At 70.6% G+C, this 57,387-nt stretch carries 51 protein-coding genes, 2 tRNA genes and 2 pseudogenes (1 of these 55 only partly in view); 15 read left to right on the top strand and 40 right to left on the bottom strand.

Annotated features, from left to right (window positions below; translation table 11 throughout):
• Positions 1-921, top strand: a pseudogene (locus LUU90_RS05435) (hypothetical protein); the annotation flags it as partial.
• 37 nt (positions 922-958) lie between these two features.
• Here LUU90_RS05435 and LUU90_RS05440 read toward each other — a convergent pair.
• Positions 959-1,120 (bottom strand): hypothetical protein, encoded by a 162-nt coding sequence (locus LUU90_RS05440; protein WP_275002311.1) that lies wholly within the window; start codon positions 1,118-1,120, stop codon positions 959-961.
• A gap of 211 nt (positions 1,121-1,331) precedes the next feature.
• Positions 1,332-2,084: an SDR family NAD(P)-dependent oxidoreductase gene (locus LUU90_RS05445; RefSeq protein ID WP_275002312.1), complete on the bottom strand. Its 753-nt coding sequence runs from the start codon at positions 2,082-2,084 to the stop codon at positions 1,332-1,334.
• Positions 2,085-2,213: 129 nt separating this feature from the next.
• Between LUU90_RS05445 and LUU90_RS05450 the strand changes: the two genes are divergently transcribed.
• Positions 2,214-2,648 carry an Rrf2 family transcriptional regulator gene (locus LUU90_RS05450; RefSeq protein ID WP_275002313.1) on the top strand — a complete coding sequence of 145 codons (435 nt, stop codon included), beginning with the start codon at positions 2,214-2,216 and terminating at the stop codon, positions 2,646-2,648.
• Between the two features lie 69 nt (positions 2,649-2,717).
• On the opposite strand, the gene LUU90_RS05455 is transcribed toward LUU90_RS05450, so the two are convergent.
• Genes LUU90_RS05455 through LUU90_RS05470 form a run of 4 tightly spaced genes read right to left on the bottom strand, consistent with a single transcriptional unit; the run spans position 2,718 to position 8,002 of the window.
• Positions 2,718-3,353, bottom strand: a complete 636-nt coding sequence (locus tag LUU90_RS05455; protein WP_275002314.1) for a response regulator transcription factor — start codon at positions 3,351-3,353, stop codon at positions 2,718-2,720.
• A complete protein-coding gene (locus LUU90_RS05460) occupies positions 3,338-4,630 on the bottom strand; it encodes a sensor histidine kinase (RefSeq protein WP_275002749.1) in 1,293 nt (430 codons plus the stop codon). Before LUU90_RS05460 ends, LUU90_RS05455 begins: the two co-directional genes overlap by 16 nt.
• 46 nt (positions 4,631-4,676) lie before the next feature.
• Positions 4,677-7,214, bottom strand: a complete 2,538-nt coding sequence (locus tag LUU90_RS05465) for an FtsX-like permease family protein (protein WP_275002316.1) — start codon at positions 7,212-7,214, stop codon at positions 4,677-4,679.
• Positions 7,211-8,002 (bottom strand): ABC transporter ATP-binding protein, encoded by a 792-nt coding sequence (locus tag LUU90_RS05470; RefSeq protein ID WP_275002317.1) that lies wholly within the window; start codon positions 8,000-8,002, stop codon positions 7,211-7,213. Before LUU90_RS05470 ends, LUU90_RS05465 begins: the two co-directional genes overlap by 4 nt.
• 139 nt (positions 8,003-8,141) lie before the next feature.
• Here LUU90_RS05470 and LUU90_RS05475 point away from each other — a divergent pair, with 139 nt between their 5' ends.
• The 4 genes from LUU90_RS05475 (at position 8,142) to LUU90_RS05490 (ending at position 12,127) form a co-directional block, all read left to right on the top strand.
• Positions 8,142-9,056, top strand: a complete 915-nt coding sequence (locus LUU90_RS05475) for a DUF2797 domain-containing protein (RefSeq protein WP_275002318.1) — start codon at positions 8,142-8,144, stop codon at positions 9,054-9,056.
• Positions 9,057-9,101: 45 nt separating this feature from the next.
• The gene (locus tag LUU90_RS05480) at positions 9,102-9,593 is read left to right on the top strand and encodes a hypothetical protein (protein ID WP_275002319.1); all 492 of its coding nucleotides are present in this window, start codon (positions 9,102-9,104) and stop codon (positions 9,591-9,593) included.
• A gap of 163 nt (positions 9,594-9,756) precedes the next feature.
• Positions 9,757-10,221, top strand: a complete 465-nt coding sequence (locus tag LUU90_RS05485; RefSeq protein ID WP_275002320.1) for a hypothetical protein — start codon at positions 9,757-9,759, stop codon at positions 10,219-10,221.
• Positions 10,222-10,567: 346 nt separating this feature from the next.
• Positions 10,568-12,127: a M15 family metallopeptidase gene (locus LUU90_RS05490; protein ID WP_275002321.1), complete on the top strand. Its 1,560-nt coding sequence runs from the start codon at positions 10,568-10,570 to the stop codon at positions 12,125-12,127.
• Between the two features lie 97 nt (positions 12,128-12,224).
• On the opposite strand, the gene LUU90_RS05495 is transcribed toward LUU90_RS05490, so the two are convergent.
• Positions 12,225-14,264, bottom strand: coding sequence for an anthranilate synthase family protein (locus tag LUU90_RS05495; protein WP_275002322.1), 2,040 nt, complete (start codon positions 14,262-14,264; stop codon positions 12,225-12,227).
• A gap of 390 nt (positions 14,265-14,654) precedes the next feature.
• Between LUU90_RS05495 and LUU90_RS05500 the strand changes: the two genes are divergently transcribed.
• Together LUU90_RS05500 and LUU90_RS05505 are read left to right on the top strand one after the other, a co-directional pair.
• Positions 14,655-15,938: an inorganic phosphate transporter gene (locus tag LUU90_RS05500; RefSeq protein ID WP_275002323.1), complete on the top strand. Its 1,284-nt coding sequence runs from the start codon at positions 14,655-14,657 to the stop codon at positions 15,936-15,938.
• Positions 15,935-16,237 carry a hypothetical protein gene (locus LUU90_RS05505; RefSeq protein WP_275002324.1) on the top strand — a complete coding sequence of 101 codons (303 nt, stop codon included), beginning with the start codon at positions 15,935-15,937 and terminating at the stop codon, positions 16,235-16,237. The genes LUU90_RS05500 and LUU90_RS05505 overlap by 4 nt, the downstream gene beginning before the upstream one ends.
• Before the next feature lie 433 nt (positions 16,238-16,670).
• On the opposite strand, the gene LUU90_RS05510 is transcribed toward LUU90_RS05505, so the two are convergent.
• The 12 genes from LUU90_RS05510 to LUU90_RS05565 all read right to left on the bottom strand — a co-directional run bounded on the left by LUU90_RS05510 (position 16,671) and on the right by LUU90_RS05565 (position 26,638).
• A complete protein-coding gene (locus LUU90_RS05510) occupies positions 16,671-17,132 on the bottom strand; it encodes a DUF1801 domain-containing protein (protein WP_275002325.1) in 462 nt (153 codons plus the stop codon).
• Positions 17,133-17,519: 387 nt separating this feature from the next.
• The gene (locus LUU90_RS05515) at positions 17,520-18,077 is read right to left on the bottom strand and encodes a CGNR zinc finger domain-containing protein (protein ID WP_275002326.1); all 558 of its coding nucleotides are present in this window, start codon (positions 18,075-18,077) and stop codon (positions 17,520-17,522) included.
• Between the two features lie 15 nt (positions 18,078-18,092).
• Positions 18,093-18,977, bottom strand: a complete 885-nt coding sequence (locus tag LUU90_RS05520; protein WP_275002327.1) for an alpha/beta fold hydrolase — start codon at positions 18,975-18,977, stop codon at positions 18,093-18,095.
• A 139-nt stretch (positions 18,978-19,116) separates the two neighbouring features.
• Positions 19,117-19,764 carry a DUF1775 domain-containing protein gene (locus LUU90_RS05525; protein ID WP_275002328.1) on the bottom strand — a complete coding sequence of 216 codons (648 nt, stop codon included), beginning with the start codon at positions 19,762-19,764 and terminating at the stop codon, positions 19,117-19,119.
• Complete coding sequence (locus LUU90_RS05530) at positions 19,761-21,467, bottom strand: FixH family protein (RefSeq protein ID WP_275002329.1); 1,707 nt, start codon at positions 21,465-21,467, stop codon at positions 19,761-19,763. The genes LUU90_RS05525 and LUU90_RS05530 overlap by 4 nt, the downstream gene beginning before the upstream one ends.
• A 7-nt stretch (positions 21,468-21,474) precedes the next feature.
• A complete protein-coding gene (locus tag LUU90_RS05535) occupies positions 21,475-22,200 on the bottom strand; it encodes a YcnI family protein (RefSeq protein WP_275002330.1) in 726 nt (241 codons plus the stop codon).
• Between the two features lie 93 nt (positions 22,201-22,293).
• Positions 22,294-22,839 carry a hypothetical protein gene (locus LUU90_RS05540; protein ID WP_275002331.1) on the bottom strand — a complete coding sequence of 182 codons (546 nt, stop codon included), beginning with the start codon at positions 22,837-22,839 and terminating at the stop codon, positions 22,294-22,296.
• 117 nt (positions 22,840-22,956) lie between these two features.
• Positions 22,957-23,625, bottom strand: coding sequence for a GAF domain-containing protein (locus tag LUU90_RS05545; protein WP_275002332.1), 669 nt, complete (start codon positions 23,623-23,625; stop codon positions 22,957-22,959).
• Between the two features lie 138 nt (positions 23,626-23,763).
• A complete protein-coding gene (locus tag LUU90_RS05550; protein WP_275002333.1) occupies positions 23,764-24,450 on the bottom strand; it encodes a PAS and ANTAR domain-containing protein in 687 nt (228 codons plus the stop codon).
• Between the two features lie 170 nt (positions 24,451-24,620).
• Positions 24,621-24,932, bottom strand: coding sequence for a DUF6221 family protein (locus tag LUU90_RS05555; protein WP_275002334.1), 312 nt, complete (start codon positions 24,930-24,932; stop codon positions 24,621-24,623).
• Between the two features lie 49 nt (positions 24,933-24,981).
• Positions 24,982-25,950, bottom strand: coding sequence for an MsnO8 family LLM class oxidoreductase (locus LUU90_RS05560; RefSeq protein ID WP_275002335.1), 969 nt, complete (start codon positions 25,948-25,950; stop codon positions 24,982-24,984).
• Positions 25,951-26,074: 124 nt separating this feature from the next.
• Positions 26,075-26,638 (bottom strand): TetR/AcrR family transcriptional regulator, encoded by a 564-nt coding sequence (locus tag LUU90_RS05565; RefSeq protein WP_275002336.1) that lies wholly within the window; start codon positions 26,636-26,638, stop codon positions 26,075-26,077.
• A gap of 60 nt (positions 26,639-26,698) precedes the next feature.
• On the opposite strand from LUU90_RS05565, the gene LUU90_RS05570 reads away from it, so the two are divergent.
• On the top strand, positions 26,699-27,598 hold the full coding sequence (locus LUU90_RS05570; protein ID WP_275002337.1) for an alpha/beta hydrolase: 900 nt from the start codon (positions 26,699-26,701) through the stop codon (positions 27,596-27,598).
• On the opposite strand, the gene LUU90_RS05575 is transcribed toward LUU90_RS05570, so the two are convergent.
• From LUU90_RS05575 to LUU90_RS05590, 4 genes are all read right to left on the bottom strand, one after another.
• On the bottom strand, positions 27,583-28,344 hold the full coding sequence (locus LUU90_RS05575; protein ID WP_275002338.1) for an SDR family oxidoreductase: 762 nt from the start codon (positions 28,342-28,344) through the stop codon (positions 27,583-27,585). The two genes, LUU90_RS05570 and LUU90_RS05575, sit on opposite strands and share 16 nt — an antisense overlap.
• A 202-nt stretch (positions 28,345-28,546) precedes the next feature.
• Positions 28,547-29,194: a hypothetical protein gene (locus tag LUU90_RS05580; protein ID WP_275002339.1), complete on the bottom strand. Its 648-nt coding sequence runs from the start codon at positions 29,192-29,194 to the stop codon at positions 28,547-28,549.
• Positions 29,195-29,419: 225 nt separating this feature from the next.
• Positions 29,420-30,094, bottom strand: a complete 675-nt coding sequence (locus tag LUU90_RS05585) for a GAF and ANTAR domain-containing protein (protein WP_275002340.1) — start codon at positions 30,092-30,094, stop codon at positions 29,420-29,422.
• 123 nt (positions 30,095-30,217) lie between these two features.
• On the bottom strand, positions 30,218-31,678 hold the full coding sequence (locus LUU90_RS05590) for an aminotransferase class I/II-fold pyridoxal phosphate-dependent enzyme (RefSeq protein ID WP_275002341.1): 1,461 nt from the start codon (positions 31,676-31,678) through the stop codon (positions 30,218-30,220).
• Positions 31,679-31,944: 266 nt separating this feature from the next.
• Between LUU90_RS05590 and LUU90_RS05595 the strand changes: the two genes are divergently transcribed.
• The gene (locus LUU90_RS05595) at positions 31,945-32,601 is read left to right on the top strand and encodes a GAF and ANTAR domain-containing protein (protein WP_275002342.1); all 657 of its coding nucleotides are present in this window, start codon (positions 31,945-31,947) and stop codon (positions 32,599-32,601) included.
• A gap of 217 nt (positions 32,602-32,818) precedes the next feature.
• On the top strand, positions 32,819-33,457 hold the full coding sequence (locus LUU90_RS05600) for a PAS and ANTAR domain-containing protein (RefSeq protein ID WP_275002343.1): 639 nt from the start codon (positions 32,819-32,821) through the stop codon (positions 33,455-33,457).
• Here LUU90_RS05600 and LUU90_RS05605 read toward each other — a convergent pair.
• Positions 33,435-34,136, bottom strand: coding sequence for a GAF and ANTAR domain-containing protein (locus LUU90_RS05605; RefSeq protein WP_275002344.1), 702 nt, complete (start codon positions 34,134-34,136; stop codon positions 33,435-33,437). The two genes, LUU90_RS05600 and LUU90_RS05605, sit on opposite strands and share 23 nt — an antisense overlap.
• A complete protein-coding gene (locus tag LUU90_RS05610; RefSeq protein ID WP_275002345.1) occupies positions 34,133-34,828 on the bottom strand; it encodes a GAF and ANTAR domain-containing protein in 696 nt (231 codons plus the stop codon). The genes LUU90_RS05605 and LUU90_RS05610 overlap by 4 nt, the downstream gene beginning before the upstream one ends.
• Positions 34,829-35,559: 731 nt before the next feature.
• Between LUU90_RS05610 and LUU90_RS05615 the strand changes: the two genes are divergently transcribed.
• Together LUU90_RS05615 and LUU90_RS05620 are read left to right on the top strand one after the other, a co-directional pair.
• Complete coding sequence (locus LUU90_RS05615) at positions 35,560-36,288, top strand: MerR family transcriptional regulator (RefSeq protein ID WP_275002346.1); 729 nt, start codon at positions 35,560-35,562, stop codon at positions 36,286-36,288.
• Positions 36,285-36,479 (top strand): annotated as a pseudogene (locus LUU90_RS05620) (YnfA family protein); the annotation flags it as partial. The gene LUU90_RS05615 and the pseudogene LUU90_RS05620, both read left to right, overlap by 4 nt.
• A gap of 363 nt (positions 36,480-36,842) precedes the next feature.
• On the opposite strand, the gene LUU90_RS05625 reads toward LUU90_RS05620, so the two are convergent.
• From LUU90_RS05625 to LUU90_RS05670, 10 genes are all read right to left on the bottom strand, one after another.
• A tRNA-OTHER gene (locus LUU90_RS05625) sits at positions 36,843-36,918 on the bottom strand.
• Between the two features lie 250 nt (positions 36,919-37,168).
• Positions 37,169-39,895: a choice-of-anchor M domain-containing protein gene (locus LUU90_RS05630; RefSeq protein ID WP_275002347.1), complete on the bottom strand. Its 2,727-nt coding sequence runs from the start codon at positions 39,893-39,895 to the stop codon at positions 37,169-37,171.
• Positions 39,896-40,085: 190 nt separating this feature from the next.
• Positions 40,086-40,982 carry an anchored repeat-type ABC transporter permease subunit gene (locus LUU90_RS05635; protein ID WP_275002348.1) on the bottom strand — a complete coding sequence of 299 codons (897 nt, stop codon included), beginning with the start codon at positions 40,980-40,982 and terminating at the stop codon, positions 40,086-40,088.
• Positions 40,979-41,842 carry an anchored repeat-type ABC transporter ATP-binding subunit gene (locus LUU90_RS05640; RefSeq protein WP_275002349.1) on the bottom strand — a complete coding sequence of 288 codons (864 nt, stop codon included), beginning with the start codon at positions 41,840-41,842 and terminating at the stop codon, positions 40,979-40,981. The genes LUU90_RS05635 and LUU90_RS05640 overlap by 4 nt, the downstream gene beginning before the upstream one ends.
• On the bottom strand, positions 41,839-42,846 hold the full coding sequence (locus LUU90_RS05645) for a choice-of-anchor M domain-containing protein (protein ID WP_275002350.1): 1,008 nt from the start codon (positions 42,844-42,846) through the stop codon (positions 41,839-41,841). Before LUU90_RS05645 ends, LUU90_RS05640 begins: the two co-directional genes overlap by 4 nt.
• A gap of 13 nt (positions 42,847-42,859) precedes the next feature.
• Entirely contained in the window at positions 42,860-44,500 is a 1,641-nt protein-coding gene (locus LUU90_RS05650; RefSeq protein ID WP_275002351.1) for an anchored repeat ABC transporter, substrate-binding protein, read from the bottom strand.
• Positions 44,497-45,234 carry a class I SAM-dependent methyltransferase gene (locus LUU90_RS05655; RefSeq protein ID WP_275002352.1) on the bottom strand — a complete coding sequence of 246 codons (738 nt, stop codon included), beginning with the start codon at positions 45,232-45,234 and terminating at the stop codon, positions 44,497-44,499. The genes LUU90_RS05650 and LUU90_RS05655 overlap by 4 nt, the downstream gene beginning before the upstream one ends.
• Positions 45,231-47,996 carry a TIGR03773 family transporter-associated surface protein gene (locus LUU90_RS05660; RefSeq protein WP_275002353.1) on the bottom strand — a complete coding sequence of 922 codons (2,766 nt, stop codon included), beginning with the start codon at positions 47,994-47,996 and terminating at the stop codon, positions 45,231-45,233. The genes LUU90_RS05655 and LUU90_RS05660 overlap by 4 nt, the downstream gene beginning before the upstream one ends.
• Positions 47,997-48,048: 52 nt before the next feature.
• Positions 48,049-51,384, bottom strand: a complete 3,336-nt coding sequence (locus LUU90_RS05665; RefSeq protein ID WP_275002354.1) for a choice-of-anchor M domain-containing protein — start codon at positions 51,382-51,384, stop codon at positions 48,049-48,051.
• Between the two features lie 130 nt (positions 51,385-51,514).
• A complete protein-coding gene (locus LUU90_RS05670; RefSeq protein WP_275002355.1) occupies positions 51,515-52,072 on the bottom strand; it encodes a hypothetical protein in 558 nt (185 codons plus the stop codon).
• A gap of 273 nt (positions 52,073-52,345) precedes the next feature.
• On the opposite strand from LUU90_RS05670, the gene LUU90_RS26460 reads away from it, so the two are divergent.
• Positions 52,346-52,555: a transcriptional repressor gene (locus tag LUU90_RS26460; protein WP_425596207.1), complete on the top strand. Its 210-nt coding sequence runs from the start codon at positions 52,346-52,348 to the stop codon at positions 52,553-52,555.
• Here LUU90_RS26460 and LUU90_RS05675 read toward each other — a convergent pair.
• The 5 genes from LUU90_RS05675 to LUU90_RS05695 all read right to left on the bottom strand — a co-directional run bounded on the left by LUU90_RS05675 (position 52,483) and on the right by LUU90_RS05695 (position 56,318).
• Entirely contained in the window at positions 52,483-52,794 is a 312-nt protein-coding gene (locus tag LUU90_RS05675) for a hypothetical protein (RefSeq protein ID WP_275002356.1), read from the bottom strand. The two genes, LUU90_RS26460 and LUU90_RS05675, sit on opposite strands and share 73 nt — an antisense overlap.
• Positions 52,795-53,197: 403 nt before the next feature.
• Positions 53,198-53,274: transfer RNA gene (locus tag LUU90_RS05680), tRNA-Pro, on the bottom strand.
• A gap of 175 nt (positions 53,275-53,449) precedes the next feature.
• The gene (locus tag LUU90_RS05685) at positions 53,450-54,136 is read right to left on the bottom strand and encodes a PAS and ANTAR domain-containing protein (protein ID WP_275002357.1); all 687 of its coding nucleotides are present in this window, start codon (positions 54,134-54,136) and stop codon (positions 53,450-53,452) included.
• 162 nt (positions 54,137-54,298) lie between these two features.
• A complete protein-coding gene (locus LUU90_RS05690) occupies positions 54,299-54,949 on the bottom strand; it encodes a PAS and ANTAR domain-containing protein (protein ID WP_275002358.1) in 651 nt (216 codons plus the stop codon).
• Positions 54,950-55,274: 325 nt separating this feature from the next.
• Positions 55,275-56,318: a LacI family DNA-binding transcriptional regulator gene (locus tag LUU90_RS05695; RefSeq protein ID WP_275002750.1), complete on the bottom strand. Its 1,044-nt coding sequence runs from the start codon at positions 56,316-56,318 to the stop codon at positions 55,275-55,277.
• A gap of 216 nt (positions 56,319-56,534) precedes the next feature.
• Here LUU90_RS05695 and LUU90_RS05700 point away from each other — a divergent pair, with 216 nt between their 5' ends.
• Positions 56,535-57,387, top strand: partial view of a glycoside hydrolase family 127 protein gene (locus LUU90_RS05700; protein ID WP_275002359.1) — the 5' portion only. 1,073 nt of this gene lie beyond the right edge of the window; the window shows 853 of its 1,926 coding nt (coding positions 1-853); the start codon lies at positions 56,535-56,537; the stop codon falls past the right edge of the window.

The following is a 57,387-nucleotide window of genomic DNA, read 5'->3' on the forward strand; positions in this document are numbered from 1 at the left end:
CTGGAAGTCCACATGGACGGCTGCGCCGAATGCACCCGGGCATTCATCGACGTGCGCGAGGTGTCCTGGATGCTGCGCGACCTCGGCCAACACCTCATCGCCGGAGGCTGGGCCACCGGGGCGACCGGCACCGCCGTCCTCGGCGCAGGAGCCGCCGTCACCGGCGCACGCCCGCGGTCTTTCGGCAAGGAGACCGCCGTCGCCGCCGGAGTGCTCGTCGTCCTGGCCGTCGGTGCCGGCGCGGCCGTGCTGATCGGCCACCAGGACGACCAGCCGCCGATCCAAGCGATCGAAGAAGCCGGCGCCGCCGAGCCGCCCAGCCGGCCCGGCCCGCTGGAATCACCCGCGCCGGAGCGGCCGCCGTCGATCCCGCCCGCGGATCCGAAGCCGCGCCCTGCCACCAGACCCGAGAAAGCTCCGGCTCCGGTGGTGGAGCCGGTGGCCCAGCAGGAGGTGACCGACCCCGCACCGGCACCCGAGCCGGAACCGGAGCCCGCGGACGCCCCGCCGCCGTCCGCCTCGGAGCGGGAGCCTGCCGCGGACCGCCCCGCCCCGCGGGCGCCCGCCGACACCCCGGCCGCGCCGGCCCCGGCTCCCGAGCCCGAGCCGAAACCCGACCCGAAACCTGACCCGGAGCCCGCGCCTCCGCCCAAGCCCACGCCGCCGCCCGCGGTCGACTCCGGCGGGCCGCCCGGCAACCCGGACAACCCCCACGGGAAGGGCCCGACGAAGGACAACGACCAAGGCCCCGGCAACGGGAACGGCAACGGCAACGGCAACGGCAACGGCAACGGGAACGGGAACGGACCAGGCAGCGACAACGGCAAGGGCAACGGAAGGGACGCAGCGCAGATCACGGCGAGCAGTCCGCGAGCGGGTACGCAGCCTCCGGCCTCCCCGGCGTGCCCGGTGCCCTCCTGAGCGGCGCCCTGCTCAAGCGGCTGCGCCGCCGAAACCGCTAGGCAGCGGGTCCGCCCGGGACGACCGGCGCGTGCGGTGAGGCCCGGTCCAGCCCCGCGAGCGCGTCACCCAGCGCCGCGACACCGCCGTCCACGTCCGTCAGGTGCGTCACCACGTCGCCGAGCCCGTCCGGGTCGGCACGGTTCAGGTGGGGCGCCAACGCCCGGGCCGGTATCCGCCGGCTGCTTCGGCGTTCAGGGCTCCTCGCCGCGACCCCGGCCGGAAGGTGTGTTGCTGCGAGTAGACACTGTCGACCCTCAGCAACACATCCCGCGGAGGAGGGAAGCCACGGGCACCCCACCATCTGGCGGGACGACGGCGCGCGCCCCGAAGGCGTGTTGTCCTTCGGGGCGCGCGGCAGAGGTTTCGGTTCAGGCGTTGTAGCCGCCATGGGCATCCAGCACCGCGCCCGTGACGTACGAGGCGGCAGGGCTCGCCAGGAACGCGATCGCGGCGGCGATCTCCCGCGGATGGCCCTTGCGCTGGAGCGACAGGTTGCTGAGCAGCGCCTTGAGGGTCTCGGGGTCGGACTCCATCCCGCCCTCCATCATTCCGGCTTCCACCACGTTGGCCGTGATGCCCCTCGGCCCGAGGTCGCGTGCGACGCCCATGGTGTATCTCTCGACCCCCGCCTTGGTCGCCGCGTAGTCGGCGATACCGGGGACGCCGACCCGGGTACCCAGTCCCGAGCTGATCGTGATGATGCGACCGTCGGTGCGCAGTACCCGGGCGGCGGCCCGGATGACCGCGATCACGCCGAGGTAGTTGGTGGCGTGCATGCGGTCCAGCGCGGCAATGGCGTCGGCGTCCAGATCGTCCACCGTGCGGCCCGCCACACCGATCGCCGCGTTGTTGACGAGGATGTCGAGGCCGCCGAAGGACGTGACCACCTCGTCGATCAGCGCCGGTGCCCCGCTCGCATCCGCCTGGTCGGACCGGAAGGCCGCGACCTTGGCCCCCGTGCCGCGCACCTCGTCCACGACCTCCGACGCCCGCTTCTCGGAGCTGACGTACGTGAAGGCGACGTCGGCACCCTGCTCGGCCAGCAGTCGTACGGTCGCGGCTCCCAGCCCGCGCGACCCCCCGGTGACCAGGGCGACCTTGCCCGTAAGTGGCTTGCTCATGCTTCTCCCTCGTGTGGTTGACCCTGCCTGGCTGTCGCAACATTAATGGTTACGACAGAGCAAATGCAACCTTCCCTGTTACGACCAAACTGTCGTAACATGGAGCGTTGCGACCAGGAGGAGGAGTCCGTGAGCGCCAACAGCAGGCTGACCATCGCCGCGCACGCGCTGGCCTGGATCGGCCACTACCAGCGCCTGGGCCACGAGGTCGCCACCTCCGAGCAGATCGCGTCCAGCGCGAACACCAACCCGGTGGTGATCCGACGGCTGCTCGGCGACCTGCGCAGGGCCGGCCTCGTCGAGTCCCGGCGAGGCGCGGGTGCGGGCTGGTCGCTGGCACGCGAGCTCGAGTCGATCACCCTGCTCGAGGTGTACGAGGCGGTGGAAACCGGACCGCTGTTCGCGATGCACCGCGCCGCTCCGGACCAGGGCTGCGTGGTGGGTCACGGCATCCAGCCGGCGATGCAGGGCATCTACGACGGCATCGAGGGCACCCTGAGGCGGGAGCTGTCCGGCGTCACGCTCGAGAACGTGCTCCGCGACGTGCTCGCGGTGCCTCGCTAGCGTCCCCCTCGCTAGCCGCACCGTCGCACCCACGGGCTACGCCCGCGAGGGACGGCGTCCCGGCACCGACTATCGCCGCAGATAGGTGAGAACTGCCTGCACCCGCTTGTGGGTCGTGTCGTCGGCACTGAGGTGCAGCTTGGCGAAGATGCGGTTGATGTGCTTGGCGACCGCCGCCTCGGTGATGACGAGGGCATCGGCGATCGCGGTGTTCGTCCGGCCCTCGGCCATGAGGGCGAGCACCTCGGTCTCGCGGGGCGTCAGCGCCTCCAGCCCGGTCCGACGTCGCAGCAGCTGGCGCACGACCAGCGGATCGATCACCTCACCGCCGTCCGCGATGGTGTCGAGCGTGCGGAGGAACTCGTCGACGTCGCCGACACGGTCCTTGAGCAGGTAGCCGATGCCGCCGGCGTCCGTGGCGAACAGGTCGGCGGCCGCCCGGCCCGACACGATCTGCGACAGCACGAGGATGCGTTCGGACGGGTTCACCGCCCGCAGCGCCCGCGCCGCCTGCAGGCCCTCGTCGGTGTGCGACGGCGGCATGCGCACGTCGACGATCGTGAGGTCGGGGCGGTGCGCGGTGACCGCCTCCACGAGAGCTCGCCCGTCACCGACGGCGGCGACGACCTCGTGGCCCGCGGTCGCGAGGAGCCGCGCCAGCCCCTCCCTGAGGAGCACCGCGTCCTCCGCTATGACGATACGCACGGTACCTCCAGGGTGATGCGGGTCGGGCCCCCGGCGGGGCTGGAGATGTGAACGTGCCCGCCCAGGGTCTCGATCCGGTCGACGACGCCGACGAGGCCGGTGCCGACGAGGTCGGCGCCGCCGCGCCCGTCGTCCTGCACGGTGACGAGCACCCGGCGGTCCGGCGTCCGGTGCGCGCGGAGGTGGACGGTCTCCGCCTGAGCGTGCTTGGCGACGTTGGTGAAGAGCTCGTTCGCCGCGAAGTACAGGCCGACCTCGACGTCGCTCGGCAGATCGACCGGGAGGTCGATGTGCGCGGTCACGTCCAGTCCGGCCGCCTCGGCACGTGCGACGAGATCGTCGAGCGCATCGCCGAGGTCGTGCTCCCGCAGCGCCGCGGGGTAGATGCCGTGCACGATGTCCCGCAGCTCGTCGATGGCCCGCTGCGCATCGGCGCGGGCCTGATCGATGAGCGGCGTGACGTCGCTCCCGCGGTCGTACTGGTAGCGCAAGGTGCCGAGCGTCATGACGAGGGCGGTCAGCTGCTGCTGGGCACCATCGTGCAGGTCACGTTCGATCCGCCGCCGTTCGTCGTCGAAGGCGGTGGTCAGTCGTGCTCGCGAGCGCGTGAGGTCGTCGAGCCGCTGGGCGATGTCGGCGGCCGGTTCGCCGACCAGCAGGCGTGCGAGATAGCGCTGCCCCTCGGCGACGAGCGTGACGAGGTAGAGCCCGAGCGCCAGGACCAGGAGTCCCAGCGCGGCAGGTCCGAGGTGGGCGAGGGCGCCGCCGTCGGCCGTCGACGTCGGTAGGTCCGGCACCGCGGTGACCGCGGCGGGGTCGACGCCGAGAGCGAGGAGCACGAACGACGCGGCGCTGCCGGCCAGGAGCAGGGCAGGAACGAGCAGCACGACGCAGACGACCGCGAAGCTCAGGAACGACAGCGGGATCAGGAGCACCCCGTGCAGCAGCTCGGTCCAGGTCGCCCGTTCTCCGGCACGCGACCGGATCCAGGCCGGCAGCCCCGGCGAGGGGTCGTGACGATGGGGGTTCGCGACAGGCCGACGGTCCACCCAGCGCAGGCGCCACCGTTCGACACGGCCGAGCGGCACACCCGACAGCACCAGGAGCGGCCAGCACGTCAGCGCCCACGTCGCGGCCACGGCCGGCGTGGCGGCGACGTAGGCGAGCGACCGCCAGGGCCAGGACGTCGCCAGGAGCCGCAGCGGATGGCGACGCAACGCCATCAGCGGCGTCGTCACCGTGGCGTGCGCCGGGGAGTCGCTCGTCGGTGCCGGCATCCTCACGCTGCCCATCTTCGCGTGTCATCCGGGATGAGGGCGGGCATCACCGTGCGCCGGTCCCTGCGAGCGCATCGGCGGTCATCGCGGCTCCGACGGGTGCGAGGGTGCCGACCAGGGCAGCCAGATAGGCACAGCCGACGATCACCAGGTAGGTCGGCCCCACGAAGGGCAGCCAGATGGTACCGGTGAGCAGGTGTCCGTAGCCCGTCATCGTGGCCGCCGCGACGACGGTCCCGGCGATGACGGCGGTCGTGGCGATCACCAGCCACTCGACCAGCAACGATCCGGTGATCTGACGCCGGCGCGCGCCTGCGAGCCGGAGCAGTGCGAACTCACGTCTGCGCGACATCGTCGAGCCGACGAGCACGTTGATCGCGGAGACGCCGGCGTAGCCGCCGAGGATGACGACGACCATGAGGGTGATCCAGTTGTCGCCCGAGGCCTGCGCCGCGACCTCGGCAAGATGCTGTTCGCGGTCCATGGCCCGTGCGCCCGGGGCCTCGGTCGCGAGAGCGGCGTTGATCACCGGCAGTGCGTCGCTCGTCCCGGTACCGGGCTCCAGGGCGACGTACACCGCGGAGGCGAACGGTTCCAGCACGCGTGGGGTCAGCGCGGACAGCGGCAGCAGCGTGTCGCTGACGCCCATGGGATCGACGTAGGTGGTACTGACGACGGCGCTGCCCGGCGTCCCGTCCGGGTACAGGAAGCTCGCGGTGTCGCCGATGTCCCAGCCCTTCTCGTCCGCGACGATCTGGGACACGGCGATGCTCCCCTCCGTGAACCGCGCCCAGCTCCCGCCGGTGACCTCGAGGTCGAGAACACGATCGAGCCGGGCCGGGTCGACGCCCGTCACGGTCCCGTTCGAGCGCATCGTCGGCGGGTCGTCGAAGATCAGCCGCGAGGTGAGGCTGCCGGAAGCAGCCGCCACGCCCGGTACGTCGTCGAGCGCCTCGACGGCGCTGAGGGGCACGCCGAGCTGGACGCCGCCCGCCACGACGACGTCAGCGGTCACCTGGTCGGCGTACACGTGCGACCGGGCCTGGTAGTTCGCGCTGTCCTGGAAGAGCAGCACCGAGCTGACCGCGACCAGCAAGGTCAGCGGTACGGAGACGCCCGCGGCCCGGCGCAGGTCGGAGCGGATCGACCGTTCCGCCACGAACCCACCGAACCAGCGGCGCAGCAGCATGCCGACAGGTGCCAGGACGCCACGCAGCAGGGTCGGCCCGAGGAGGACGGCGGCACCGATCAGGAGGGCGAACACCGCGATGACGAGCAGTAGCGCGACCGTGCCGCCCAGGGTCGTCACCGGACCGCCCAGGACGAGGACGCCGGCGAGGCAGGCCGCGGCAGCACCCAGCAGCAGCGCGCCGAAGCGCGCTCTGCCGCGCCGCGGTCCGACCTCGGGGAGGTCGGACTCGCGCAGCGCCTCCAGCGGTGCGATGCGTGTGGCGCGGCGGGCGGGAAGCCACGCGGCCGCGAGCGCAGCCAGCACCGCGGCGCCGACGCCGGCCAGCAGCGAGAACGGCTCCACGGCCACGACGGCACCACGAGCCATGAGGCCCTGCGCCACGAAGAACTGCCGCGCCAGCTCCGCCAGGCCGATGCCGCCAGCCGCGCCGGCGCCACCGCCGCAGGCCCCGACGAGAAGTGCCTCCCAGGTGATCATGCGCCGGATCAGCCGTGGCCTCGTGCCGACCACCAGCAGCATCGCCAGCTCACGTCGCCGCTGCCCGATCGAGACGGTGAGCGTGCTGCAGGTGACGAACGCGGCGATGGTCAGGGCCAGGAACGCGGCGACCATCAGGAACTGGCTGGATCCTCCGGCGAGCTCGGCCTGGCGCAGATCGAGCTGCAGGCTGCCCGCGCGGTCCGCGCCGGTCAGGACCTGGAGGTCAGGAACGGCGTCCCGCAACTGTTCGGCACTGGTGAGGGAGACGAGCGCCGCGACCGGGGCGCCACCCAGATCCGCGGCCGTCTCGTCCGCGAAGAACACCGCGTGCTCGAACTGCTCCCCCGGACGGTCGACGAGGCCGCTCACCGTGAACTCTTCGGTACGGGAGGCGAGAACGACCGGGACGTCGTCGCCGACGCCGATCCCGGCCGCGGCGGCTGCTGACTCGTCCACCGCCACCTCATGTGGCCGGCTCGGCGCCCTTCCCCCGGCGAGGGAAGCCTCGTCGGCGACCGCCGTCGACCACGGGTGCCCCCACGAACGCGTGACGGCGTTGCCCACGACGGCGCCGTCAGACCCGACGAGGTACGCCGGGAACGGCGACTCCAGGGTGACCGCGGTGACTCCGGGCGCCTCCCGGATCTCGGCGATCTGCTGGGGGCTCAGCCGGGGCATCGAGGGCAGGTCCAGTGCGAGACCGCTGCGCAGCTGGACGCTCGGGAGGGGCTTGACCACGGCGTCGGCGCCGCCGAACCGCCAGCTCGTCACGCTCGCCGCCCCCTGCTGCTCCTGCGTACCCGCGACCAGCAGGGCCGCCGTCACGAGCGACGAGCCCACGGCGACCGAGAACAAGGCGGCGAGGACGGCGAGCTTGCGGGCCACCAGGCTGCGCCAGGCCAGAGCGATCACGCCTCTGACCTCCTGGTCGCCAGCCGTGCCAGGACGTCGTCGACCGCCGGGTCCAGCAGCTCCCCGTCCACCCGGCCGTCTCGCAGGAACACCACCCGGTCCGTGTGCGCGGCGGCCGCGGGATCGTGCGTCACCATCACGATGGTCTGGCCGAACCGCTCGGCGGCCAGCCGCAGGAAGCCCAGCACCTCGTTGCCGGCGTGGGAGTCGAGGTTGCCCGTGGGTTCGTCGGCGAGGACGACGGCGGGACGGTGCGCCAGAGCGCGGGCGATCGCCACCCGCTGCTGCTGGCCCCCGGACAGCTCGCTGGGCCGGTGGGCGAGTCGGTCACCGAGGCCGAGCACCTGGACCAGGTGCGCCATCCACTCCCGATCGATGCGGGGTCCACCGATGCGCTCGCTCAGGGTGATGTTCTCCTCGGCGGTCAGGATCGGGATCAGGTTGAACGCCTGGAAGACGAATCCCAGGCGGTCACGTCGCAACGTCGTCAGCTGCGCCTCGGAGAGGCCGGCAACGTCCGTCCCGGCGACGAGGACTGAGCCCGAGCTCGGACGTTCGAGACCTGCGAGGCAGTGCAGCAGCGTCGACTTGCCCGAGCCCGACGGCCCCATGATCGAGGTGAACCGCCCCGCTTCGAACGCGACGGAGACGCGGTCCAGCGCCGTGACCAGAGCGGGCTCGTGACCGAAAGTACGGGTGAGCTCGGCGGTTCGCACGGCCGGCGGCGCGCCGGCGCTCGGCGAGGCTCCGGACGAGGACACGGGGCTCGGTGGTGTGGGGAACGACATGCCCTCATCCCACGTCAGGGCGACCCGCCAGTCGATGGCGCAGGCCACCGTCCCGGAGGTAACGCTGGCGCTACCATCGACCGATCGAACGGTTCTGGACCAACCCGTGCAGGCGCGCTACGACCGCCGAGAGACACCGATGACCGACGTACGCACACCCGCCTGGCGCCCCACCGGACTCGTCTGGTCCCGGACCGGCGTCGCGCTGGAGTGGCTCTCGCCTGTCGGAGAGGTCCGGGCCAGCTCGCTCGATCTCGGTAGCCGGCTGTCGCTCCAGGTCGGCCCGGACCGGCTGTGCGTGGGACTGTGGTGGGACGGTCGCCATGTCCCGTGCGCCGCGTACGCCCGCATCGCCGCGGAGGCAAAGTCCGGCCAGTGCGGCTCGTGCGCGGCGATCGCCCGCTCCCGGTCCGTCGCGACCGACACCAGGCTCGACGACCCCCGCGAGTTCGCCGTCTACCTCGCCCACCACGGCAGCGTGGTCAAGGTCGGGATCACCGCGACCGAACGCGGACCGGCCAGGCTGCTGGAACAGGGGGCGTTGTCCTCCCTGTTCCTCTCGGCCGGAACCCTGTTGTCCGCACGACGCAGCGAGGCCCTGCTCACGACAGCACTCGGTCTGCCGCAGCAGGTCCGTACGGCTCGCAAGCGAGCCGCCCGCCTGGCGCCGGGTACGGCGTCGGCCCGCGCCGCGGCGCTTACGGACATCGCCACGCAGGCGGCGGGTCTCGACTGGCCACCCGGCCAGAGGCGGACCAGCGCCGAGCCCGTGGACCACACCCCGGTCTACGGGTTGCCCGACGGCGGCATCACCCCTGTCCTGGAGCTCGACCCGCTGCGGGCTGGAGCGGCGATCAGCGGCGACGTCGTCTGCCGGATCGGGCGCGACCTGTACCTGACCTCGCCGCACGGTCTCACGCTCTTCGATACCGGGCTGTTGCAGGGCTGGGCCCTGTCCCGAGCCGACGACGGCACGCCGCTCACCGCGCAGACCACAGCCGTTGCGCCACCTCGGACGCCAGCCCCGGAGACCGGGTGTGACGTTCTGTTCTGAAACGTACGGACAGCGGATTCGTCCCGCCTTTGACAGGATGGCTGCATGACCGCGCTTGAGGGCCTCCTCGACGACTACACGTTCAGGTCCGTGTCCGACACGGACCGGGACAAGAAGTTCGAGGAGCTGATGAAGGCGTTCCTGCGCACGGACGAGGAATGGGCTGCCACCTTCGATGCCGTGTGGTCCTGGGACGAGTGGCCCGGCCGCCAGGGTCCCGGCGACGAGATCGACCTCGTGGCCCGGGAACGCTCCACCGCGAACCTGGTGGCGGTGCGGTGCGCGTTCTACGATCCGAGCCAGCCGTTGTCGAAGCCGGACATCGCACCTTTTCTGTCCGCTTCGAACCGGCCTCCGTTCACGGCGCGGCTCGTGGTCGCCACCACCGACGCCTGGGACAAGGACATCGACGACGCGATCCAGCACGAGGAGAAGCCCGTGCGACGCGTCGGACTGACTCAGATGCTCGGCTCATCGGTCGACTGGACCCAGTTCGGGTCGAGGACCGTGGCAGTGGCCCGCCGCGCCCGCTCCTAGGCACCCAGCCCGGTCACCGCCACCCAGCAGTTCCGCCCAGGCGAAGCACCCCCCATATCGCTCCGCATACAGGGTGAATGACGACCAGAATCCCATGCTTTTGCATGGACATTTCTCTTGAATGCCCGCGAACCAACCGGGCAAGACTATGCGAAGGATCGATATGTCGCTCAGCACCGCCGTGTTCGTTCTCGACGAGATCGAGACGTCGATCTGCCGGCACTACGGCGAGCTCACCGAGCACCCCGGGTACACCCGCACGTCGGGGGCTGACGGTGAGTACCTGGCGGTCGTCGACCACCCCGCGCTGCCGGGAGCACTGGAGAGCACCATGTTCCGCGTCTGCCGCGGGGCTGCCGTCGACCTCGCCGACACGTGGGCGTTCTTCGACGACCTCGCCCCCGCCGCCGCGTTCTCACGCGCCGGCCGGATGTCGAACCTGAGGCCGTCGTGGGACCTGTTCGAGGCCGCCGAGGTCCGTGCTCCCTGCCCCGAGCACCACCGCGAAGAGGTAGCACTCCTGCTGGGTCGCCAGGTCTATGAACGATCCGAGATCCACGCCCACGCCGCGCGGTTCGCGGGGGCAGCCGCAGCGCGAGCCCATGTTGCCGGCTGGTCGGAGAGCTGACGCGACGACCCGCGGGACCTGGAACCCGGTAGCACAGCGCACGTCGGCCCGGCACGAGCATCTCGTGCCGGGCCGACGCGCGTCGGCACGCCCTCGTCCCTGTGCCGCGTGCGCCGGCATCACCAAGTTTCACCGCGTGCGTCTATCCAACTCGTGATACTCCTTTTAGCGGCCCCGAAGGATCCTTTAACCGCCGCAGAGAAATTCAAGCGATACGCACGACGAATGAACGCACCAACCGAGGGAGCGACGTGTGAAGGATGAGGCGAAAAAGTTCGCTATGCCCGTATCCGGACAGGTTTCTCGAAGATTGTTCCGCACAGGATGGGCGAGCATTGTCGCTACGGTGACGGCAGGCGCACTGCTGTTCACCGCCTCGGCGAACGACCCGTCCCGGCCTCTGCCCGACGGCGATGGAGAGCTCTCCGCCGAGCGCCACGTCCCGTTCAGGGCCGAGCCGGTGGACCAGGCCCGCACCGTCCCCGCGGACGTGAGCCTGGATCAGATCGAGGCGGTCCTGGAGCGTGCCGAGAACCTGGCGCGGAGGCAGGGCCCGGACTTCAGCCCGACGGTGGCGCAGGCCGCGGCCGAGCTCGGGATGCTTTACACCACCTACCAGGTGCAGCGGCGGGCGTCCGGCGAGCAGGCTGCGCGGCAGGAGGTCGTGTCGGCCGTGCCCGTGTCCGCCGTGCGCGCCGCGGCGGGCAAGCAGGTCCCGGCGGACGGGCCCGACGCGGCGGATGCGGAGATCGGCCGCGTCACCTACGACCAGGTGGTGGTCGCGGCGGTGCGCCTGGCGAGCATGCTGGACCAGACGATGCCCGGTTCCTCTGTCGACGTGCAGCGCACGGACGAGTTCCGGGACTCACCCGTGCTCGGTCCGGCCGGCCTCCGGCAGCGGGCGGGCTCCTCACTGCGCTCGAACCTGCTCGACATCGTCTCGGTGTTCGGCACGTCGACCCTGGGCTACGCCAACGGCCGGATCCCGGCAGCGGTGCTCTGTCCGCTGAGGTTCGCGCCTGGGCACATGCTGCGTTGTGACGCCGCGGAACGGCTGACGGCACTGAGCAAGAGGTTCGAGCGGGAGTTCGGGTACCCGATCCCGATCACGGACTCCTACCGGTCCTACGTGGAGCAGATCGCCGTGGCCGCCGCGAAGCCGCACCTGGCCGCCGTACCGGGCACGTCCAACCACGGCTGGGGCCTGGCGGTGGATCTCAGCGACCCCATCTCCGGTGGTACGTCCCGGGAGTACGCGTGGCTCCGGGTGCACGGCCCGGACCACGGCTGGGACAACCCGTCGTGGGCGCGGCCGGGCGGAACGAAGCCCGAGCCGTGGCACTTCGAGTTCTTCGCGGCGGGTTCGATCCCGGACCGGGCCGTCGACCCGTCCGACGTCGGCGGGTGGGGCGCGGACGCGCCGTCCAGCTCCGCCGAGTCCTCCGATCCACATTCCATACCGGCGCTTGACCCCAGCCCGGGCAAGGACTCGACGGCCAGCCGGCCGCGCCCGCCGGCCACACCGGACGAACCGAGCGTCAGCCCGCCGTCGCAGAAGCCGGCCAAGCCTGGCGCGAAGCCGAAGCCGGCCCCCAGCGAGCCGAAGCCGAAACCCACCCCGAAGCCCACCCCGAGCGACCCGGCGCCGAAGCCGACGACTCCCCCGGCCACGCCGTCGCCCACGCCGACCCCGTCACCTTCGGAGCCCGGACAGGAGCCACCGGCCTCCCCCTCACCCACGCCAGTTCCTACTCCGTCGGAGCCCAGCGAGGAGCCGTCGGTCGCGCCGTCCGCCCCGCCGACGGAGGCCTCACCCAGCCCGGACCCGGCACCGAGTTCCGTCCCGAGTTCGGTCGCGGCGTCCTCCGCCCCGCTGCCGGACCCGGCCACGAACACGGACGGCTGACCCTCGGTGCGCTTCGAGGATGCGGTTCGGCACGGTCCCTGGTGCGGGCCCGTGCCGGACCGCATCCTCGCAGTGGACCGGACGCGCGGCCCGGCGGTCAGCGCACCAGCGACGGCTCCGCCGGGACGCCCAGGACGTGCCGGGTGAGGCCGTCCAGGACGGTGAGCCCGTCGGCCGAGAGGACCGATTCCAGGTGGCCCTGGACCGAGGCCACACCAGGACCGCGCAGGGCGGTGAGCACGCCGTCCGTGTCGACGGACGGCTCCAGGGCGAGGCGGGCCACCGGGTTGTCGGCGGCGGCAGCCACGGTGGTGGTGAGGTGCGCACCGAAGGTGTTGTAGTAGCCGATGGCGGCGGGGGTGCCGAACACGTCGGCTTCGAGCCGCACGCCCTGGCGCGGCGCGGGCAGCGCACGAATCGGGAAGCCGGCGAGGCCGGCGAGCACCTGGTGGCTGAGGCAGACCGCGAGCAGCGGCTTGCGCGCGGCGACCCGCTCGTGGATCCGCCGCGTGATCGAGGCGATGCGCGGGTCCTCGTCGTCGCGCGGGTCACCCGGTCCGGGTCCGAGCACGAGGAGATCGTCCGTGAGCACGTCGTCGACGGCGTCCCATCGCACCATGCGGGTGTTCAGCCCGAGGTGGCGCAGCTGGTGGGCGAGCATCGTCGTGAACTGGTCCTCGTGGTCGACGATCAGGACGTTCCGGCCGCTCAGCGCCGTGGTCGTCACGGCGGGGGCGGCATCCTGGGGGCGCACCCAGAACTCCGCGAGCTGACGGTTGCGGGCGGTCAGCGCCTCGGCGACGCCGGGCTGCGCGTTCAGGTCGACGGCGACGTCGGGCCCGGCACCACGCGGCGCGAGTCCGATCGAGGTGAGCACGCCGGACGCCTTCGCCCGGGTCTCCGCGACCTCGTGCTCGGGTACGGAGTGGCGCACGAGGGTCGCTCCGGCTGGGACGGACACCCGGCCGCCGTCGTGCAGGTAGGCCGTGCGGATGAGGATCGGGGCGTCCAGCGAGTAGCCCGGGTAGCCGGCTGCACCGGGCTCGGCGGGACCGGACCCCACGGCGTCGGACGCTTCGGGCTCTGCGTCGTCGGTCGGCTCGGGCTCGAACAGGGCGAGGAATCCGGAGTAGTAGCCGCGCGGTCGGGTCTCGTGGCGGGTGATGACGGTGCAGGCGTTCTCCATCGGGGACCCGGTCACGGTGGGTGCGAACATCGTCAGGCGCAGCGCCTCGCGCGGGTCGAGGGTCGTCCGGCCTTCCAGCAGGTACTCGGTGTGGCTGAGCCGGGCCATCTGCTTGAGATAGGGGCCGACGATGCGCCCGCCGTCCGGGCAGAGCGCGCTCATCATCTTCATCTCCTCGTCGACCACCATGAAAAGCTCCTCGTTCTCCTTGGTGTCGCGCAGGAACTCGAGGACGCCGTCGCGCGTGGGGCCCGTCGCGGGGTGACGGTACGTGCCGCTGATCGGGTTCATTCGGGCGACGCCGTCGTGCAGGGTCAGGTGCCGCTCGGGCGTGGCGCCTGCCAGGGACAGCGTCCCGGTGCCGGACGCCGGCGCGTGCACCGCGAAGGTCCAGTAGGAGCCGACCTCGTGCGTGAGGAGCGCGCGGAACCACGACGCCAGCGTGCGGACGGGCGGCGCGTCGGTACGCGCCTCGAAGCGCCGCGCCACGACGAAGTTGGCGCCGGCGCCCTGGCCGATCTCGTCGTCGATCACGCGGCGCACGATGCCCGCGTACTCGTCGTCGGGGATGTCGAAGCCGAGCGGTTCGGCGGCGACCGCCTCGGCCGGGAGGGCGGCGACGGCGTCGGCCACGGAGACCCGCTCCGACGCGCGGACGACCAGGCAGCGCAGGGGCGCGCCGTCGTCGTGCACGGTGAAGCCGCGCTCGCGCGCCTGGCGGAACGGAACGATCGCGAGCACCGACGCGCCGTCGAGCGGGATGTCGCCCAGGAGGTCGACGTCGACCACGTCGCCGACCAGCACCTCGACCTCCGTGCCACCCTCGCGGCGCAGGAGCGCGAACGGGAGGGTGCCGTCGGAGGCGAGTACCCGGTCGAGAAGGGGATGGCTCACGGCGGAAGGACTTCCGGAGCTGACGGCGGAGGGGGTGGAGCCAGGGATGCGGGACATGCGTGGCCTCTCGGTTCGGGGTGCCCGCCCGGACCGACCGCCTCGTGGGAACACGAAACGACCGCCTCGGGGCGAGGCGGTCGTGGACGTGTGAGTGGATGCGTCGCGAGCCCGCCTAGTCGGCGGGCCACCAGTCCTGGGAGATCAGGTGCGACGTCATGGCCGGAACGGTAGCCGGGCACGGTGCGGGCTGTCCACAGGTAGCCACGCGGACGGCGCATCGCGGGTGTATCGCCAGCTGCCTCGAGCATGTGCGGCGCAAATTGTTCATGCCTCCTGCTCCGACGAGGAGGATGCAACATGAACAGAAGGTGAACACTCAGCGAACAGTGCCCTGACCGAGGCCTGAATCACAGCATCGGACCCTGTTCGTCTCCGATCATCAACGCCGTGACCGAAACGCTCCTCCTCGCGCTCGTCGTCGTGACCGCGCTCGCCTTCGACTTCACGAACGGCTTCCACGACACGGGAAACGCGATGGCCACCTCCATCGCCACGCGAGCCCTCAAGCCCCGGACCGCCGTCGCGCTGTCCGCAGTCCTCAACCTGGTGGGTGCGTTCCTCTCGCTCGCCGTCGCCGCGACGATCGCCAAGGGCATCGTCGATGCCGGGGTCGTCACGCTCCCCGTGGTGCTCGCCGGGCTCGTCGGCGGCATCGTCTGGAACCTGCTCACCTGGCTCTTCGGCATACCCTCCAGCTCGTCGCACGCCCTGGTCGGCGGGATGGTCGGCGCCGTGCTCGCCGCCGTCGGCACGTCGGGCGTGCTGTGGGCCGGCGTCGTGTCCAAGGTCCTGGTCCCGGCTCTCCTCGCCCCGCTCATCGCGATCGCCGTCGCCGGCCTGGGCACGTGGTGCGTCGCGAAGCTGACCCGCGGCGTGTCCCAGGAGGTGACCAGCCGGGGCTTCCGCTGGGGCCAGATCGGCTCCGCGTCGCTCGTCTCCCTGGCGCACGGCACGAACGACGCGCAGAAGTCGATGGGCATCATCCTGCTCGCGCTCATCGCGGGCGGAGCCGTCCCGGCCGACTCGGACGTCCCCCTCTGGGTGATCTTCAGCTGCGCCATCGCCATGGCGATCGGCACCTACCTGGGCGGCTGGCGGGTCATCCGCACGCTCGGCAAGGGACTCGTGGAGATCGACACCCGCCAGGGCATGGCCGCCGAGACCTCCTCGGCCGCCGTCATCCTGCTGTCCAGCCACTTCGGCTTCTCGCTCTCGACGACCCACGTCGCCACCGGCTCGGTGCTCGGCTCGGGCGTCGGCATGCCGGGGGCGAAGGTGCGCTGGAGCGTCGCAGGACGCATGTTCGTCGCCTGGGGCCTCACCCTGCCGGCCGCGGGCCTCGTCGGCGCCGTGTGCCACTGGCTCGAGTCCGCCATCGGCGGCACCGCCGGCACGCTCGCCGTCTTCACGGTGCTCGTGGCCTCCTCCGCGGCCATCTGGGTCGCGTCCCGGCGCAAGCCGGTCGACCACACCAACGTCAACGAGAAGTGGGACGAGGACAAGGGCGCGGGCATCGAGCCCGTCGCCGCCACGACCGGTGAGGCCGGCGGCGAGCGGATCGCCCCGGTGCCCGCCGTCGCGACGGCGTCCTCCGTGGGTCCCGCCATCGAGTCCGTGCAGACGGTCGGCACGGTGGATACCGACACCTCGTCGAAGGGAGGCACGCGATGAGCGACCTCATCGAGTGGAGCGCACTGGGCCAGGTCCTCGTGGCGGGCGTCCTCGTCGGCGCCGGCATCCCCGCGCTGTTCGCGCTCGCGCTGCGTCTGTGGGCAGGCACCACCCCGGACGGCGAGGGCGCCGCCGCCTCGACGGACCAGGCGCCGCACGACACCGCCGGGCGAGCCCCCGGTGCGGCGACGATCGCGCGGCCCACCCCCGTGCGGCTCGCCGGCGCGATCCTGTGCATGGCGGTCGTCGTCGGGGCGATCGTGACGGGCCTGGTCTTCCTGGTGTCGGGCGGGCACTGACCAGGCAGTCGCGCTCACGACGCCGAGCCGCCGCGGGCCAGAACCCGCTTCACCTCAGTGGCTCGGGTCGAGGGTGGTCGCCCACAGCAACCGACCGGACTGGTCGCGCAGGTCGACGCGCAGCTGCCCGGTCGCGCCGTCGACGTTGACCTCGCCGAAGTGCTGGAACCCCTCCAGCGGCGAGGTGTTGGCGCGGGGCGGCGCGCTGACGAACGCCTGGCGCGGCCCGAACGTCGGGTCGAGCGTGTTCGGGCCGAAGGCGCCGGCGTTCAGCGGGCCGGCGACGAACTCCCAGAACGGGTCGAAGCCCTCGAACGCGGACCGCTCCGGCGCGTAGTGGATGGCGGCGGACTAGTGCACGTCCGCGGTGAGCCAGACGGTGTTGCGCACCCGACGGCGGCTGATCTGCTGCAGCACCCACGCCAGCTCCGCCTCAGCCCTGGACCGCCTGCCGGACGAGCTCGCCCAGGCGATCCCAGGCGGGTTCGGTCAGATCTGCCAGCGCGTACGCCGTCGGCCAGAGGCCGTCCGCCGAGTCGAGCTCCGCCTGGACGCTGAACCCGAACGTCGAGTAGCGCTCCTTGTCCATCTGCCCGCTGCGGAAGAAGCAGACCACCTTGCCCCCGCGGGCGTAGCCGGGCTGCCCGTAGTACAGCTTCGGCGCGAGTTCCGGCGCCACCGTCGTCACGATCGCGTGGACGCGCTCGGCCATCTCCCGGTCCCCATCGGGCATCTCGGCGATCTTCGCCAGCACGTCCGCCTCGTCGGCCGCGGCCTTCTCGGCTCCTCGAGCACGCTTGGCCTCGGTCTTCAGTTCCGCCGCACGCGACTTCATCGCCGCACGCTCCTCGGCGGAGAATCCGTCCTTCTTCTGGGTCGCAGAGGTGTCAGTCATCGGCTCTTCCCCTCGTGTGTTCGCCGGAGCGTTCGCTGGAGTGCTCGGCGCCTTTCGCTCCACACTAGGTTTCCCCCAGCTGCGCGGCTTCTCGATTCCTGACCGCCTCGACTCCTTGGCGACCCGGCAGGGTGCCCGACGGCGCGACGTGCGCGAGCGCGGACCATGAGTGCGGACGGGAGGCGCCGGGGAGTGTGTATGCGATCGAGGTCGGTTGCCGAGAGTAGACAACGTCCACTCAGAGCAGCTGACCCCGATGACATACACCTTCCGCGCGCACTGGCGGTCGCCTACTGACGGCCGCGGCGGCCGCAGCGCGGGCACTGGCAGGGCCCTCCGCCGCCGCTACGGTCTGCACACCAGGAGCCCGTTGACCGAGCCGGCGGTTTACCTGCCTGCGCGCAGGGCGCGATAGCGCGCGACCTTGTGTTCGTTGCCGCAGGTCTTCATGCTGCACCACCGTCGGCGCCGGGCTCGCGACGTGTCGACGAAGAACCAGCCGCACCCGTCGCACGCTCTCACGGCGGGAACCGGCGGGTTGAGCAGCAGCTGGAGCGCGGCGAGGGCCAGCGCGGCGACGGCGCCCGAGGGTGCCGCGGCGGTGACCACTCCGTTCTGGTCGAGCGAGACATCGTCGCTGCCTCGCTGCGCGCTCCTGAGGATGTGGGCGAGCGCCTTCGGTGCCACGGCCCGTCCCTCTCGGTGTGCGTCGAACGCTTGCCAGAGCGACGCGCGAAGGTCGAGGGCCGCAGCGAGCGAAGCGTCGTCGACCGCACCTGCCGAGTCCGGGACGAGGGCCACCTGATCGAGCCAGGCGCGGAATGTCGTGGTGCTGTCGAGGAGCTCTGCGCCGAGCTCGGGGAACCGGCGATAGACGGTGTTACAGAAGTCGAGTGCGACGTGCCCGCCCACGAGGTGGTCGTCGGTCCAGGTCGTAGCGCTCACGAGGCGCGCTCGCTCTCAGGCATCGACGGACTCACGCACGTCGTGCACGAACGTGTTCACCGCCGCTGCGATCTCGGCGCCGTGGGACTCCGTGAGGAAGTGTCCGCCGTCGTAGACGTGCACTTCCAGCCTGTCGAGAACGGCGTTGAACGCCAGCACCTCAGCGATGTCGAAGAAGATGTCGTGTCGCCCCCACAGCACCAGGCAGGGTGGCTGGTTCTTCCGGTGATACTCGGCAATGGCAGGGAAGCGCTGGATGTGGCTCCGATAGTCGCAGAACAGCTGGAAGTGCGCGTCGAGATGCTGCGAGAGCCGTTCCCAGTCGAGGTGCCACGACTCTCGCGGGTACAGCGGAACCAGCCGATCGGGGACGCCGCCGAGGTACGTGTCCCGGGTGCCCTCGAAGTTCAACCACTCAGGCAGCGCGGCACGGTTCTCCGGCGAAGGATCATCCAGGAACCGGCGGGTCGTGTCCCATGCCTCGCCGAGTCCCGCTTCGTGCACGTTGCCGTTCTGGACGACGATCCCCAGCACACGGTCCGGGTGTCGCGTCGCGAGGTAGTAGCCCACCGGCGTGCTGAAGTCGGTGACGTACAGGACGTATCGCTCGAGCCCGATATCGGCGACGAACTCCTCGACGATCTCGGCCAGATGCTCGAACGTGTACTCGAACTCGTCCGGCTCCGGGGCATCGGAGAACCCGAACCCCGGCATGTCAGGTGCGACGACGTAATGGTCCGCACCCAGCACAGGCACGATCTCCCGGAACGAGAACGACGAGCTCGGGGACCCGTGCAGCAGCACGACCCCCGTGGAAGACCGCCTCCCGGCCTCTCGGTAGTGGATCGTGAACCCGCCGACGGACCGGTCGAGGTGTCGGGTCTTCGCGATGTGCTGCATGGCGGCTCCTCCCGTGTAACCGATGAAACGCGGTACTCCAGTTACACCCAGACTGCTCCGGATGGAGGTTCACCGCAAGGCGGCGCTCGCGTCGAGCGCCGCCTTGCGGTATCCCGTCGCCGACACCGGAAACGCTGATCTAGGTGGCGGAGTCGGTGCGGCGGTGGTGGCGGCGTGCCGCGCGACCTCCGGTCGCACCGGCGATCACGGACAGCACGGCAGCCCCCGCGACCAACCAGCCGGTCGGCACCGACGGGCTGCCCGCGGGCGCCACCGGCGCGGCCGGCATGGTGGGCGTCTCGGCGAGCGAGGCGGCGGTCGCGACGAACGTCGGGGCCGGGTGGTCACCCGACGGGTCGATGTCCGTCCATCGGTAGGAGCCGCCGCCGGCGCACCGCTGCTCGGTCGGGAAGGCGAAGGACTGGCCCACGGTGCCGGTCACCCGCACGTCGAGCGTGTACTCGGCACGGTCGCCGTCGGGCACCGCCTTGCCCGTCCAGAGCACCGATCCGGGTTCGAGCTCGGCGGTCCAGCCGTCGGGCGCGCCCGCTGCGAGTGCTTCCACGCCGTCGGGCATCGACACCTCCAGGGTGTCGGTCGGCTCGCCCTCGCACCCGTGGTCGAAGGTGAAGGTGAGGGTAGCGGTGCCATCGCCGTTGGGCTCGACGGTCTCGATCAGCACGTGCGCGGCGGCGGGGGCGGCGGGTACCAGACAGAGGAGTGCGACGGCGACGCCAGTGGCCAGGCGGCGTCCGATGTCCGGGATCGATCGGCCGGTCCGAGTCACGATGTCACCTCGATGGGGATGTCGACGATGGGGTTCTCGTACTTGGAGCTGCGGACGCTGATCGTGACCGTCCAGCTACCCGGCATGGTGAGGTCGAGCGTGGCCTCGTAGGTACCGGGACCGGTCTCGGTCAGGGGGCGGGTGAACGGCCCGATGGCAGGTTCGGCAAGCGTGGTCGACAGCTCGGGCGTCTCGAGTGGTTCCAGGGGCGCACCGGCCGAGTCCGTGAGCGTGATCTCCAGCGAGTTGACGCCGACCCTGCCAGGGGTGATCCGCGCCCGGAGCGAACCGGTCCCCGCCTCCTCCGTGACGTCGACGCCCTGCGGTTCCGCTTCCTCGGCGACGGCGGGGTCCGTGGCGACGGGACTGTTCGAGACCAGCACACCGGTCGCGCCCAGGACGAGCCCGAGGAGGGCCACCTCGGCCATGACGGTCCGGCCGAGACGGCGCCGGGCGACAGCGGCGGGCGCCGTGAGGCCGCTGCCAGGACCGCCGCTGGTAACCGTGGGCACGAGGCGGTACCTGTTCCAGGCGGCGATCGCGACGACGCAGAGCGCCAGCCCGACCTTGACCAGCAGAGTTCGGCCGTAGTCCGTGCCCAGCAGGGCCTCCACGGTGCCCAGGGTGCGCCAACCGAGGGTTACCCCGGTCAGGGCGAGCGCCAGCACGAGCCACGCCCCGAGCGTCGAGAACCGCGCGACAGTGGTCCCGGCACGGCGTGGGTCCAGACCGGCCGAGGGTGCCAGCACGAGGGCAAGCCCGGTCACGCCGCCGAGCCACACCGCGCCGGCCGCCACGTGCAGCGCGTCGGCGCTGAGGACGAGCCACGCCGGGCCGAAGGTCCGGGTGTGCCCGACCAGGAGCAGGGCGCCCAACGCGAGCGTCGACGCGCCGAGTGCCAGACCTGCCGGCCAGGCGGCACGTGTCTCACGACCGGCACGCGGTGCGCTCAGCGTCGCCAGGACGAGCCCGGTCAGCCCGAGCGCGCCGGCGACGGCGGTGTCGGACAAGATCCCGGCCGTCCATGTCGCGCCCTCGGCCACGGCAGCCAGGCTGCCGCCCGCCTGCCAGGCGGTGGTCAGCGGTGCAGCCGCGACGAGCGCGACGGCGGCGGCGACCAGCCCACCGATCCGCACCCGTTGGATCCTGCGCCGGAGCACCGGGGCGGATCCGGGTGACACGTGCAGCACGAGCAGCTCGAAGACGACCAGCCCGACCACGAGGAAGGTTCCCAGGTAGGCGACGGTCTGGTCGATCGCGCGCGCCGCGACGAGGCCGGCGCTCGGCTCCGCGACCTGCGCGTCGATGCTCGTGCTGCTGGGTGCGCCCACGGAGAACGAGAACGCGCCCGCGACCGGGTGGCTGTCGAGGGAGATGACCCGCCAGGTCACCACGTACGTACCGTCGGTGAGCAGGGCGTCAGGGGTGACGACCAGGGTGTCGTCGACCGCGACGGCGGCGGCGTCGACCGGCGAGCCGTCGGCGGTCAGCAGGGTGGTACCGCCGTCGACCGCCTGGACCGGCTCGTTGAAGGTGATCGTCACCTTGTCCGGAGGGGCGTCAAGGACGGCGCCGTCCTGGGGGTCGGTGCCGACGAGCACGGCGTGCGCCGCGGCAGGGCCGCCCGTGAGAAGCACGAGCAGCCCTGCCGCGGCACCGACGAGGACCGCCACCGCCCGGCGCCAGGATCTGGACCGGGGCATCACGGCGTCAGTTCTGCGGGCGGGAACGGAGGAACGCCAGCAGGCCGAGCGCGAGGCCCCCCGCGCCGAGCACCAGCGCGATCCAGCTCACGGCAGACGTGCCGCTGCCGGTGTCCGAGGTGGTCGTCGCGCCGCCGTCGGCGGCCGCGGCCTGTTCGGTGTCGGCTGCCTCGTCCTCGGCAGGCGCATCACCCTCGGCCTCGGCGGCCGTGAGCACGATGGACGGCGCCGGGTACTCGAGCTCGTCGGCGCTCTGCCCCTCCGCGGGCAGCTGCACCCAGCCGGTCTCACCCTCCTCGCACTCCTGGACAGCCGGGAAGGCCAGCGTCTCGCCCTCGGCCTCCGGCAGCTTGAGCGAGAGCTCGAACGCGTCACGCAGGCCGTCGGGCAGCGGCTCCTTGGCCGTGTAGACGACCTCGGCCACCCGTTCCGTGTACTCGCCGCCGTGACCGTCCTCGACCGGCTCGGGGAGGTCCTCCATGACCTTCTCGACGTCCCACCCAGGGTTCACGCTGGGCGTCACCGCGATGATCTGCTCCGGCATCTGGATGGACACCTTGGTGGTCGAGGATCCCTCGCACCCGTGCGGGACACCCATGGTCAGCAGGGTGTAGGCGCCTGCGGCGGTCGTGCTGGGGGTCACCGTGACGTGCGCCGAGGCGCTCGTGGCGCCCGCGACGACAAGACCGGCCGCGAGCGTGGTCGCGCCAAGGGCGCGCGAAAGCTTTCGCATGGTTGATGCCTTTCAGAGAGGAACGTCCGTGGGGTTCGTGATGCTGTGCGCACCACGAGACCGAGCGTCCGTGGAGACGGCGCTCGGGTGGGGTCAGACCCGCACGGGCGGTCCGCGTCCTCTCAGGGCTTCGGGCACACGCTCACCGTGGCCGGCGATCAGACGACCGATGACGAGCTTGGAAGGCAGAGTGATGGTGGCCGGAGCCGGCGGGAGGTGGCGCGCGGTCAGCCACGCCCACAGGCGCCAGAGCAGGCTCTCGCCGTGCCGCAGGACGAGCGCCACGACGAACGTCGCCACGACGTGCGCCCCGATCATCAGCGGATCCGCCACCGCGCCCGGATGATGGTGCTCCCCCGGCGTCCCGGGCACGACGGAGAGCAGTGCACACTGCTCGAAGACGACGTGCAGCACGACCTGCCCGGCCCCGAGCAGACCGATCAGGCGCGGCACCGAGACCTCACGCCGGGTGGCGGGCCGGACCGCCACCGCTGTCAGGGCCGCGAGGACGACCAGCGGCACGGCCCCGGGGCGGGCACCCCCGGCGAGACCGTGCGCGACGAGGGACAGGCCGACCACCACAGCGGCGAGCAGCAGCGCCCGGACGCCATGGAGAACTCCTGTTCCCGGCGAAGTCACGGACGAACTCTAGCGCTCCACCACCCCCGCCTGACCAGCCCTGTCGAGAGCGGACTTTGCAGGCATAGCCGAGTACGGTCGTCGCTCGCATGTTGCCGTGGCGTCGTGGCGTCGCGGCTATTCGTCGGGTGAGAACGCCAGCCGTCGTTCGAGCACGTCCTCGGCGACGGATCGCAGGCTCGTCGATCGTGAGAAGGCGTTCGCCCGGATCACCGCGAGCGCGTCGGCGGGACGTATCCCGAGCTGCGCGATCACCATTCCGGCGGCCCGATGGAGCCATGCTCGCCCTGACCCGTCAAGGAGCTCGGCGTCCCCCAGCAGGGACGCCCCGACGATGTCGGCGAGGAGCCTCAGGTCCTGCGCGTCGCGAGCTCGCGGTTCCGTCGTCACGTAGAGGCTGAGCGCCCCGACGACGTGACCGTCGGCCCGCATGGGTACCGCGTACAGCGTCGCCTCGGCGGTCTCGCCTCGAGCCGGTCCGGCGATCTGGGAGAAGACGGGGTACTCGTCCACCATCGTGCCGAGGTGGGCGACCACGAGCCGGTCCTCGGCCATCGCTTGAGGTACCGGGCCCTCGCCCAGAACTTCCTGGAGTGGTTCGAGGTCCTCGAACGCCCCCGGTGTGCTGACGGCGATGCGCTCGTCCGGCCCGGCCTCGAAAGTAAAGGCACCACCCTGCGCCCCGAGGGCATCGACACATGCCTCGCACAGCCGCATCGCCCATGGACGGACGGTGTCCTTGGTGAGAGATCGTGCGAGCAGGCTCAGAAGTTGCGGCGTATCCATCCTTCTGTCACCTCCCTGGGCCCATACCTCACTCTCACACTCCGACCGCCCAGTCGCATCGCCCGCTTCGTCACCGTCGGTGAAGCGCGAACCGAAGGCCCACCGCGCCACTCCTTTCGCGCTCGGACCGCCGGCGTGTCAGAGGTCGTCCGGCCGGATCGGGTCGGCGAGGAACTCGTCGATGGCCTCGCTCGTCGGGAACACCGTCACGTCCGGTCCGGAGAACAGCTGCACCAGTGAGTAGGCGATGTCCCGGACGGCGATGTTCGACTGGTTGGACGCCTCGCGCAGCTGGTCGAACGCCGCTTCCTCGTCGACGCCGTGAATGACCATGAGCACGCCCTTGGCCTGCTCGATGACCGACCGCCGCTCCGACGACGCCTGGATCGAGGCCGACGCCTCCCGTGACGCCGCCTCGCGCTGCGCCTTCGTGACGTCGATGAAGTACCCGAACAGCTCGGTCACCTCACCTGTGCCGGGGTCGCGCTTCCCTTGACCGGTCACGGCCAGTGTGCGGGTCTGTCCTGCCGCGTCCACGATGCGATGCACGGAGCTGAACGTCTGTCCCGTCTCCGCCGCATGTCGCAGCACCCCGTCGACCCTTCCCCGGTCGTCGGGGTGCTTGTGCGACAGCATCAGCGGAGTCGTCGGCACTACCTCGCCCGGCTCGAAGCCGTGCATCACGTACACCTCGTCGGTCCACGCCCACTCACCTGTCGCCAGGTCGAGCCGGAAACGCCCGACCGGCGGCCTGGCGCCGCCCGCGAGAGCCTTCTCGATATCGCTGCCCAACGGCGGTTGGCCGGGCCCGGATGTGGCGTTCATGGGGTCCTCTTCAGGGGCTGAGTCGTGCGGCCGATGCCCTTGTCGAGAAGGGCATAGGACCTGGTGGAGGTCACATTAGCGTGGAGCGGGGACTGTCAGCAGCAGTAGGCCACCCCCTGTCATCATGTGTCTTCAAGTGAGAACGCGCCCGTCAGGCGAATCGCCGGTGGTCATACCTGTGGGCGCCATGCCGGCCGATAGTCCGGGTGATCGGCGTACACCCCGGCGTGCGCCTGGACCGCGATCATCAGCCCGGCGAACATGTCCCGGGCCCCGGTCACCACATCCCCGTCCCCGTTGTCCGACGGCTGCGTCAGGAACTTCCCGAGCTCCTCGAACGCCTCCACGATCGTCCGCTTGGCCGCGCACTCGGCGAGCACCCGCGCCTCCCGGCGACCGGCATCGGGTGCGTGGTCCAGCGCTGCCTGCGCCGCCGTCTCGTCCTCGGCGATACGGGCGAGCAGGAACTCGGTGATGATCATGCTGCGGATCCTTCCACGCGGACCCGCGGCTGGCGGGGCCTGGCCCCGCCTATCCGTCCTGCAGCGCGGCGAGCGCCGTGTCGGCCGCCGCGAGGTCGTCCCGGTCATAGGTACTGGTGGTCGCCATCAGCTCGGCAGCGCCCGTTCGGGCGAGAAGCCGTTCGACCTCGTCGGCCACCTGGTCGGGCGTACCCGTGATCGCTGTCCGGTACCACCGGGCGACGGCACCTCGGACCGTGTCGGGCGCCTGGTCGAGCTGCCGCTGCGCCTCGTCGGCGGACAGGAGCGGGGCGAAGCTCCCGCTCTGCCGGGAGCTCGCCAGCGCCCAGGCCTCCGGGAGCAGCAGCCGCTTCGCGCGGTCGGCCGTGTCCGCGACCGCGACGTCGACGCTCGCCACCAGGTACGGCTCGGACCCGAACGGCCCGGGCTGGAAGTTGTCGAAGTAGGCCGATGTCGCCTCGGTGTCGAGCAGCGCCGGTCCACCGATCACCGCGGGCAGGCCGAGCTGCGCGGCGAGCGCGAGCCCGTTCTTGATCGCCAGCAGGAACAGTGGCGGCGGTGCGACCCGCGGCTTCGCGGTCACGCCCGCCGTGCCGTGCAGGTAGGCCCGCAGCTGTTCGACGGCGGCCGCGTGCTCGCCGTCGTGCAGGACGGTGCGGCCGAGGGCCTTGCGGATCCCGGACGTGAAGGCCAACGAGGCGCCGATGCCGAGGTCGATCCGGCCCGGTGTGAGGGCTTCGAGCATCAGTGCCTGCTCGGCGACGACCAGCGGGTTGTGGTTCGGCAGCATGACGCCGCCGGTGCCGAGACGGATGGAACGCGTCCGGGCACCGATGGCGGCCAGCAGCACCGTCGGCGACGCACCCGCGATGCCCGGCACCGCATGGTGCTCGGCCACCCAGAACCTGTGCAGCCCGAGCCGTTCGGCTCGGACCGCACGGTCGACGGTGCCCGCGATCGCCTCGGCGTCGGACTCCCCGTCGCGCGTTCGGCTGCGGTCCAGGATCGATACGCGCATCAGAGCCGCTCTCCGGTGACGTCCATGCCGGGGCAACCTCCGCGCCGCGAAGATGATTCCGGCCGCCCAGCGGTTGGCCCACGAGAAGACCTGGGCAGCATGTGCGCTCGTCAGGGCCTGCTGCCTATGCGGGAGAGGGCGCCAGCGAGGTGAAGAAACGCTCGGCGGCGGCGTCAAGCTCGGCATCGGGGGTCAGCAGTCCCTGCAGCAACAGCCCTCGCAGACCGGAGACCGCGATCAGGCTCTGCTCCCTTGCGTCCGTCGGTGCAAGTCCGTCGCGAACAGCTGCCTCCTCGAGGAGGCGCGTCAGATCATCGACATCGGCGACGAACGCCTGGAATGCGTCGGGCTCGTAGACCGCGAGGCCGACCAGGTGGAAGAAGGAACGGGTTCGGTCCCGGTGCGCGGCGTCCGAGTAGTAGCTCCAGATGGCCCGGCACAGGGGAACGAACCCGAGCTCGGCGCCGGTCGCGGCAAAGACGAGATTGTCGCGGCGGCGTGCTTCCGACAGGACGGCGGCCAGGAGTCCCGCCCGTGACCCGAAGTGATAGGTCAGCAGCGTGTGGTGCACGCCGAGCCGCTCCGCCACGTAGCGGATGGACAGGTTCGGGCTCGGGCCGTTCTCACCGAACTCGTCGAACAGCGCCTCCAGGATGCGCTGCTTCCCTTCCCCTACCGGTGACCTCACGTTGCCTCCGTTGACACTCTTCACCACTGGTGAGTATGTTGCCATGGATCGAACTCACCAGTGGTGAAGACCGACGAAGGAAGCGCGATGAGCGAGATATTGCACGGCTGCCTGCCGGACACGGAGTACTTCGAGATGACGGCGAAGTCGGGGCACCGTTACGGCGTCTGGGTAACCACACCCCCGGGTTATGCGCACTCCACGGATGCCCTGCCGCTGATCTACGTGGTGGACGGCAACTGGGCCGTCGGCCTCACCGCGCCTCTCATCGTCACCCAGGCGGATCCGTATCTGACGATCGCCCCGTACATCCAGGTCAGTGTCGGTTACACCGGTGACGAGGCCGCGGACTGGGCACAGGTCCGCAACCGCGATCTTGTGCCGCCGGGCGAGCCCGTCAGCGACGAGATGGTGGCCACCGTCAGGTCGGCTCGCGAAACCGGCGCGATGACCCAGGAGCAGGCGGACGCCTACCTCGCGAAGCTGGCGGACACGCACGCGGACACCTTCCTCGACTTCCTGACCACCGAGCTCCACCCTCAGCTGCAGTCGTGGCTGCGTGTCAGCGAGTCCGGGCACGGCCTCTTCGGCTACTCCTACGGGGGTCTCTTCGCCCTTTACGCCTGGCTGCGGACAGTGTCCCCGTTCACGACCTTCGGTGCGGGCACCCCCGGTGTCGCAAGTGCGGACAGCCAGGTGTTCAAGCTGGTCGAGGCCTTGCCCGAGCGCGGGGCGGACTCAGCTGCTCCACGGTTGCACGTCACGCTGAACGAGATCGAGCTCCTCGGGGAGATACCGATCTATCGAGGGATTGCGCGCAACGTGCTCACTGTCGTGGAAGAGCTGCGCGACAAGGGACGATCACAGGATGTGTCGATCGCGTTGTTGAACGAGACCCACGTCACCGGGCTGCAGGCATCGTTCCTGAGCTATCTGAAGACCTGTCACCAGGCGACGTGACCGGCCGCGTCGACGAAGGTCCCGGTCGCGCCGTCCGCCCCGAGCAGTGCCATGTCCGTCACGATCCGGGCCGCCTCCTCGGCAGAGGTGGGCGCCGCGGCGCGGTTGTCGGGCCCGCCGAGGTCCGTCTGAACCCAGCCGGGGCAGACTGAGTTGACCAGGATCGACGTGTCGGCGAGCGATTTGGACAGTGCGATCGTCAGTGCGTTGAGCGCGGCCTTCGAGCCCTGGTAGGCCGGAACGACCAGGCCGAAGTACGGCGATCGTGGATCGAGCTGCTCGGTCAGCGAACCCATGGTCGTCGACACGTTCACGATGCGGCCCACGCGGGACCGTCGCAGCAGCGGCAGCATCGCCTGCGTCACCGCAACCACCCCGAACAGGTTGGTCTCGAACGTCGTGCGGAACATGGCCAGGTCCAGCGGACGCTCCTGGTCGGGCGCGGTGGCCTCCGGCAGGACGCCGGCATTGTTGACCAGGATGTCGAGGCGGCCGTACTCGCGCTCGATCTGCTCCGCGGCGGCTGCAGCGTCGGCCTCAACCGTCACGTCGAGGGTCACCGGCCAGGCCTTCAACCCTGCCTCGCGGAGGGACTCCGCGGCGTGCTCTGCGTTCGTCGCGTCGCGGCTGCCGATCAGCACCGTGGCGCCGGCCTCTCCGAGTCGCCGTGCCACGGCAAGACCGAGGCCTCTGTTCGCCCCGGTGACCAGGGCGATCTGTGCGTTGTCGTCATACGAGGTCGTCATGACTTCAGCCTCGGCGTTCGGGCGCCGTGATGCTGGCGGTATTCCGACGCCGCACTCCCCCGATGCCTGGCAGGCGCGGCGCGCCGGTGCCTGCGGAAGACAGGTGGATCGGGCGGGTGTCGGAGGGCGGCTCGCCTCAGGTGTGATGATCCTCTTTGTTCCCGGGTGCCCGCCGAAGGCAACTGGGACCGCCCAGAAACGATCAGCTGAGCACCCCCACCATTCCCAGCACACCAGCTGTGAGGCCAGCAACGGCGAGGATCCAGCTCAGGGCACGGACGAAGGGATACATCCACTGCGACTTTGGCGCGTCGGGGTCGCCGCCCTGTCGCTCGAGCACCGCTCGCGCATATGACTCGCTGTTCAGGGCTCCGTGCAGGCCCATGGCGATGGCGCCCACCCCCCAGACGATGGCGAACACCTGGCCAAATGTCATGGGGCGACGGTAGCGGTTGCCCTGTGGAACCGAGGCGGCCCCGAGACTGATCTGCTCAGCCTCCGGGCCTGCTGCTTCGGGGCCTACGCCCAGCTGGGCGACGACCATTCCGACTGACTGGTGGAAGACAGCCTTCTCGGACGAGTCGAGCGGCTCGATGTCCCCCTGAAGAAAAGCCCCGAGCGCGGCGGCCAAGAACTGCGGGTCCTCCGCACTACGAGCTTGTGGATCGATCGCGACGTAGAGGCTGAACGCTCCGACGACGCGGCCACCGGCCCGCATCAGCACCGCGTAGAGCGTGACGTCGACCCCTACCGTTCCAGCCTGCTCGGAGAAGACCGGGTACTGGTCTTGGCTAGAGAGCGCACGAGCAGATTCAACAGTTCCGGCGGGTCCATCCGTCGTCACCTCCATCGCCCCGCCAAGTCACACTCCGACTTTCCGGTCGCATCGGGTGCCTCGTCGCCGTATCAGAGCACACGGCCATGACGCCCTGCGGCGTCTCCGACCACCGGAGTCGTCAGAGGTCGCCCGGCGTCCCCCGCAACGGGTCGAACGCCGCCTCCCCGTCGACACCGCCAGATCCACCGCCGGCCCGAGGACTTTCATCGGCCGCAGCTGACCGCCGTCCTCCGGGCGCTAGCGGGCGCCGGCCCCGTCGGCGGGCGAAGGCCGGGCATCGACGACCAGTGCACGCAGGATGGTCTCGGCGACCTCCCGTGCGGACACGCCACGGTGCATCCAGGCAGACTCGAGGATGTACCGCGCCACGTGCTCGGGGCAGTCGTTCGCCTGCATGATGGCGCCGATCGCACGTTCGATCACTACCGCGTTGGACATGTGCCGGTAGTACCCCGCCGCTGCGTCGTCGAGCTCCGCCCGCCCCAGGTGCAGGCGCACCATGGCGGCACCGAGCTGGGCGTAGCTCTCAGCAGTACTCACGCGCTCAGGAGTCCAGGGCGCAGGCGAGCGAGAGTAGAGGTTGACGGCCACGGCGATGTTCCCGTCCACCGTGGCCGGTACCGCTACCGCGGAGACAAAGCCCTCGCGTGCGGCCTGGCCGCGCCACGCCTCCCACCCGTGTCCATCAGCGATCGAGGCCACCATGCGCATCGACCCCTCTTGCATCGCGTCGATGCACGGCCCGCTGCCGGTCAGCGCCTCGACCTGATCGCAACGGCCGGCGGCACCTGTACTGCTGCCGGCACGCACCGTGACGCTGTGCTGGCTTACCGTGATGCTGGCCTCGAGCTCACCGCCAAGGACGGCAGCAGCTCGAATCGCTAGTTCGTATGGGAAGGCCGAAAGGCTCATGGCGCGGTCCTCTGGCGAACGATGCCTGTGCCCACACGTCTCGAGGCGCTGACAGGGCCAACCGTGGTCGAAGCGGCTCCATCGCCGCTGGGATACCAGGATACGTCCGCTGGTGTGTCGGTCCTAGCGGGCGACGACGCGGAGGCTGGTCATCTCGGGGTCGGCAGCGTCAGGGATCAGCATCCCGGCCGCGACACCCGTCCGGAGGTACTCCACGACCTCGGTGTTGACCAGCTCGCCGGGAGCCAGCACGGGCACGCCCGGCGGGTACGGACTGACCATCTCGGCCGCGACCCTGCCCACGGCGTCGTCGATCGGCACCTGCTCGGCCGGTCCGAAGAACGCGTCCCGCGGCAGCATGACCGTCTCCACCTCGAAGGACGGCCCGGGTGGCAGCGCCACGCGCGGCGGCCGCTCCATGGTGGGAGCCTCACGGACCAGACGGCTCAGCGCCTCCACGAGCCGCTGCTCGTCCTGGTCGCCGTGCGCATGCGTGATCCGTGCGCCCATGCGGCAGGCGTCGGTGGACCCGACGTCGACCTGGCAGCAGGCGCGCAACCAGTCACCCGCCTGGTAACCGGTGATCCCCAGCGGCCGGACGTCGATCGTGATGGCCAGCGGGTCCAGCTCCGCCGCACCCTGCGGACGGACCACCTCCTGCCCCATGAGCTGCAGCCCGTCCAGCGCGTCCACCGCCGCACGGATGCGCCCCGCCCGCGCCATAGCGCCGTCGAGCAGTTCGTGGCCCTGCTCGACCATCTGCCGCCGCCATCCGTCGAGAGTGGCGTACACGAGGCTCGACGAGCTGGTCGTGCCGAGCAGGTCCTCACGGGCTTGCAGCACCTCGGGGTCGATCCGCCCGCCCTGGAGGTGGAACGTGGAGCTCTGCTCGATCGCGCCGCCCATCTTGTGCACGCTCGTCACTACGAGATCAGCGTCGGCGCTCATGCCCCACGTGGGCAGGTCGTCGTGGAACGGCAGGTGGGCGCCCCAGGCCTCGTCCACGATCAGCGGCACGTCGTACTCGTGGCACACCTTCGCGACACCCGCGATGTCGGCGCACGTGCCCCAGTCCGTCGGGGAGATCAGCAGCATTCCCTTGGCGTCCGGGTTCGCCTCGAGCGCCGCTCGGACGTCCTCCGGCTCGGGCGGGTGCGCCAGGTGCAGGTCCTCGTCGAAGTGCGGGTGCACCCACACCGGGTCGATCCCACTGATGATCAGCGCCGCGATCACGGACTTGTGCGCATTGCGCGACACCAGCAGCTTCTCGCCCGGCCCTGCCACCGAGATCATCGCGCTCTTGACGGACAACGAGCTGCCGCACGTGGAGAAGAACGCCTGCTCGGCGCCGACGGCGTCCGCCATCAGCTCCTGCGCCTGGGACAGCACCCCCTGCGACTGACGGCGGTCGTCCAGCCCGTTGAGCATCAGCACGTCCGAGGCGAAGACACCCATGCCGACGACGTCGACGACGCGCCGGTCCGCACCGCGGCCCTGGCCGTGCGCCGGTGGACCGAACACCACGTCACCGCGCCGACGGAACTCCTGCAGGGCTTCGAGCACCGGTACGCGCGAGTGATCCATGCCGCCTCCTGTCTGGGACCTTCCGGCCAGGGCTGCACCGATCGTCTGGTGGCTACGGACAGCTCGCAACCTCGCTCCGGCAGTCAGGCACCAGGGCCACGGCGCGATACCTCCCGGTGCCGCGACACGGTATGGCGTGAGGTGCGCGACGCCCTCGCGCGGCGCGTACAGTGAAAAGTGCTGCGGCAGAAGGACCGCGAGCCCGGCCACCGTCGCCCGTGTCAGCTCCAGGACGCAGGCGTGATCCACCAGATGGGACACCTGCGATGAGCATCACGACGTTCCCCTACGAACTGGCCTGCCGGGCCGCCACGGTCCTGGGCTCCAAGGTCGAGGCCAGCATCACCGTGCGCCAGCACGGGGTGACGGTACGCGCCGGCAGCAGCACCGGCGCCGCCGGCCGGTGCGACCAGGCAGAGTCCCTGGCCGACAGCGGACCATGCATCGCCGCCATGGAAGCCCTGTCGGTCCACGTCGTACCGCTGATCGAGGACGAGGACCGGTGGGACGCCTGGCGTGCCCAGGCTGCCCGCGAGGGCTTCACCTCCGCTCTGGCGGTCCCCGCCCAGGTGGACGAGCAGGTCGCCCTGGCGCTCAACCTCTACTCCCGTTCGCCCGACCCCTGGACACCAGAGCTCCTCACCGCTGCCGAGGGCTACGCGCAGCTCGGCGCGGCGATGGTGCGTCTGCACCTGGGCCTGGCCGAGCTGGATGACGGCGCTGCGGGTTACTACAGCCAGATGTCCGACACGGTCACGATCGAGCGTGCCATCGGGGCCATCATGCAGACCAACGACTGCACCGAGCCGGAGGCGAGAAAGATTCTCGAGTCGGCTTCTCTGCACCGCAACGTCGCTCAGCACGAGGTGGCCGAGACCATCCTGCGTGCTCTCGTCATCAACGAACCACGAACTGGCACCTGACCACCAGTCCCGAGTCCGGCAGCGTCTCGTGAAACCCGGCTGTGTTCCAGGTGGAACGATTTTTCGTCCGTACGGTTTCGGTGAAAGCGCTTCGGCGCTACAGTCGAACGGGAGTCAGGCAGCGGCTCATCGGTGAACGTGGCCGCGAGGAGGCTGCACCTTGACCGTCGACTCAACGAACAACCAGCACGCACTCCCCCTGGAGGCCGAGCGTCTCGTGGGGCGTTTCCGCTGTGACCTGGCCACGCAACGCTGGGGCTGGTCGGACGAGACATTCCACATCCATGGGTTCGAGCCCGGCGACGTCGTACCGACCACCACGCTCGTCCTCGCGCACAGGCACCCGGACGACCGCGAACGCGTGTCAGGGATACTGCAAGGCGCGGCGTGCACGGGAGAACCCTTCAGCAGCGTCCACCGCATCATGGACGCGCAGGGCCGAGAGCGAACGCTGACGATGGTCGGGCAGGGCCGACTGGATCCGGACACCAGGGAGGTGCGCGAGCTGGTCGGCTACTTCGTCGACATCACCACTGCGCTCCGGGCCCAGGCGGGCGAGGCCGCGTCTGCGGCCATCCGCGCGTCGGCGGTCTCGCGTGCCGGGATCGAACAGGCCAAGGGCATCATCGCCTTCGTCCTGAACATTGACGTCGAGGAGGCGTTCGAGCATCTGCGCAGAGCGTCCAACGAGACGAACGTTGCCGTGCGGGAGATCGCTCGACAGGTGGTCGAGGCCGCTTCCGTCAAGAAGCTCTCGGCAACAGACATCGCGAACGTCCTCGCCGCCCCCCCCAATGCCCATGACCTGAGCTGGGCCATGCGCGCTGGGACCATCAGCGCTGGTGTGCCTCGGTGATCACTTGCTGTGCCACCTTCGTAAGGGTCGTTCCGTCCTGATCTCGCTTGTCGAGCAGAACTTCGTAAGCCCTGGTCATGTCGACCCCCAAGCGCTGGGCGAGCACGCCCTTGGCCTGCTCGATGGTGACCCTGCCTCGGAGGACTCTGGCCAGGCGGTCGTCGATCTCGCCGTCAGCAGCGCGCTCCGGTTGGGCGATGACAAGCGTCAGCATGTCGGCATAGGCATGTGCCATGCGAGCGCTCTCGCTGTCAGTCGTGCCCTCCTCACGTCCGAAGATGTTGAGGCCGCCCAGCATCCTGCCTTGCCAGACGAGGGGATAAGCCTGGACCCGCCGGAAACCGGCATCCAAGATCGCTCGACCTGTCACCGGCCAGCGGGAGAGGATCTCCGACGCCTCGGCCGCCATCACAGGACGCCCGGTCGTGCATACATCCACGCACGGGCCCTCGTGCTGCTGCGCCTGGTAGACCTCGAGATGGGTGGCGACGTGGTCGGTCGCAGCGAGCAGCTCAAGGTGGGCAGCGTCGGACGCTCGAACGAGCAGGCCCGCGGCCGCACCGCCGGCAAGGGTCGCGGCGTCGCGGACGAGCCGCACGAGAAGGTCGCTGGTGTCATGCTCACGCACCAGCGCGGACGCTGCGTCGGCGAGCGTGTCAGCGGGTGTGCGTGGCGTCATGGCTCCTCGGTTCGTTCGGTGTTGTCGCCGTCCTCGTCGAAGGAGAACGTCAGACGTCGTTCGATCACATCGACCGCTACCGCTTGCAGGCTCCTCGACTGTGAGAACGCACGCGCCCGGATCATCGCAAGCGCATCGTCCGGGGGAACTCCGAGCTGGGCGACGACCATACCGGTGGCCTGATGGAACTGAGCTTGTTCGGACCAGTCGAGCGACTCAAGGTCGTTCAGCAAAGCCGCCCCGACAGCATCGGCAATGAATTGCAGGTCCTCCTCGCTACGGACTAACGGATCGGCCGTCGCGTAGAAGCTGAACACGCCGACGACGCTGCCCCCGACCCGCATCGGCACCGCGTAAAGCATCACGTCGCTGCTGACCGGCCCAGCCAGCTGAGAAAAGATGGGAAACCCCTCGACCATTCTGTCGATGCGCTGGACCACCAGCCGGTCCTCGGCCATCGCCTGGTGCACCGGCCCCTCGCCAAGGACTTCCTGAAGTGGTTCGAGCTGCTCAAAGACTCCTGGTGTACTGACGGCAGCTCGTTCACCGAGCCCGGCCGAGACGGTGAGAGATCCGCCCTCCGCCCGAAGGAGGTCGACGCATGCCTGGCAGAGCCGCATCGCCCACGGGCGGTCATGGTCGATCTTGGCGAGAGACCGCGCGAGGAGGCTCAGCAACTCCGTCGGATCCAACCCGTCACCTCCCCAGACCGTGATCTAGTTTCACATCATCACGACCTTGCTCGCAGAGGAACTGCTGGGACGTCACGCTTCGGCGGAGAGCTGACCCGCTTCGTGATCCGGGCTGATCCGAGCCAGGCTACCCAGCAGTGCTGTCATCGACGATGCGACCGTGCCCTTCCACGACCAGCGAACGAAGAATGGTCACCGCGATCTCCCGCTCGTCGACATTCTGTGTGGTGGCGGCCAACCGCAACAGGTTCCGGGCCTCCGCCTCTGTGCAGTCGTTCATATGAGTGTCGCTCCCACCGCACGTTCGACAGCAGCGGTGTCGGCCATCGTTCGGTAGAACGCACTGGCTGCATCCGCCAGGTCGGCGAACTCCAGCTGCAGGCGAACACCCGACGCGATGAGGCGTGCGTAGGCCCCGGCAGCTCGCACCGTCTCCTCGTCCCAGGAGGCGGTCGCATCGTGCGGCGTCCGGCGCGCTGCTTCCACCTCGAAGAGTCAGGCCGTGCTCACGCATCGTGATGCTGGCCTCTACATCGTCGCCCAGCAGTCTCGGTGGTGGTGCCCTTGCTCTGTGCCTCCTGCCCCTCGTCCTTCGTCGCCGTCAGCCCTGACCATCCGGCTGGACGTGGTGGCTACGCGCCGATGCGCGCCGCTTCTGACGGACTCAGGGGTTGACCTTCGACCCGACTTGAAGGTCTACCGTCGAAGTTATGGATGCCACGGGGCCTGACATGAGGATCGGTGAGCTGTCGCGGCGCAGCGGGTTGCCCGCCTCGACGCTGCGCTATTACGAGTCCGAGGGCCTGCTGCCTGCGGCACGGGCGGAGAACGGGTACCGGGTGTACGGGGTGGAGGCGGTGGACCGGCTGGCGTTCATCGCTCAGGCCAAGCACCTGGGTCTGCCGTTGCCGGCTGTCCGGGAGCTGGCCAGCGCGTGGGAGTCGCAGCCGTGCCGGAGTGTCCGGGCGCGGTATCGGCCGATGCTGGTGCAACGTGCTGGGCAGGCTGCCGAGCGGCTGGTCGCTCTGCGGATGCTGCAGGCCACGTTGCGCACGGCGATCGACCGGCTCGACGCATTGCCTGACAGGGACGGGCCGTGCGAGGTGACGTGCACGTTCCTGGACCGGCCACGCCGCGAGCTTCCGGTCGTGACCTCGAGGCCGGAGCCGGTCGCCTGCACGCTGGGTAGTGGTGACTACACCGCGCGCGTGCAGCACTGGCGCGACCTGCTGTCCGGCGCGGCTCGTACCGACGTCGAGGGCGGCGTGCGGATCACTCTGCCGACGTCGACGCTGGAACAGGCGGCTGCTCTGGCGGCGGCCGAGCAGGGGTGCTGCGCGTTCTACCGCATCCGCATCGACCTCCACGGGTCCACGTTCGAGCTGACGATCACCGCACCGCCGCAGGCGGCGGCGATGCTGGCCGATCTGCTGCCCGTCGAGGAAGGAACTGCGCGGTGACGCTGCTGTGGTCGATCGTCCTGTTCCTGGCTGCGGCTGTGTTCGAGATCGGTGGGGCATGGTTGGTCTGGCGGGGCGTGCGCGAGCACCGGGGCTGGGTATGGATCGGTGCCGGCGTCATCGCGTTGGGCATCTACGGGTTCTTCGCCAGCCTGCAGCCCGACGCGAACTTCGGGCGCATCCTGGCCGCCTAAGACTCAGGCGGCCGTCGACGTCGGCGGCGACGCACGGGATGCAGGCGCGGGCAGCGAGAGGGCGTGTTCCGCACGGATCTGCCGATCGAGTGGCTGGGTCAACGTCGTGCACTACGTCCTGCACGGCGCCGCTGAGGAGAACCGTGTCGGACGCATCGACACCACGGACGTCGCAGCGATCATCACCACGACCGTGCGGTCGATCCTGGATCTGCCCACGACGTAGCGCTGCGGTGGCAGGTCCGTTCGATCCACTCTTGGCGCGGAGGCCCTGACCCTCCCGGTTCCCGGATGGGCTCCGCCAGTCGTCGAGAACGACAAAGCCCACCAGCCCCAATGAGAATCAGTGCTGGTGGGCGTTGGTCGGGCTGACTGGATTCGAACCAGCGACCCTCTGCTCCCAGGTGGGAGCACCGCCGGCCCGTGCCATAACCCGAAGGGTCGCGGCCGCCATTCCGCTCTCACCGTTCCACTGGACGGCGTCCCTGCAGGTGACGGCCACTTACGTCTGTCACTGGTGACTCAGGCCCGCGATGATGCGGGGTGGGAGGTCACCCTCGTGAGTGCAGTTGTATTCCAGCGGTGACGGTCAGTGACGGCTGAATCCGTCGGGTTTCTGTCGGGGATCGAGTACGACCGGGGCTCGACAGAAAAGCACGAAGGGCCACAGCCCAGCACGCCCCGAGCTACGCCCTGCGAAGCGCCTGGCGGCGGAGCGCCACCAACAGGGCGCCCCCGAGGGTCAGCGCGAGCGCGGCACCGACGACGGAGGCCACGCCGGATGCTCCTGTCGACGCCAGGACCCCGCCTGGGCCCCCACCTGAGCCCTCGGCACCCGGCGTCCCAGCCACCGGATCGTCTGTGGCCGGATCGTCTGTGGCCGGGTCATCGGTCGCAGGGTCGTCCGCACCGGGTTCATCGGATCCTGGATCCTCGCTCCCCGGGTCATCGCCCGGCGCCTCGGTGACGGCCAGCGTGACCGGTTCCGACGGGCCGTACCCGACCACGGCGGCCGGTGTCACGGGCGCGGCTCGGTACTGCGCACCGTCGTCGCCGACCGCCGCTTCGAAGCTGAGCTCCGGTCCGGTCTCGCCGTCGACGACTACGAACTCCTCCCCGGCAGCCTTGCGTTCCCAGCGGTAGTCGGTCAGCACGGTCGCCGGCTTGACGTCGGCCATGAGAGTGACGACGTCGCCCTCGACCCGGTTGATCTCGCCGGACACCGTGACGGTCTGCCGAGCCGGTGCCCCGTGATCGTCCACGTGGATCGTCCTCGACTCGGAGATCACCGGCGTGACCTCGGGGTCCGCGTACGTCAGCACGGCCCGGATCTCCACGCCATCGAGCGCCTGCTCAGCGGCGGTGGCGAAGGTGTTGTCCTCGACGCCGGTCATCACCGTCCACTCCTGCGAACCGGGCCACTTCCACTGCCACTCCAGCACGTCGCCCTCCAGCGGTGCGGGATCGACGGTGAGCGTGAGGCTGAGCGGATTGCCCTGATGGTAATGGCCGGCCAGGGTGCCGAACTCGAGGATCTGGGACGTCAGGTCGTCGGTCACGTTGATCGAGTAGACCTGCGACTGCTGGGCGAGCTGACCGTTGTTGTAGAGGTCGAGCCGCAGGGTCCCGCCGTCGTGCTCCGCCAGGGAGAGGTCAGGCCCGGTCACGGCTCCCGAGGGCTGCTGCTCGGCGCCCCAGGTCTCGCTGACGTCACCCTTGGTGAACGTCCAGGTGTAGGTGAAGTCGTCGCCGTCGCGCACCGGGTAGACGCCGGCGTCCATCGAGACCGCACCACCCTCGCGGTAGAGGTTGTGATGGCCCGTGACGTTGAGCTCGCGGTGCCCGGTGGTGACGGTGTGGAAGTCCGAGCGGGCGATCGTGACGCCGTCCTTCACGATGCTCGCAGTGAGGGGTGCCGGGAACAGCTCCGTCTCCTCGGGATTGGTCATCGACCGCAGACGAACCGTGGTCCGGCCTTCGTCGAGGTAGGACGCCTCCCATTCACCGGGGTAGATGTCCGAGCCGAGGAAGCCGCCGTAGTGCAGGAATCCCCAGCTGATCGACTCGCCCTCGCCCAGCTCCCGGCCGCTGACGGTGTACTCGATGACATCTCCGGGCAACAACGGGTCGTGGTGCCCCTCGGTCACCTCGACCACGGGTGTGGCCCCCAGGTTCTCGACGACGAGCGGTGTCCACGGGGTCTGCGCCACGCTGGTCCGGCTCTCGGGGTCGTAGATCTCCACGCTGATCTCGGTGTCGTCCGCCAGCGCGTCCAGCTCACGTGAGTAGGTGGCGGCTGTCGTGGACTGCGGGACCACCGTGGAGTCGAACCCCTGGGTGCGCACGAGCCATCGGAAGACCTGACTGCCCTTGAGCGTGGCGCCCACTACCGTCGCGGTCATCGTGTCGCCGACCTGGTAGGAGTCCGCGATGCCGACGATGCCGAACTCGGCGCCGGAGCCGTCGACGACACTGATCGTGACCGGTTCGGAGGTCGAACCCGCGGTGAAGTTCACGACCGTGGGCACGAACACGGCCGTGACCGAGCGCGTGCCGATACCGAGGTCAGCGACCTCCAGCTCGGCCCTGCCCGCGTCCGTGACCTCGGCGTGGCCGAGCACTGCGGAGCCGTCGCGGAACTCCACGTGCCCTTCGACGCCTGTCGGCGTGACCGTCGCGGAGAGGGTGACGGGGCTGCCCTGGACGATCTCCGTCGCCGAGGGCTCCAGCGTGGTCGTGGTCTTGACCATCTGCGGCAGGTCCCCGACGACGAACGTGTACACGGCCGTGCCGGTCACCGGCTCGCCCCCGATCGCCGCCGCCCCCTCGACGGCCAACCGGTAGGTCCCCGCCTTCGTGAACGCCCAGTTGGCGTGCATGTGGGTGCGGCCCATGGCGAAGTCGTCGATCCCGTCGTCCGACGACCACATCCGCGTCAGGCCGGCCCCCGAGCCGCGCCACACCTCGACGTCCCCGCCCTCGGGCCCGTCGACGGAGACCAGACGGAACCGCGTCGAGTTGCCGTCGACCGCCCCGGACGGGACGGACTCCGTCGAGAATCCGGGCCACAGCTGGGTGTACCCGTCGCCGCCCGCCGGATTCGACTCCGGCGCTATCCAGACCGACGTGCCGGCCGGCGCCACGAACTCGTACCCGGCCGGGACGCTCTGCCGCGACGCGTCGTCGACGTGGAACAGCGTCTCGGCAGGATCCAGGCGCGTGCCGTTGCCCTCCGGCAGGTCAGCCCTGGTGCCCAAGGTGAACGTGCCCTCGTCGAGGAACGTCGACACCGCGTCGGTGTGCACCTTCTCCAACACCCGGTACTCGACCGGATCCGGCGCCGGGCCGTCGTCGGCGCTCGCCGCGCCCGCGGGGCCGAGCACCACCGCTGTGACGAGGACCGGGGCGATCACCGCCCCGACTGGTCGCCGGGTAGGCCGCCGTCGACCGGACGGTCGTCGAACCGACCGCTCCGCGCGTTCGTTCGGACGCAACACTCTCACCGTGAACTTCTCCTTCGGACATGGGAAGCAGACTGGGGAAGCGAGCGGTCAGGGCCGCTCGCCGAGGATCAAGGACCGGGAGTCGCGATCGGCGCGCGGCTCAGGACGATCCCGCAGGCACTGCTCGGGCAGGCTGGCTCTCGCGCCGCACCAAGGCGCGGGTCAGCACCCCGTGCCGTGGCGCGAACAGCCACGCCAGGAGGAAGACGGCGGTGGCGACGAGCACGATGGTGCCGCCGACGGGCAGGTCCAGGCTCCACGACAGGTACAGGCCGACCAGCGCCGATCCACCGCCGATGGTCGGGCCGAGCAGCATCATCGGGCCGAGCCGGTCCGTCAGCAGCCGGGCCGCGGCGGCGGGCGTGACCAGCAGGGCCAAAACCAGCACGTTGCCGATGGTCTGCACCGAGATCACGATCGCCGCCGCGACCACCACGTAGAGCAGCAGGTCGAGCCGTAGGACGGGCAGGCCGAGCGCGCGCGCCGACTCCCGGTCCAGGCTGACCGCGACCAGTTCCTTGTGGGACGCGAACAGCACGGCCATCAGGACGAGCCCGACGATGACGGCGATCAGCACGTTCTCGTCGGGGATACCGACGATCGACCCGAACAGGAAGTCCTGCAAGGACCCCGCGTAGCCGGGCGCGGTCGAGATGATGACGATGCCGAGCGCGAACGCGGCGACGAAGAAGACGCCGATCACGGAGTCCTCGCGCAGCCGGCGGTTCTGGGCGAACAGCGCGACCAGCAGGGCCGTGGTAATCCCGGCGATGGCGCCGCCGAGCACGAGCGATCCCTGCAGCACGAAGGCGATCGCGAGGCCGGGGAACACGGCGTGCGCCACGGCGTCGCCGATGAACGCCATACCGCGCAGCACCACGTGGGTGCCGACCACCCCGCAAACGACGCTGGAGAGCACCGCCATGAGCAGCGCCTTGGGCAGGAAAGCGAGGTCGGGGTTGAGCAGGTCGTGGACGAAGTCGACGGGCGAGATCATGAGCGCTCACCCCCGGCGGACGAGTCGGCCGTCCGGTCCTGGGCGACCTGGCTGATCGCCGTGAGCAGCGGTGACCCCGCCGAGACCCCGAACGCCCTCATCCACGGTTCCGGCCCGGCCAGCTCCGCCGGGGTGCCGGACGCGACGACGCTCCGGTTCAGCAGGCAGAGCCGATCGCAGGCATGGACGGCGCCGAGCAGGTCGTGGTTCGTCATGATCACTGCTCGTTCCTCGTCCGCCAGCTCGCGGAACAGCTCGGTCAGGTGCTCCTGGGTGGGTACGTCCAGGCCCGTGAACGGCTCGTCGAGCAGCAGTATCCGTGGATTGAGGGCGAGGGCCCGGGCCACCAGGACCCGTTGGCGCTGGCCCCCCGACAGCTCGCCGACGGGCCGCTTGCGCAGGTGCGTCATCTCCACGCGGTCCAAGGCCCGCCGCACCTCCCGGTAGTCCTCCGCCCGGGCTCCGCGCAGCCACCCGATGCGGGTGACCCGCCCGGTCAGCACTGCTTCCTCGACGGTGACCGGGAAGTCCCAGGCGAACTCGTGCCGCTGGGGTACGTAGCCGATCGAGCGCGTCACCGCGGCGGACCTGGTGCGCTTGCGGCCACGATGCACGTCCTGGCCCGCGATGCTGATCCGGCCGGACGACGGCACGAGTCCCAGCACGGCCCTCAGGAGCGTCGTCTTGCCCGCTCCGTTCGGACCGACCAGACCGAGCAGCTCGCCCTCGGCGACCTCGAGCCGAACGTCGTTCAGCACGGGCCGGCCGCCGAGGACGACGGCGAGGTCGTGCACCTCCAGCACTACTGGAGCCGTGGGTCGAGCCGAGGTGCTCGTGTCGCCCGCGACCGTCGCGGTCACGACTCGTCCCCGGCGTCGCGCTCGGCCGCGGCACGCGCCCGTCGGGTACCGACGACCCGGGCGACGAGCACCAGGAGCAGCACCACACCGGCTGCCGCCGCTCCCCAGACCAGCATGGCGGAGGCAGTGTCCGACGACGGTGCACCCGCCTCGGGCGCGTCCGTCACGGCCGGAGCCGTGGCCTCGGACGGCGACGCGTCGGGAGACGCGCTACCGTCCGCCGTCGGCTCGTCGGACGCCGCGTCGGCCACCGCTGCCAGCGCCTCGCCCGGATCGGTGTCCTCCCCGACGGCGAACACCAGGGTGCTCCCGTCCTCCGCCGTGGTCCCGTCGGCCAGGTCGGCGAGCATGGTCACGTCCAGCCGATAGATACCCGGCTCGGTGAAGACCCAGTTGGCGTGGACGTGGGTGTTGACCTCCATCCACAGCTCCTGCGGCAAGGGTTCGGCGGAGTTCCACAGCACGTTCGGCGGTCCGGACACGCCCTCCTGCAGGAACACGAACAGCTCGCCGGGGCCGTCCAGGGCGTCGAGCCGCAGCGTCGCTCCCTGCTCGATCGCGTCCACGACCTCGGGGTCCTGCGTGTTCCAGCCCAGCCAGACCACGTCGGGCGCCTGGGTCTGCGGCACGACGTACAGCGGCGTACCCGGCTCGACGCCGAGGAACTCGTAGTCCGGGCCCTCGGGCGCGGGCAGCACCGCGGGGTCGCCGAGGTGCAGCACGGTGCGTTCGGGGTCGCGCCAGACGGACGGGACATCGCGGTCGTCGCGCGCGAGCATCGTCCACTCGCCGTCGAGGAACCGCGGTCCGACGTCGACGTGCCCGTCGGTCACCACCTCGTCCTCGGCGACCACCTCCTCGTCCGGCTCGACCGTCTGCTGGAGCCCGGAGTCGTCGGGAGCGTCAGCCAGGGCAACAGGCGCGGCGCTCGTGGCCAGGGACGCACCGAGCAGCAGGACCGTGCACGCGGCCCTCGTGCGGCTCCGCGTGGTTCGGGATGTCATGGGTACTCCTTCTTCACTTCAGGCATCGCCGGAGGCTGTCCGCGTTGGCGCGCATCAGCTCGACGTAGGTCGTGACGCGCTCGTCGAACGCGTCGGAGTAGATCTCGCAGACCTGCAGGTCGTTCTCGCGCGCCACCTCGGTGAGCACGGTGGACCGGGCCGCGAGGTTGGGCTCCAGGAACACCGCCGGAACGTCCAGTGCCTGGACCGTCCGGGTGAGCTTGATCCGGTCGGCCACGCTGGGCTCGGCGGCGGGGTTCGGCGTGACGAAGCCGGCGATCTCGACGTCGTAGGCCCTGCCGAGGTAGGCGAACGCGTCGTGCGTGGTCACCAGGTGCCGGCGGGAGCGCGGGATCTGCGCGATGGTCCGCTCGACGTACGCATCGGTCTCCCGCAGCTCGGCCAGGTAGGTCTCGGCGTTCGCGCGGAACTGGTCTGCCTCGTCCGGGGCGGCCGCCGCCAGGGTGTCCCGGACGACCTCCACGTACGCCTGGGCGTTCCTGACGTCCTGCCACAGGTGGGGATCGATCTCACCGTGCACGTGCTTGCCCAGCACCGCCTGCGGCAACAGGTAGATCTGCTCCCCCGGCCTGCCCAGGAACCCGAAACCGGGCTGGGCGGGCACCGCGGCGAGCGCCTTGTTCGGCACCGAGACCACCGTGTCAGCCGGGTCGAGCACCTCGACGTGGGCGTGCTGCGGGTCGTGCTCGTCCTGGCCCTCGTGCCGACCCTCGTCCCGGCCCTCGTCCCGGCTGTCCGCGGGGGCCTCGCCTACCGGCGTGTCGGCCTGCAGCACGACAGCCCCGTCGTCGAGGTCCACCGTGACGTCCGCATGGCCGCCGTCGAGCACCCGAGCGCCCGTCATTCCGGGTACCGAGTGCGGGTCCACCCCGACGGCGAAGGTCACGGTCGTCTCCGCCAGCGGCACCGGGTTCCCGCCGTGCTCGACCACCAGGTCGGACCCCATAGCTACCCGGTAGATGCCCGGTTCTGTGAACGCCCAGCTCATGTGAGTGTGGGCATCCGTGGGGAGGGTCGCAGTATCGCGGGCGTACCCGTCCGCGGCGTCGAACCCGTCGCCGGAGTCGAAGTAGACCCGCGGCTGCCCGAACGTCTCGGTGAGGTATCCGGCCAGGCGGCCCGGGCCGTCCACGTCCGTCACCCGGAGGCGGGCCTCGGACGCCCGGGTGGCGCCGAGCTCCTCGCCCGTCCCGCTGACCCGCAGGCCGAGCCAGATGGTGTCCAGGTTGACGTTCTCGACCAGCGGGATCACCTCGGCGGCGTACTTTGTTGCCGACTCCGCCAGGGAGATGTTCGGGGCACCGTCGGGCAGGTTCGCGTCCAGGGTGGTGACCACCGAGTGGTCCTCCAGCAGCAGGTAGTTGCTGAAGGCCACGTCGGCGTAGACCACGTCGCGCACGTCGCGCAGGGTTGGGTCGTACGAGTGCGGGTCGCCCGTGGGCGGCACTATCGAGGTGACGTCGACGCCCTCGCCGGCCACGTTGCGCACCAGGTCGGCCAGGATCCCGGTCGTGGTCACCACCCGGAGCCGGGAGTCCTGCTCGGCGGTGACACTCCCGGCCCCGCACCCGGTCAGCAGCAGCGAACCCGCGACGATCCCGCCGACGGCCGTGCGCCGTCGGCGGGCCGTCACGCGATACCTCCCGGCGCGCGGAGAACCACGGTGCTCTGGTCGCCCGGCTCCACGCTCCAACCGTCCTGGTCCAGCTCTGCCGCGAGGGCCGCCGCGGTGACCGACGTCCAGCTGCCCTCGAAACGCTCCGCCCGGACCGCCCGGCCCGTCTCGTCGTGCACCTCGTACTCGCTCGCGTACCGGTTGTCCGCGTCGGAGGGCAGGTAGCGCACCACGTACCGCTGCGACCCGATCCGGCGTTCCTCGGTCATCAGCTCGGAGCTCCCGGCGCCGCCCGGGTCGACCGTCGCCACGCCGGCCGCGCCGAGAAGCAGCAGTGGTCGCAGGGCCGCGAAGGTCCCCGCGCGCTGGGCCACCGTGAGATGGCCCAGCATGTGCGCGCAGACGAAGCCCGCGAGCGGCCCCGCCACGTCCTGGAGGATCTCCGGCGCTGCGCCCGCGACGACACTGACCCGTTCGGCCAGATCGTCGTCGTCGGCGATGCGCGCGGTCAGCACCGCCCGCATCGTCCGCGACGGTTCGACGGCGACGATCCGCGCCCGTGTGCACGCCGCGAGCGTGCGGGTGCCGAGGCCCGTTCCGGCGCCCAGGTCCAGCAGCGTCGCCTCCGGCCCGAGATCGCCGAACGTCGCCTCGAACACGGGACGCAGGGCGCGCCACCGTTCGACCATGAACAGGTCGTGGAACTCGCCGAGTCCCTCGTAGTCCGACGTCGCCGCGGTGGTGCCCGTCATGCCTGTGCCCGACGGCGGCGCGCGACGACGACGAGCGCCGCTCCGGTCAGCACCAGGAGGCCGGCCAGCGCGAGCGGCTGGAAGACGCTCGCACCGGTGCTCGCCAACGCCGCGCGCTGAGCGGCGCTGAGGTCGCACTCCTCGCCCGTGGCCGTACGTCCCACATAGCTGGTCCGCTCGGTGGTCCCTGACGTGTCACCCACGGAGAACTTCAGCGTGGCGCTGTCCGACACCGTGCCACCACTCTTGAGCGGGACGGACTGCGTCATCGTCACGGAGTAGACGCCCGGCTCGGTGAATGCCCAGTTGGCGTGCACGTGCTGGTTCAGCGGTACGGACATGGACTTCGGGAACCCGGAGATGGTGCCGAAGTTCTTGGCCCCTACTCCCCCGAACGTGCCCGTGGAATACACGCCCAGATTGCCCGGTCCCTCGACCCCGTCGAGAGTGAACGTGACCGGCCCGTCCGCCGCCTCGATCAGACTGGGGTGCTGCGTGTTCCAGCCGATCCACGGCACACCCGACTCCTGGACCTGGCCCACGGACCAGATCGTCGAGCCGGCGCTGCCGAGGAACGCGAACTCGCTGCCCTCCGGAACCTTGTCCTCGGCGGCCTTGCTCAGCTTGAAGGTGAGCGACGCCGGGTCGACCCAGGAGGCGGGCTGCTTGCGGTCGTCCTTCACCTGGGTGACGAGCTTGCCGTCCTCGACCATCGACCCGAAGTCGAAGTGACCGGACTCGATACCACCCACGCCGGGAGTGCTCACCTCGCGCGTGACGGGCTGCGCCACGCACTGGTCCGCCTGGTCGCCCGGCCCGTTCCCGGCACCCGGGTTGTTGTCGTCACCGGGATCGCCGGCCGGATCCGCGTCCGGGTCTGTGCCCGGGTCGGTGCCCGGGTCCTGGCCGGGGTCCTGGCCGGGGTCCTTGCCCGGGTCCTCTCCGCCGGGACCATCGCCCTGCTCCGCTCCCGCACGGAAGTGGTAGTCGACGGCGGTCCCCGTGATGGTGCGGCCGTCGGCAGTCCGCAGGCGGGGGGTCACCGTCAGGTGGTAGTCGCCCGCCTCGGTGAAGACCCAGTTGGTGTGCACGTGCGCGTTCGCCGCGACCGGGATCGTCCCGCCGGCGGACGAGGTGGTGTCGATGTACCGGTTGACCGGCTGGCCGAACGAGTCGTTCTGGAACGTGAACACGTCACCCGGACCGTCGACCTTCACGACGAGGGACACCGGGTTGCCCGCGGCGGGGGTGATTCCCGTCCCCGCCAGGGAGGGCAGCAGCCGTTCGGTGCTCCACCCCGCCCACGGCAGGTACTCCTGGTCGCTGCCCGTCTGCGAACCGAGCCAGGCCTCCTGGCCGCCGTGCTCGCCGAGGAAGGCCCAGGCACCGGTAGCCTCGGGCAGCTCGACCTGGCCACGAGGATCCTCGTACGCCAGCGTCACGTCCTCGGGCGAACGGTAGACCGTGCGGTCGGCGTGGATGCGGGTGTCGTCCTTGACCGCCAGGGTCAGGCGGCCGGAGTCGTCGTCATAGGTGGTCTCGAAAGCATCGGCATGCCCGTGGTCGAGCACGTACTTTCGGTCCTGACCAGGCTCCGGATCCGTCCCCGGGTCCGTCGGCTTCGGGGTCGGAGTCGGTGTCGGGGTCGGCGTCGGGGTCGGAATCGGAGTCGGGGTCGGAGTCGGAGTCGGAGTCGGAGTCGGAGTCGGAGTCGGAGTCGGGTCCGGCACGGGCGCGACCGAGAGGGTCACGTGCTCGGAGGTCCCTGCGACCCGGTCACCGTCGAGCAGGACCGCCCGGACACGTGCGCCGTCGTCCTCGATGTCGACGGCACGCTCATAGGTGCCGGCTCCCTGGCCGGCGACGGGTGCGAACTGGTCGGTGCCCGCTGGCGCCACCTCCCACCGGTAGGTGGACAGCTCGGTCGGCGGCGTCTGGGTCGCCGTCAGCACGGCGGTGTCGCCCGCCGTGTACTCCGCCTGGTCGGCGGAGACGGTGACCGCCGTCGTGACCGGACGCTCGCCCACCCGTACGTGATAGGTCGCGGCATCTCCGGTGATGGTCGCGCCACCCGATGTCGCGAGCGACGGTGTCACCGTGAGCGTGTAGTCGCCCTCCGCGGTGAAGATCCAGTTGGTGTGCACGTGCGCGTTCGCGGCCACGGGGATGGTCCCGCCGTCGGACGTCGTCGTGTCGAGGTACCGGTTGATCGGCTGACCGAACGAGTTGTTCTGGAAGGTGAACACATCACCCGGCCCGTCGACGGCGACGGCGAGCGACACGGGCTGGCCGGACGCGGGCGTGATGCCGGTCCCGGCCAGCGAGTCCAGGAGCCGCTCGGTGCTCCAGCCGACCCAGGGGCTGTATCCCTGGTCGCCGCCGGACTGCGAGCCGAGCCACACCGTGTCCCCGCCGTACTCGCCGAGGAAGGCCCAGCCGCCCTCGGCCGGGGGCAGCTCGACCTGGCTCTGCGGGTCCTCGTAGGCGAGGGTCGTCGACTCGGGCGTCCGGAAGACGGGTTCGCCGTCATAGATCCGGGTGTCGTCCCGGACCGCCAGCACGAGCTTGCCGGTATCGGCGTCGTACGTGGTCTCGAAGCCGTCGACGTGCCCGTGCGTGAGCACGTACTCGCGGTCGGGCACGGTGGCGGACGTCGACCCTGCGGCGAACGCCGTGGAGCTCAGCGCGGGGACGACGAGCGCGCCCAGCAGCGCACCGACGGCCGCCAGGGCGGTCAATTTATGAGAACGATTCTCAGTCACGGTTCGAAGTGAACCAGGACTGAGAATCGTTATCAAGAACGAATCTCCCATTTCACCCGCTCGCAGGACGCCGTCCGATCCCTGCTCGACGCCCGAACATGATCAGGGCGATGCCCGCACCGAGGAGGACCACGGCGAGCAGCACGACCGCGCCGGTCTCGAACCCGGTCGCCGCGAGCGGCCCTCGGTCGGCCGGTGCGGCACCGGGCGGTGCCCCGTCGGCTCCGGGGTCTTCGGGGTCAGCACCCGGGTCACCCGGGTCAGAACCCGGGTCGTCCGGACCGGGACTCGGGTCCGTCGGATCCGGGTTCGGGCTCGGGCTCGGGTTCACCGGATCCGGGCTCGGGCTCGGACTCGGGCTCGGACTCGGGCTCGGACTCGGGCTCGGACTCGGGCTCGGACTCGGGCTCGGACTCGGGCTCGGACTCGGGCTCGGACTCGGGCTCGGGTCCGGGCTCGGGTCCGGGCTCGGGTCCGGACTCGGGTCCACCGGATCCGGGTCCTGCGGCCCGGCCGCGAACTCGGCGGCCGTGAGCCCGCAGTGCTCCTCGGTCACTAGACGCGCGTCCACCCCGACGGCAAAGAGCAGCACCGCCGTGTCGCTCGCCGCCGAGACGTCAACCTCGAGAGCCGCCTGCGACACGTCCACGCAGTACACCCCGGCCACCGTGAAGGCCCACGACCCGTGCGCGTGCTGCGCGTAGTCGAGCCGGTCCGCATCGGCACCGAGCAGCACACGCGGTGCGCCCCAGTCGTCACCACCGGAGTCGAACAGCACGAACTCGCCCGGCCCGTCCACGCCCCGCAGCGTCCAGCGGACCGCGTCCGCCGTGGCGCCGTCCGACACGTCCAGGTTCCAGCCCGGCCAGACGAGATCTGGGGTCGGGCTCTCGGGCAGCACCCACACGGGGTCGCCTGCCTCGCCCAGGAATGCGTACCGGTCGTCACCCGGCACGGCGACGCGTGCAGCGTCCGGCACAGCGAACGCAACGTCGGCAGGGTCGTGCTCCTCGGACGGGATCACGGAGTCGTCGCGTACCACGGTGGTCAGGCTGCCGGGCGCGATGCGAGCCAGCAGGTCGACGTGACCGCTGCGCAGCACCGCGCGGTCGGTGACGGGCCATTCAACAGGGTCGCCGGGACCCGGGTCGGGGTCCGGATCCGGGTCCGGATCCGGGTCTGGGTCCGGATCGGGGTCGGGGTCGGGGTCACCGTCGGGCGAGCACGGCTCAACCTCGGCCGGGTCGACGCCGGCCGCGACGGTCAGCGTGGTCGTCGCCGATGCCGCGGTCCCGTCGGCCGTGGTGCCCGCGAGCGTGGTCGTCACGCAGTAGCGGCCCACTGTCGTGAAGAGCCATTGCAGCAGGTTCGCTCCGCCCGGACGGACCTCCGCCTCGGACGCCTCATAGCCTGGAACGGTGCTGAGCAGCGCGCCCTCGTGCCCGGGTACGAGGGCCTGCCGGTCGTCGACCACGAGGAACTCGCCCGGCCCGGTCACGTCGTCGAGCGACCAGGCCAGATCGCCCCTCCAGTCGGCGGGGTCCAGGTGCGCCAGGTCGAGGTCCACGGCGTTGAGCTGACCCGAACCTGGCCCGAGCTGGTATCCGTCGATCCGGTCCGGCTCGGCGTCACGCCAGTCCTCCCGCAGTCGCTGGACGTGCAGCCAGCGCGGGGTCGTTCCCGTCGTCAGCACCACGTCCGCCGGGTCGTGGCGGACGCCGTGCCCGTGCAGGTCCCCCGTAACCAGGCCGACACTCAGCTCACTGCCGGCCAGGCGCGGGGTCAGGGCGGCGAAGGACGCCCGACCCAGCTCCTCAGGGGTCAGGACGCGCGTCACCTCACCGGGTACGGCATCCTCCGGGGCGGCGGCGTGGCTGCGCGCCCGGTCGGCGTCGCGCTGCATGCAGGTGGGCGCCGACGTCGGGTCGTAGCCGGTACCGCCGACGACGAAGGTGAGCACCATGTCGTCGTCGCGCGCCGCGCCGGCGACCGTCGTGGCCGTGGAGGTGATTCGCGCGCAGTACGTGCCTGGTGCGGTGAAGTCCCAGCTCAGGTGCTTGTGGCCGAGCGTGCGTTCGAGAGCCAGGCGGGCCTGGGGCAAGCCCTGGCGGGTGGAGAACCACGGGGCGGCCCCGGAGCGGACGTGAGCCTCGTCGGCGCCGAGGAAGAACTCGCCCGGCGGCGGACCACCGTCCGCCCCGCTCACGCTCTCCAGCCGCAACGTCGGCAGGCGGTCGTAGTCCTGCTCGCTGAACGCCTCCGAGGAGACACCGAGCCACGGCAGGTCAGCCTTGGGCACCTTGGGCAGCCGGTAGATCGCACTGCCCGCTGGGGCGAGGAACGTCGAGTCCGCTGTCGGGGTCGGTTCCGGCACCGTGACCCGCGCGGCGTCGGGCACGTGCACCACGAGCGTCTCCGGTTCGTACCACTTCAGAAAGTTCCCGCGAGACTCGCGGACCATGAGGCGCAGCTCGTCCTCGCCGGGTCGCAGGGACAGGTCCGAGTGCGTGGTGGGCAACAGCACGTTGTTCCGCGGATCGGTCAGGTCGGCGGGGTCGGGTGCGTCGGGATCGGGATCGGGGTCAGGATCGGGATCGCCGGGCTCGTCGGGTGGAAGCACCGGAAGGTCCGGGTCCGCCGGGGTGCCGCACTCCGCGGTGGCCGCGTCCGGCACGTTGCCGACGGCCACCCGCATCGTCACCACGGGTGAGGTCCGCACCTGCCCGTCCGTCCCCGTCACCGAGACGCGCAGGTCCAGGCAGTGCAGGCCCAGGTCCGAGAAGAGCCAGCTCTGGTTCTGCGGCGGGGAGATGCTCGCTGCGCTCGGGGCGTAGGTGACCTCCGTGTGCAGCCCGTGGCCGGCGTACCAGACCCGGTTCATGGTCACGCCGGGCATCGGGACCGGACCACCGATCGCCACCAGGCCACCACCACGCGCGTCGGTGAGCTCCCACGTGACTCCGTTGCGCGCGACCTGGTCGCGCGGCAGGCCGTAGTTGTTCAGCCGCGGAACGACGTCGGTCCCGGTGAAGTCGAGCGTCGGGAAGTCCTGGCTCGTGCCCCACAACTCCGTCCCGGGCGGGCCGAGCGGCGCCAGCCCCGGGTCGTCCGGCGTCGTCACGGCAAGGGGACGCGGCACCGAGATGACCACATCGTCGGGGGCATATCGGTTGGTGATCGTGGCCGGGCCGGACTCGGCGGACCAGCCGACGTCGATCACCGGCTCACCATCCTCGAGCAGCGCGTTGACAAAGGCGTTGCCGCCGTCGAGGACGACGCGCGGGGCCGCGCCGGTCTCGGTGACGGCCGTCGCGGGCTGCGCCGTCGCCGAGACACCGGCCGGCACACCGGCCACGACGAGCCCGAGGGCGAGGGCGGTAGCCGCCACCCGGCGACTCGGTTCGGACTTCCTGACCACGGCGGGCCTTTCTCTCTCGATGCGCACTGTCCGCGCACGGGCTGCTGGTCGATCCGCGCAGTACGGGGAGGACGGCGCGAACCGTCCTCCCCGTCCCAGGTCAGGAGCGCTTGAGCGGGACCTCTTCGGACAGCACCGAGACGCTGCCATTGACGGTCACGTCGAACGTCAGCAGGTACGTGCCGGTGCGGTTGAAGGACCAGGTCAGGTCCTCGTGACCGCTACCGTCCAGCACGACACTGCCGGAGGCGTCGGTCTTGCTGGCCAAGATGCTGCCCGCCGCGCCGGTGCCCGAGAGCGTGCCGCCCGTGCTGCTCGAGTCGAGCGGCGTCGGCTCGAACTCGACGTCGAGAACACCGCAGGACTCGCCTGCCTCCACCGCGAAGCCCACCTCGGGCCCGCTCGTGCCCGTGAAGGTCAGCCAGTCACCCGCGGGCAGCTCGACCTCGCTACCGCCGACGTGCTCGTGCACGTGGACCGCGACATCAGACACCTCGCCGAAGGCATCGCACTCGACCTCCGCAGCGATGTCGAAGTGGCCCGAGGTGCGGTCGGCCGCTGCTGCGGGTGCTGCAAGCGCCCCCGTCATCCCGGCGGCGGCTCCCATCGTGACCAGCGCCGCTGCGATCCGACGCCCGGTCTTTCGCTTGATCATCATCTGGTTCTCCTCCATCTCGGCGCGCGCCCGAACTCGGACAAATGAGAACGATTCTCACGCACGCGAGGAGTGAAGCAGGAGTGAGAATCATTATCAAGAGGTACCGGCCCAGGTTCACCCGCCCTTCGAGACCCGGCAGGGCGGGTGGGCTCGACAGCTTGCCGCACGGTGCGCATTGAGAACCGTTCTCAGGACTGGTTGACTGCGCCGGATGAGAATGACTTTCAGAAGTGGTTGGCGCTCACCCCTCCGCACGCCGAGCGCCAAGGCTCGATGAGCGGCCGCTCACGGCGGACTTCGCCACGTTCGCTGGTCCAGCGCGAGCTGGCGACGAGCGAACGGTTCCGCACCGTGAACGAGATCCACCTCGCCCTGGCAGACCGGAAGCACCGGGTAAGCCTGTCGACGACCTACCGGACCCTGGCAAGGCTCGCGGAGGGAGGGGGGACTGCTGTGAGATCCACCCATACCCACGGCTCGTGATGCCACGGCCGCACCGCGCCAATCACCAGTTCGACGGTCACGCCCACGGGCGGCAACTTTTTCCTCAGTAGCCGCACCCCGGGTTCGCGGCCGCGGCGAATCACGTCGAGCGATGCGCCCACCGACTGGAACCCATGGATCTCAGCGGTGAGCCCCCATGGGTGATGACCCGTGACAGTGGCATAGACGTTCTCGCCTCGACGCAGCTCGCTAAGGGGGCGGTTCTGGTTGTCATCCATGGTCGCGGCAACCCTAATCCCTGCACTGCACCGGCTCTAGCTCGCCCTGTCATGCAGGTCCGACACAGAAGCGTCAAGCAGGTCCCGCGTCAAGACAGGTTGCCGGAGAGCCATTACCCGAAGGAAACAGCGAGCGAAGTCTTGTCGTCCTGCGGCTTGGAGCGCGGCCAGCATCGGCCGTCCGCGTCATCGTCCTCGGCGTCATGGATCCGCTGGAGCGACTACTCCGATTGGACGAAGCTCGTAGCGGACCTGGGCTTCGAGGGCTTCCGCATCCACGACCTGCGCGCGACGATGCGCTGGGCCTCGCTGCGGCGGCTCTGATGGCCTACCAGGGGCGAGCGTGAACGGGGTCCTGGTGGGACACGGTGGGGAGCGAACTACTCCCCCACCGTGTTTTCCCTGGTCGGGCTGACTGGATTCGAACCAGCGACCCTCTGCTCCCAAAGCAGATGCGCTACCAAGCTGCGCCACAGCCCGTCGTCCACGGAGACGCGTACGCCTGCGTGACCCGCGCGAACATTACGTACACGCGTAGGACAGATCGTAACGGATTCACACCGGCAGGTCCGGCTCATTCCGTCCCGGCCAACCGCCTCGCTCCGGGCGGCTCAACAGCTCCCCGGGCCAGGCCGTGAACGTCAGGCGCCACGCGTCAGAGGTCGTCCGGCGGGATCGGGTCCGCGAGGAACTTCTCGATCGCCTCCTTGGTCGGGACCTCGGTAACGTCCGAGCCGGAGAACAGGTGCACCAGGGAGTAGGCGACGTCCCGGACGGCGAGGTTCGACCGGTTGGACGCCTCGCGCAGCACGTTCATCGCCGCTTCGTCCTCGATGCCGTAGACCACCATGAGCACGCCCTTGGCCTGCTCGATGCCCGACCACTGCGCCGCCGACGCCTTGATCGACGCCGTCGCCTCGCGCGCTGCGGCCTTCCGCTGCGCCTCCGTGACATCGATGAAGTACCCGAACAGCTCGTTCACGCGGCCGGTCGCGAAGGCACGCCGCCCCTGACCGGTCACGGCGAGCGTGCGGGTCCTGCCCTTGGCATCCACGATGCGGTGCACCGAGCTGAACGGCTCGCCGGTCTCGGCCGCACGCCGCAGCACGCCGTCGACCCGGTCACGGTCCTCGGGGTGCTTGTGCGACAGGATCAGGGGCGTCGTCGGCACGATCTCGCCCGGCTCGAAGCCGTGCATCTCGTACACCTCGTCGGACCACTCCCAGGTTCCGGTCGCCAGGTCAAGCTGGTAGCGCCCGACCGGTGGCTTGGCGCCTGTCGCGAGGGCTTGCTCAAGCTCGTTCTCCAGCGGCGGTCGGCCGGCTGACGATGCAGTGGTCACGGAGGTCCTCGGGGCTAGGTCGTGCGGCCGATGTCCCGGGTGCGGGGCACAGGACCTGGTGGGGTTCAGAATATCGCGCCGTCGGGCACATGCGGCGAAGCCGGACCGTGCAGTTCAGCACGGTCCGGCTTCGTCGCGGGCGGCGGTCAGGGCGGGCGTCGGTCAGTGCCGAGGCACTCCGGGTGCCGGTGCGCCCAGGATCTCGGCCACGTCTGCCGCGGAGCTGCCTGTCGCCGTGAGCTCGATGATGCGCCGCGCGACGTCGCGGACGGCGACGTTCGTGTGGTTGGAGGTCCTGCGCAGCTGCTCGAACGCCTCGTCGACGTCGACGTCCAGCGCGAACGCGATGATGCCCTTCGCCTGTTCGATGGGCGCGCGGGTGGCGGCCGAGGCGCGGATGGACACCGACGCCGCCTTGCCGGCTCGTTCCTGGACCGCGGTGGTGACATCGACGAAGTAGCCCACCAGCTCGGACACGTGGCGCGTGTCGGGATCGCGCCGGCCCTGCCCGACCACCGTCAGCGTCCGCTCCCGGCCGCGGGCATCCATGATGCGGTGGACACTGCTGAACGGTGCGCCCGTCATGGCGGCGCCCTCGAACATCCGCGACACGCGGGGGCGGTCCTCCGGGTGCTTGTGCGCCAGGACGAGCGTCATGGTCGGCACCACGTCACCAGGCTCGAAGCCGTGGATCCGGAACGTCTCGTCCGACCACCACCACTGTTGCGTGGCCAGGTCGTACCGGTAACGCCCCGTGAGGTGGGTCGTGCCAGGCGTGAAAGCACGCCCGGTATTCGTGGGTTCTGCGGTCATACAGCAGCCTTCCTCGTCGCTATCTGCGCCGATGAGCCGCTGCCTGACTCTTTCCCGACCGTAGCGTCGAAGCGACTCTACCGGAAGTCCTTGGATGAAAACTCTCTTCTTGCGGACTGGCCCGAGGTGAGCTGGTGGACAGAAGCCGTACTCGGCCGATCGGCACCGACCCGTTGCCCCGCACGACCTCGGCATTCGGCTGCCAGCTCGAGTCGCAAGCGTTCGACGAGTACTACCCGGCGGCGTGGCCCCCGGCCCGGCAGCTGTCAGACGTACAGGTCGCGCGAGTGACCTGCACGTCTGGCCCCGGTCAGGACCGACGTCGTCACCCGTCCCCCAGCGTCGAGGCCCGCACGACCAGCCGCGGAGCCAGCCGTTCGACGCCGCGCGCCGGCTCCCCCTCGATCGCGGCGATCAGCAGCTCCGCGGCCCGCTGGCCGAGCCGTTCGAGCTGCATGTCGACGGTGGTCAGCGGTGGCCGGCTCGCCAGCGACATGACGTCCCAGTCGTCGTAGCCGGTCACGGCGACGTCGTCGGGCACCCGCAGTCCGCGCTCCCGGAGCCGGTCGCAGCCGCCGCGCGCGAGCTGGTCGGAGGCGAACACGATGGCGTCCACGGCGGGCGCTCCCCCGGCCGCGCCGTCGGCCACCGCCCCGCCAGGATCCCGGCCGAGCACCGCATCGACCGCGCGCCGGCCCCACTGCTCCGACCAGTCCCCGTACAACGCGGGGCCGACCAGCTCCAGGCCCCGGGCCGCGAGCTCCGCCACCAGGGTGTCGTGGCGCACGGTCGACGCCGCCTGCTCGGCGCGCCCGCCCACGTAGGCGATCCGACGGCGGCCGAGCGCCACCAGGTGCTCGACGAGCAGCCGCATGCCGGTGGCGTCGTCGGGCACCACCGAGGCGTCGTCGGGATCGACGGACGGCGCGAACGCGTAGACCACGGGCATCGGCACACGGATCGGCTCGCGCGGCTCGGTGGTGCGGCCGGTGACGATGATCCCGTCGACCCGCCGGGCCACGAGCGCCCGCACGTGGTGCTGCTCGCGGACCGGGTCGTGGCGCGCCGTCGCCAGCAGTGCCGACAGCTCACCGCCGACCAGCGCGTTCTCCGCGCCGAGCACCACCGGCAGCGAGAACCGGCCCGCGGAGTCCGTGCTGAGCAGGCCCACGGTGAAGCTGCGTCGCGCCGACAGGGAGCGTGCGGTCGCGTCGGGCACGAAGCCGAGCCGGTCCGCCGCCTCCCGCACCTTCGCCCGGGTGCTCTCCCGCAGGGACCCGGTGCCGTTGAGCGCCTTGGACACCGTGCTCGGCGCCACACCGGCCAAGGCCGCCACGTCGGTGATCCGCACCACCGGTCCCCGCTCCATCACGCACCGACCTCCCCGGTCCCGTTTCCGCCCGCAGCGTTTTCCTTTGGTATCACCCTCCGTGCCGAGCAGGCTCGGCCGAGTGGGCGCCATCGTACCTCTCAGCCCAGCACAGCCCTCGTTCTTGAGCAGTTTCGCCCGGACCTTTGACGCTCACCGGGCCGGTCCGTACATTAGGAAATCGGATTCCTTGTTTCCGTCTCGAAGGAGAGATCGATGACGACTCTGACCTCCAGCGGCACCACGCGGGGACCCGCCGAGCCCTCCGCAGACGCCCGGGTCCTGCTCCGGCCGCTCGCGATCGGGCAGGTCACCATCGACGCAGGACTGTGGCGCCGCACCGCCGACGTCAACCGGTCGGCGGCGATCCCCGAGGGTCTGGCACAGCTCGAGAAGGCCGGGAACCTGCGCAACCTGGAGATCGCCGCCGGAGAGGCGGAGGGTGAGGCGATCGGGCCGATCTTCGCGGACTCCGACGTCCACAAGTGGCTCGAGGCGGCGGCCTGGGAGTACGCCCGCGAGCCCGACCAGCGGCTCCTCGACGACCAGCTCCGGGTCACCGCGCTGCTCGCCGCGGCGCAGGCCGACGACGGCTACCTCGACTCCGTACCGATGCTCCGGAACGTCCCCCGGTACAGCGACCTGCCCTGGAGCCACGAGCTGTACTGCGCCGGTCACCTGTTCCAGGCGGCCGTGGCCCAGGTGCGCGGCACGGGCCGGCGCGAGCTGCTCGACGTCGCCGTCCGCCTGGCCGACCACCTCGTCGCCACGTTCGGCGATGACGAGGGCCAGCTCCGCGAGGTCGACGGCCACCCCGTGGTCGAGATGGGCCTGGTCGAGCTGTTCCGCGAGACGGGCACGCGCGCCTACCTGGACCTGGCGCGGTGGTTCGTCGAGGCGCGCGGCACCGGCATCATCGAGGGTCACGGCCACGCGCCGACCTACTACTCCGACCGCGTGCGGGTGCGCGAGGCCACCACGGTCGAGGGGCACGCCGTGCGTGCGGTGTACCTCGGCGCGGGTGCGGCCGACGTCGCCATCGAGACGGGCGACGCCGAGCTGCTCGCTG

This window comes from Promicromonospora iranensis (genome assembly GCF_028994775.1).
GTDB lineage: Bacteria > Actinomycetota > Actinomycetes > Actinomycetales > Cellulomonadaceae > Promicromonospora > Promicromonospora iranensis_A.

Bases quoted from the DNA above. Each gene is read 5' to 3' on its own strand.
- LUU90_RS05445 (WP_275002312.1), bottom strand. From the start codon at position 2,084: ATGAGCAAGCCACTTACGGGCAAGGTCGCCCTGGTCACCGGGGGGTCG.
- LUU90_RS05460 (WP_275002749.1), bottom strand. From the start codon at position 4,630: ATGCCGGCACCGACGAGCGACTCCCCGGCGCACGCCACGGTGACGACG.
- LUU90_RS05470 (WP_275002317.1), bottom strand. From the start codon at position 8,002: ATGTCGTTCCCCACACCACCGAGCCCCGTGTCCTCGTCCGGAGCCTCG.
- LUU90_RS05475 (WP_275002318.1), top strand. From the start codon at position 8,142: ATGACCGACGTACGCACACCCGCCTGGCGCCCCACCGGACTCGTCTGG.
- LUU90_RS05480 (WP_275002319.1), top strand. From the start codon at position 9,102: ATGACCGCGCTTGAGGGCCTCCTCGACGACTACACGTTCAGGTCCGTG.
- LUU90_RS05485 (WP_275002320.1), top strand. From the start codon at position 9,757: ATGTCGCTCAGCACCGCCGTGTTCGTTCTCGACGAGATCGAGACGTCG.
- LUU90_RS05495 (WP_275002322.1), bottom strand. From the start codon at position 14,264: ATGTCCCGCATCCCTGGCTCCACCCCCTCCGCCGTCAGCTCCGGAAGT.
- LUU90_RS05505 (WP_275002324.1), top strand. From the start codon at position 15,935: ATGAGCGACCTCATCGAGTGGAGCGCACTGGGCCAGGTCCTCGTGGCG.
- LUU90_RS05510 (WP_275002325.1), bottom strand. From the start codon at position 17,132: ATGACTGACACCTCTGCGACCCAGAAGAAGGACGGATTCTCCGCCGAG.
- LUU90_RS05520 (WP_275002327.1), bottom strand. From the start codon at position 18,977: ATGCAGCACATCGCGAAGACCCGACACCTCGACCGGTCCGTCGGCGGG.
- LUU90_RS05530 (WP_275002329.1), bottom strand. From the start codon at position 21,467: ATGCCCCGGTCCAGATCCTGGCGCCGGGCGGTGGCGGTCCTCGTCGGT.
- LUU90_RS05535 (WP_275002330.1), bottom strand. From the start codon at position 22,200: ATGCGAAAGCTTTCGCGCGCCCTTGGCGCGACCACGCTCGCGGCCGGT.
- LUU90_RS05545 (WP_275002332.1), bottom strand. From the start codon at position 23,625: ATGGATACGCCGCAACTTCTGAGCCTGCTCGCACGATCTCTCACCAAG.
- LUU90_RS05550 (WP_275002333.1), bottom strand. From the start codon at position 24,450: ATGAACGCCACATCCGGGCCCGGCCAACCGCCGTTGGGCAGCGATATC.
- LUU90_RS05555 (WP_275002334.1), bottom strand. From the start codon at position 24,932: ATGATCATCACCGAGTTCCTGCTCGCCCGTATCGCCGAGGACGAGACG.
- LUU90_RS05560 (WP_275002335.1), bottom strand. From the start codon at position 25,950: ATGCGCGTATCGATCCTGGACCGCAGCCGAACGCGCGACGGGGAGTCC.
- LUU90_RS05575 (WP_275002338.1), bottom strand. From the start codon at position 28,344: ATGACGACCTCGTATGACGACAACGCACAGATCGCCCTGGTCACCGGG.
- LUU90_RS05580 (WP_275002339.1), bottom strand. From the start codon at position 29,194: ATGGAGGTGACGACGGATGGACCCGCCGGAACTGTTGAATCTGCTCGT.
- LUU90_RS05585 (WP_275002340.1), bottom strand. From the start codon at position 30,094: ATGAGCCTTTCGGCCTTCCCATACGAACTAGCGATTCGAGCTGCTGCC.
- LUU90_RS05590 (WP_275002341.1), bottom strand. From the start codon at position 31,678: ATGGATCACTCGCGCGTACCGGTGCTCGAAGCCCTGCAGGAGTTCCGT.
- LUU90_RS05595 (WP_275002342.1), top strand. From the start codon at position 31,945: ATGAGCATCACGACGTTCCCCTACGAACTGGCCTGCCGGGCCGCCACG.
- LUU90_RS05605 (WP_275002344.1), bottom strand. From the start codon at position 34,136: ATGACGCCACGCACACCCGCTGACACGCTCGCCGACGCAGCGTCCGCG.
- LUU90_RS05615 (WP_275002346.1), top strand. From the start codon at position 35,560: ATGAGGATCGGTGAGCTGTCGCGGCGCAGCGGGTTGCCCGCCTCGACG.
- LUU90_RS05635 (WP_275002348.1), bottom strand. From the start codon at position 40,982: ATGATCTCGCCCGTCGACTTCGTCCACGACCTGCTCAACCCCGACCTC.
- LUU90_RS05645 (WP_275002350.1), bottom strand. From the start codon at position 42,846: ATGACATCCCGAACCACGCGGAGCCGCACGAGGGCCGCGTGCACGGTC.
- LUU90_RS05655 (WP_275002352.1), bottom strand. From the start codon at position 45,234: ATGACGGGCACCACCGCGGCGACGTCGGACTACGAGGGACTCGGCGAG.
- LUU90_RS05670 (WP_275002355.1), bottom strand. From the start codon at position 52,072: ATGATGATCAAGCGAAAGACCGGGCGTCGGATCGCAGCGGCGCTGGTC.
- LUU90_RS26460 (WP_425596207.1), top strand. From the start codon at position 52,346: ATGAGCGGCCGCTCACGGCGGACTTCGCCACGTTCGCTGGTCCAGCGC.
- LUU90_RS05675 (WP_275002356.1), bottom strand. From the start codon at position 52,794: ATGGATGACAACCAGAACCGCCCCCTTAGCGAGCTGCGTCGAGGCGAG.
- LUU90_RS05690 (WP_275002358.1), bottom strand. From the start codon at position 54,949: ATGACCGCAGAACCCACGAATACCGGGCGTGCTTTCACGCCTGGCACG.
- LUU90_RS05695 (WP_275002750.1), bottom strand. From the start codon at position 56,318: ATGGAGCGGGGACCGGTGGTGCGGATCACCGACGTGGCGGCCTTGGCC.